The 55,466-nt window shown below is 71.8% G+C and carries 56 protein-coding genes and 1 pseudogene (1 of these 57 running past the window's edge); 31 read left to right on the top strand and 26 right to left on the bottom strand.

Annotated features, from left to right (window positions below; genetic code table 11):
* On the bottom strand, positions 1 to 236 hold the 5' end (the start) of the coding sequence (locus ABD714_RS06195; RefSeq protein ID WP_344811754.1) for an aminoglycoside phosphotransferase family protein. Its footprint begins 652 nt before the window's first position; 236 of the gene's 888 nt are visible here — the first part of the coding sequence; it begins with the start codon at positions 234 to 236; its stop codon lies beyond the left edge, outside the window.
* Between the two features lie 315 nt (positions 237 to 551).
* Between ABD714_RS06195 and ABD714_RS06190 the strand changes: the two genes are divergently transcribed.
* From ABD714_RS06190 to ABD714_RS06165, 6 genes are all read left to right on the top strand, one after another.
* Positions 552 to 1,517: a TauD/TfdA dioxygenase family protein gene (locus tag ABD714_RS06190; RefSeq protein ID WP_344811430.1), complete on the top strand. Its 966-nt coding sequence runs from the start codon at positions 552 to 554 to the stop codon at positions 1,515 to 1,517.
* A gap of 132 nt (positions 1,518 to 1,649) precedes the next feature.
* Entirely contained in the window at positions 1,650 to 3,254 is a 1,605-nt protein-coding gene (locus ABD714_RS06185; protein WP_344811429.1) for an ABC transporter substrate-binding protein, read from the top strand.
* Positions 3,255 to 3,256: 2 nt separating this feature from the next.
* Positions 3,257 to 4,216 carry an ABC transporter permease gene (locus tag ABD714_RS06180; protein WP_344811428.1) on the top strand — a complete coding sequence of 320 codons (960 nt, stop codon included), beginning with the start codon at positions 3,257 to 3,259 and terminating at the stop codon, positions 4,214 to 4,216.
* Positions 4,213 to 5,112, top strand: coding sequence for an ABC transporter permease (locus tag ABD714_RS06175; protein ID WP_344811427.1), 900 nt, complete (start codon positions 4,213 to 4,215; stop codon positions 5,110 to 5,112). Before ABD714_RS06180 ends, ABD714_RS06175 begins: the two co-directional genes overlap by 4 nt.
* Complete coding sequence (locus ABD714_RS06170; RefSeq protein ID WP_344811426.1) at positions 5,109 to 7,445, top strand: arylsulfatase; 2,337 nt, start codon at positions 5,109 to 5,111, stop codon at positions 7,443 to 7,445. The genes ABD714_RS06175 and ABD714_RS06170 overlap by 4 nt, the downstream gene beginning before the upstream one ends.
* A complete protein-coding gene (locus tag ABD714_RS06165) occupies positions 7,438 to 9,210 on the top strand; it encodes a dipeptide ABC transporter ATP-binding protein (RefSeq protein WP_344811425.1) in 1,773 nt (590 codons plus the stop codon). Before ABD714_RS06170 ends, ABD714_RS06165 begins: the two co-directional genes overlap by 8 nt.
* Before the next feature lie 126 nt (positions 9,211 to 9,336).
* On the opposite strand, the gene ABD714_RS06160 is transcribed toward ABD714_RS06165, so the two are convergent.
* From ABD714_RS06160 to ABD714_RS06145, 4 genes are all read right to left on the bottom strand, one after another.
* A complete protein-coding gene (locus ABD714_RS06160) occupies positions 9,337 to 10,902 on the bottom strand; it encodes an alpha/beta hydrolase-fold protein (RefSeq protein WP_344811424.1) in 1,566 nt (521 codons plus the stop codon).
* 91 nt (positions 10,903 to 10,993) lie between these two features.
* A complete protein-coding gene (locus ABD714_RS06155) occupies positions 10,994 to 12,997 on the bottom strand; it encodes an MBL fold metallo-hydrolase (RefSeq protein WP_344811423.1) in 2,004 nt (667 codons plus the stop codon).
* 198 nt (positions 12,998 to 13,195) lie between these two features.
* On the bottom strand, positions 13,196 to 14,440 hold the full coding sequence (locus ABD714_RS06150) for an ROK family protein (RefSeq protein WP_344811422.1): 1,245 nt from the start codon (positions 14,438 to 14,440) through the stop codon (positions 13,196 to 13,198).
* A 122-nt stretch (positions 14,441 to 14,562) separates the two neighbouring features.
* Positions 14,563 to 15,060 (bottom strand): PaaI family thioesterase, encoded by a 498-nt coding sequence (locus ABD714_RS06145; RefSeq protein ID WP_344811421.1) that lies wholly within the window; start codon positions 15,058 to 15,060, stop codon positions 14,563 to 14,565.
* An 84-nt stretch (positions 15,061 to 15,144) separates the two neighbouring features.
* Between ABD714_RS06145 and pdxS the strand changes: the two genes are divergently transcribed.
* From pdxS to ABD714_RS06130, 3 genes are all read left to right on the top strand, one after another.
* Positions 15,145 to 16,035, top strand: coding sequence for a pyridoxal 5'-phosphate synthase lyase subunit PdxS (gene pdxS, locus ABD714_RS06140; protein ID WP_344811420.1), 891 nt, complete (start codon positions 15,145 to 15,147; stop codon positions 16,033 to 16,035).
* Complete coding sequence (gene pdxT, locus ABD714_RS06135) at positions 16,029 to 16,628, top strand: pyridoxal 5'-phosphate synthase glutaminase subunit PdxT (RefSeq protein WP_344811753.1); 600 nt, start codon at positions 16,029 to 16,031, stop codon at positions 16,626 to 16,628. The genes pdxS and pdxT overlap by 7 nt, the downstream gene beginning before the upstream one ends.
* Before the next feature lie 66 nt (positions 16,629 to 16,694).
* A complete protein-coding gene (locus tag ABD714_RS06130; protein WP_344811419.1) occupies positions 16,695 to 17,894 on the top strand; it encodes a phosphotransferase in 1,200 nt (399 codons plus the stop codon).
* 24 nt (positions 17,895 to 17,918) lie between these two features.
* Here ABD714_RS06130 and ABD714_RS06125 read toward each other — a convergent pair whose 3' ends face one another.
* Entirely contained in the window at positions 17,919 to 19,538 is a 1,620-nt protein-coding gene (locus ABD714_RS06125; RefSeq protein ID WP_344811418.1) for a DHA2 family efflux MFS transporter permease subunit, read from the bottom strand.
* A gap of 51 nt (positions 19,539 to 19,589) precedes the next feature.
* Between ABD714_RS06125 and ABD714_RS06120 the strand changes: the two genes are divergently transcribed.
* Entirely contained in the window at positions 19,590 to 20,039 is a 450-nt protein-coding gene (locus tag ABD714_RS06120) for a MarR family winged helix-turn-helix transcriptional regulator (RefSeq protein ID WP_344811417.1), read from the top strand.
* Here ABD714_RS06120 and ABD714_RS06115 read toward each other — a convergent pair.
* A complete protein-coding gene (locus ABD714_RS06115) occupies positions 20,036 to 21,202 on the bottom strand; it encodes a DUF3048 domain-containing protein (protein ID WP_344811416.1) in 1,167 nt (388 codons plus the stop codon). The two genes, ABD714_RS06120 and ABD714_RS06115, sit on opposite strands and share 4 nt — an antisense overlap.
* A gap of 187 nt (positions 21,203 to 21,389) precedes the next feature.
* Between ABD714_RS06115 and ABD714_RS06110 the strand changes: the two genes are divergently transcribed.
* Positions 21,390 to 22,145 (top strand): alpha/beta hydrolase family protein, encoded by a 756-nt coding sequence (locus ABD714_RS06110; protein ID WP_344811415.1) that lies wholly within the window; start codon positions 21,390 to 21,392, stop codon positions 22,143 to 22,145.
* A 40-nt stretch (positions 22,146 to 22,185) separates the two neighbouring features.
* Here the strand turns inward: ABD714_RS06110 and ppgK are convergent, their stop codons facing one another.
* Together ppgK and ABD714_RS06100 are read right to left on the bottom strand one after the other, a co-directional pair.
* Positions 22,186 to 22,962 carry a polyphosphate--glucose phosphotransferase gene (gene ppgK, locus ABD714_RS06105; RefSeq protein ID WP_344811414.1) on the bottom strand — a complete coding sequence of 259 codons (777 nt, stop codon included), beginning with the start codon at positions 22,960 to 22,962 and terminating at the stop codon, positions 22,186 to 22,188.
* Positions 22,963 to 23,020: 58 nt separating this feature from the next.
* Entirely contained in the window at positions 23,021 to 24,214 is a 1,194-nt protein-coding gene (locus tag ABD714_RS06100) for a low temperature requirement protein A (RefSeq protein WP_344811413.1), read from the bottom strand.
* 177 nt (positions 24,215 to 24,391) lie between these two features.
* On the opposite strand from ABD714_RS06100, the gene ABD714_RS06095 reads away from it, so the two are divergent.
* The 9 genes from ABD714_RS06095 to ABD714_RS06055 all read left to right on the top strand — a co-directional run bounded on the left by ABD714_RS06095 (position 24,392) and on the right by ABD714_RS06055 (position 33,041).
* A complete protein-coding gene (locus tag ABD714_RS06095; RefSeq protein ID WP_344811412.1) occupies positions 24,392 to 24,565 on the top strand; it encodes a GyrI-like domain-containing protein in 174 nt (57 codons plus the stop codon).
* Positions 24,566 to 24,662: 97 nt separating this feature from the next.
* Positions 24,663 to 25,232, top strand: coding sequence for a HEAT repeat domain-containing protein (locus ABD714_RS06090; protein WP_344811411.1), 570 nt, complete (start codon positions 24,663 to 24,665; stop codon positions 25,230 to 25,232).
* 93 nt (positions 25,233 to 25,325) lie between these two features.
* Complete coding sequence (locus ABD714_RS06085) at positions 25,326 to 26,522, top strand: cytochrome P450 (protein ID WP_344811410.1); 1,197 nt, start codon at positions 25,326 to 25,328, stop codon at positions 26,520 to 26,522.
* Between the two features lie 192 nt (positions 26,523 to 26,714).
* On the top strand, positions 26,715 to 27,761 hold the full coding sequence (locus tag ABD714_RS06080) for a LacI family DNA-binding transcriptional regulator (protein ID WP_344811409.1): 1,047 nt from the start codon (positions 26,715 to 26,717) through the stop codon (positions 27,759 to 27,761).
* 170 nt (positions 27,762 to 27,931) lie between these two features.
* Complete coding sequence (locus ABD714_RS06075; protein WP_344811408.1) at positions 27,932 to 28,921, top strand: substrate-binding domain-containing protein; 990 nt, start codon at positions 27,932 to 27,934, stop codon at positions 28,919 to 28,921.
* A 70-nt stretch (positions 28,922 to 28,991) separates the two neighbouring features.
* A complete protein-coding gene (locus ABD714_RS06070; RefSeq protein ID WP_344811407.1) occupies positions 28,992 to 30,056 on the top strand; it encodes an ABC transporter permease in 1,065 nt (354 codons plus the stop codon).
* Positions 30,057 to 30,195: 139 nt separating this feature from the next.
* Positions 30,196 to 31,011 (top strand): ATP-binding cassette domain-containing protein, encoded by an 816-nt coding sequence (locus tag ABD714_RS06065; protein ID WP_344811406.1) that lies wholly within the window; start codon positions 30,196 to 30,198, stop codon positions 31,009 to 31,011.
* Positions 31,012 to 31,140: 129 nt separating this feature from the next.
* The gene (locus tag ABD714_RS06060; RefSeq protein ID WP_344811405.1) at positions 31,141 to 32,166 is read left to right on the top strand and encodes a Gfo/Idh/MocA family protein; all 1,026 of its coding nucleotides are present in this window, start codon (positions 31,141 to 31,143) and stop codon (positions 32,164 to 32,166) included.
* Positions 32,163 to 33,041 (top strand): sugar phosphate isomerase/epimerase family protein, encoded by an 879-nt coding sequence (locus tag ABD714_RS06055; RefSeq protein WP_344811404.1) that lies wholly within the window; start codon positions 32,163 to 32,165, stop codon positions 33,039 to 33,041. The genes ABD714_RS06060 and ABD714_RS06055 overlap by 4 nt, the downstream gene beginning before the upstream one ends.
* 63 nt (positions 33,042 to 33,104) lie before the next feature.
* Here ABD714_RS06055 and ABD714_RS06050 read toward each other — a convergent pair whose 3' ends face one another.
* The 4 genes from ABD714_RS06050 to ABD714_RS06035 form a co-directional block, all read right to left on the bottom strand.
* A complete protein-coding gene (locus tag ABD714_RS06050) occupies positions 33,105 to 34,010 on the bottom strand; it encodes an HpcH/HpaI aldolase/citrate lyase family protein (RefSeq protein ID WP_344811403.1) in 906 nt (301 codons plus the stop codon).
* The gene (locus ABD714_RS06045) at positions 34,007 to 34,552 is read right to left on the bottom strand and encodes a MaoC family dehydratase (protein ID WP_344811402.1); all 546 of its coding nucleotides are present in this window, start codon (positions 34,550 to 34,552) and stop codon (positions 34,007 to 34,009) included. The genes ABD714_RS06050 and ABD714_RS06045 overlap by 4 nt, the downstream gene beginning before the upstream one ends.
* Positions 34,553 to 34,659: 107 nt before the next feature.
* Positions 34,660 to 35,502 carry a hypothetical protein gene (locus ABD714_RS06040; RefSeq protein WP_344811401.1) on the bottom strand — a complete coding sequence of 281 codons (843 nt, stop codon included), beginning with the start codon at positions 35,500 to 35,502 and terminating at the stop codon, positions 34,660 to 34,662.
* 47 nt (positions 35,503 to 35,549) lie between these two features.
* The gene (locus tag ABD714_RS06035) at positions 35,550 to 36,104 is read right to left on the bottom strand and encodes a DUF4395 domain-containing protein (RefSeq protein ID WP_344811400.1); all 555 of its coding nucleotides are present in this window, start codon (positions 36,102 to 36,104) and stop codon (positions 35,550 to 35,552) included.
* Positions 36,105 to 36,222: 118 nt separating this feature from the next.
* Here ABD714_RS06035 and ABD714_RS06030 point away from each other — a divergent pair, with 118 nt between their 5' ends.
* The gene (locus ABD714_RS06030) at positions 36,223 to 36,630 is read left to right on the top strand and encodes a YchJ family protein (protein ID WP_344811399.1); all 408 of its coding nucleotides are present in this window, start codon (positions 36,223 to 36,225) and stop codon (positions 36,628 to 36,630) included.
* 36 nt (positions 36,631 to 36,666) lie between these two features.
* Here ABD714_RS06030 and ABD714_RS06025 read toward each other — a convergent pair whose 3' ends face one another.
* Positions 36,667 to 37,200, bottom strand: a complete 534-nt coding sequence (locus ABD714_RS06025) for a hypothetical protein (RefSeq protein WP_344811398.1) — start codon at positions 37,198 to 37,200, stop codon at positions 36,667 to 36,669.
* 328 nt (positions 37,201 to 37,528) lie between these two features.
* On the opposite strand from ABD714_RS06025, the gene ABD714_RS06020 reads away from it, so the two are divergent.
* The 5 genes and pseudogenes from ABD714_RS06020 to ABD714_RS06000 all read left to right on the top strand — a co-directional run bounded on the left by ABD714_RS06020 (position 37,529) and on the right by ABD714_RS06000 (position 42,330).
* Positions 37,529 to 38,824 (top strand): MFS transporter, encoded by a 1,296-nt coding sequence (locus ABD714_RS06020; protein WP_344811397.1) that lies wholly within the window; start codon positions 37,529 to 37,531, stop codon positions 38,822 to 38,824.
* Positions 38,825 to 38,865: 41 nt separating this feature from the next.
* Positions 38,866 to 39,357, top strand: coding sequence for a winged helix-turn-helix transcriptional regulator (locus ABD714_RS06015; RefSeq protein WP_344811396.1), 492 nt, complete (start codon positions 38,866 to 38,868; stop codon positions 39,355 to 39,357).
* A gap of 153 nt (positions 39,358 to 39,510) precedes the next feature.
* Entirely contained in the window at positions 39,511 to 40,713 is a 1,203-nt protein-coding gene (locus ABD714_RS06010; protein WP_344811395.1) for an NAD(P)/FAD-dependent oxidoreductase, read from the top strand.
* A gap of 56 nt (positions 40,714 to 40,769) precedes the next feature.
* Positions 40,770 to 41,867: pseudogene (locus ABD714_RS06005) on the top strand (aldehyde dehydrogenase family protein); the annotation flags it as partial.
* Positions 41,868 to 41,958: 91 nt separating this feature from the next.
* Positions 41,959 to 42,330: an aldehyde dehydrogenase family protein gene (locus ABD714_RS06000; protein ID WP_344811394.1), complete on the top strand. Its 372-nt coding sequence runs from the start codon at positions 41,959 to 41,961 to the stop codon at positions 42,328 to 42,330.
* Between the two features lie 12 nt (positions 42,331 to 42,342).
* Here ABD714_RS06000 and ABD714_RS05995 read toward each other — a convergent pair whose 3' ends face one another.
* The 10 genes from ABD714_RS05995 to ABD714_RS05950 form a co-directional block, all read right to left on the bottom strand.
* On the bottom strand, positions 42,343 to 42,531 hold the full coding sequence (locus tag ABD714_RS05995; RefSeq protein WP_344811393.1) for a hypothetical protein: 189 nt from the start codon (positions 42,529 to 42,531) through the stop codon (positions 42,343 to 42,345).
* 42 nt (positions 42,532 to 42,573) lie between these two features.
* The gene (locus tag ABD714_RS05990) at positions 42,574 to 43,014 is read right to left on the bottom strand and encodes a hypothetical protein (protein ID WP_344811392.1); all 441 of its coding nucleotides are present in this window, start codon (positions 43,012 to 43,014) and stop codon (positions 42,574 to 42,576) included.
* Positions 43,007 to 43,612, bottom strand: coding sequence for a hypothetical protein (locus tag ABD714_RS05985; RefSeq protein WP_344811391.1), 606 nt, complete (start codon positions 43,610 to 43,612; stop codon positions 43,007 to 43,009). Before ABD714_RS05985 ends, ABD714_RS05990 begins: the two co-directional genes overlap by 8 nt.
* On the bottom strand, positions 43,603 to 44,274 hold the full coding sequence (locus ABD714_RS05980) for an RNA polymerase sigma factor (RefSeq protein WP_344811390.1): 672 nt from the start codon (positions 44,272 to 44,274) through the stop codon (positions 43,603 to 43,605). The genes ABD714_RS05985 and ABD714_RS05980 overlap by 10 nt, the downstream gene beginning before the upstream one ends.
* A gap of 179 nt (positions 44,275 to 44,453) precedes the next feature.
* Positions 44,454 to 44,645 (bottom strand): CsbD family protein, encoded by a 192-nt coding sequence (locus ABD714_RS05975; protein WP_344811389.1) that lies wholly within the window; start codon positions 44,643 to 44,645, stop codon positions 44,454 to 44,456.
* Positions 44,646 to 44,700: 55 nt separating this feature from the next.
* Complete coding sequence (locus tag ABD714_RS05970) at positions 44,701 to 45,318, bottom strand: Asp23/Gls24 family envelope stress response protein (RefSeq protein ID WP_344811388.1); 618 nt, start codon at positions 45,316 to 45,318, stop codon at positions 44,701 to 44,703.
* A gap of 130 nt (positions 45,319 to 45,448) precedes the next feature.
* Positions 45,449 to 46,024: a DUF6286 domain-containing protein gene (locus tag ABD714_RS05965; RefSeq protein ID WP_344811387.1), complete on the bottom strand. Its 576-nt coding sequence runs from the start codon at positions 46,022 to 46,024 to the stop codon at positions 45,449 to 45,451.
* Positions 46,021 to 46,428 (bottom strand): Asp23/Gls24 family envelope stress response protein, encoded by a 408-nt coding sequence (locus tag ABD714_RS05960; protein ID WP_344811386.1) that lies wholly within the window; start codon positions 46,426 to 46,428, stop codon positions 46,021 to 46,023. Before ABD714_RS05960 ends, ABD714_RS05965 begins: the two co-directional genes overlap by 4 nt.
* A 1-nt stretch (position 46,429) precedes the next feature.
* Positions 46,430 to 46,612, bottom strand: a complete 183-nt coding sequence (locus ABD714_RS05955; RefSeq protein WP_344811385.1) for a hypothetical protein — start codon at positions 46,610 to 46,612, stop codon at positions 46,430 to 46,432.
* Between the two features lie 97 nt (positions 46,613 to 46,709).
* A complete protein-coding gene (locus ABD714_RS05950; protein ID WP_344811384.1) occupies positions 46,710 to 47,213 on the bottom strand; it encodes an Asp23/Gls24 family envelope stress response protein in 504 nt (167 codons plus the stop codon).
* A 247-nt stretch (positions 47,214 to 47,460) separates the two neighbouring features.
* On the opposite strand from ABD714_RS05950, the gene ABD714_RS05945 reads away from it, so the two are divergent.
* The 5 genes from ABD714_RS05945 to ABD714_RS05925 all read left to right on the top strand — a co-directional run bounded on the left by ABD714_RS05945 (position 47,461) and on the right by ABD714_RS05925 (position 51,873).
* Entirely contained in the window at positions 47,461 to 48,570 is a 1,110-nt protein-coding gene (locus ABD714_RS05945) for a glycosyltransferase (protein ID WP_344811383.1), read from the top strand.
* Positions 48,567 to 49,445: a glycosyltransferase family 2 protein gene (locus tag ABD714_RS05940; protein WP_344811382.1), complete on the top strand. Its 879-nt coding sequence runs from the start codon at positions 48,567 to 48,569 to the stop codon at positions 49,443 to 49,445. Before ABD714_RS05945 ends, ABD714_RS05940 begins: the two co-directional genes overlap by 4 nt.
* Positions 49,442 to 50,533: a glycosyltransferase gene (locus tag ABD714_RS05935; RefSeq protein ID WP_344811381.1), complete on the top strand. Its 1,092-nt coding sequence runs from the start codon at positions 49,442 to 49,444 to the stop codon at positions 50,531 to 50,533. Before ABD714_RS05940 ends, ABD714_RS05935 begins: the two co-directional genes overlap by 4 nt.
* A 29-nt stretch (positions 50,534 to 50,562) precedes the next feature.
* Positions 50,563 to 51,165, top strand: a complete 603-nt coding sequence (locus tag ABD714_RS05930; RefSeq protein ID WP_344811380.1) for a mycothiol-dependent nitroreductase Rv2466c family protein — start codon at positions 50,563 to 50,565, stop codon at positions 51,163 to 51,165.
* Positions 51,166 to 51,315: 150 nt separating this feature from the next.
* Complete coding sequence (locus ABD714_RS05925) at positions 51,316 to 51,873, top strand: flavin reductase family protein (protein ID WP_344811379.1); 558 nt, start codon at positions 51,316 to 51,318, stop codon at positions 51,871 to 51,873.
* 13 nt (positions 51,874 to 51,886) lie between these two features.
* Here ABD714_RS05925 and ABD714_RS05920 read toward each other — a convergent pair whose 3' ends face one another.
* Both ABD714_RS05920 and ABD714_RS05915 read right to left on the bottom strand, forming a co-directional pair.
* Positions 51,887 to 54,814: a response regulator gene (locus tag ABD714_RS05920; protein ID WP_344811378.1), complete on the bottom strand. Its 2,928-nt coding sequence runs from the start codon at positions 54,812 to 54,814 to the stop codon at positions 51,887 to 51,889.
* Positions 54,815 to 54,821: 7 nt separating this feature from the next.
* Entirely contained in the window at positions 54,822 to 55,268 is a 447-nt protein-coding gene (locus ABD714_RS05915) for an Hpt domain-containing protein (RefSeq protein ID WP_344811377.1), read from the bottom strand.
* Between the last annotated feature and the right edge of the window lie 198 nt (positions 55,269 to 55,466).

Raw genomic sequence — 55,466 nt, 5'->3', positions numbered from 1 at the left:
ATGGGTGCGGGCAGCCGGAGAGCCAGCTCTGACAGCCACCGTTGCTCGTGGTCGATCAGGTCCACGGCAGCGGCTCGCCTCGGCAGCCGGACGGCGAGGTCCTCGCCGAGCCGGAAGATCACGTTGTCCCAGCCGTGGGCGACCTGCCGGAGCGGCGCGGCCGCCAGATCCGGGTGCTGCGCCCGTACCAACGACGCCAGCTGCTCGACCGAGAGCGCGATCTCGGCGGGTGGCATCTTCACGGTGGTGATCCTACGAAACCGCTGGTCGTCTCGACTGACGAACAACTGTCTTGTCAGGTGAGACCGCCTTGAACGCTGTTCTCGATATTCCCTAGTGTGTAGCCATGGATACCAGGGAAATCGCCGACCGAATGTGTCGGTCGGGCGGGCAGCCCTGCTGTCGTCGCCGCTGAGCGACCGACAGCCCGAGTCCTGCTCCGCGCCGCCCGAGGGCAGCGCCACCCCTCTGTTTCGCACACCGGGCCGGACTCTGTCCGCTCGACCGCACTCGACCCCAGACCACTGTTGATCTCTGCGAAAGGACCCCCCATGACCATCACCCAGGACCGCGCCACCTTCAGCATCGGTGACCTCGACCTCGCCGCCGACGACTACTCCCGGATCACCGTGCAGAAGGTCGCCGAGTCGATCGGCGCCCGCATCGGAGGCGTCCGGCTCGGTGGCGATCTCGACGCCGAGACCGTCGCCGAGATCCGCCGCGCGCTGCTCCAGCACAAGGTGATCTTCTTCTCCGGACAAGATCACCTCGACGACACCGCCCAGTACGAGTTCGCCGGTCTGCTCGGCGAGCCGACGTTGCCGCACCCGACGGTGCGCGGCAACGAGCACGGCGTGCTGCCGATCAACTCCGACCACGGCAAGGCCAACAGCTGGCACACCGACGTCACCTTCGTGGACCGCGTCCCCGCCATCAGCGTCCTCCGGGCGATCGAGCTGCCGGCCTACGGCGGCACCACCGCGTGGGCGAACACCGTGACCGCCTACGACCGGCTGCCGGTGGCGCTCAAGGCGCTGGTCGACCGGCTGTGGGCCGTGCACACCAACCTGTACGACTACGTGGCCGAGCGGGACGAGAAGCGGATCGGTGGCATCGACGTGGCGGAGCAGGCGTACCGCGACGAGTTCGCCTCCCAGGTGTTCGAGACCGAGCACCCGCTGGTCCGCGTGCACCCGGAGACCGGCGAGCGGGCCATCCTGGCCGGCCACTTCATCAAGCGGATCGTGGGGCTCAACACCCACGACTCGACCGACGTCTTCAACCTCATCCAACGGCACGTGACGCGGCTGGAGAACACGGTGCGCTGGAGCTGGAGCCCGGGCGACCTGGCCATCTGGGACAACCGGGCGACGGAGCACTACGGCGTCGACGACTACGGGAACCAGAAGCGGGTCCTGCACCGCATCACGCTGGCCGGCGACGTCCCGGTGAGTGTGGACGGGGTCGCCTCCACCCCGCGCAAGGGCGACGCCTCGGCGTTCTCGTCGCTGACCTGAGCCTCTCGTACCTGGCGGGCCGCGGGGGAGACCCCGTGGCCCGCCGCCAACGCCGGCGCTGCCCGCTCACTGCCAGCACCCTCACCCCCTGACCCCGGGCGGCAGCCTGCCCGGATTCCGAAAGGCCGATCCATGTCGACCCCCACCCGCCCCCTGACTCCCGGCACGCTCAGCCGGCGCTCGGTGCTCCAGGGCCTCACCGCCCTCGGCGTCGGCGCCTCGTTGTTCGGTGCCGCCGGCTGCGAGTCGGCCGTCAGCCAAGCCAACGCCTCCGGCGCCGCCGGCACACCGCAACGGGGTGGCACGATCAAGGCGGGCATCGCCCAGGACGTCATCCCGGGCAACTTCCTGACCAACTCCAACACCGGCATCACGGTGATCATCGGGCTCGCCTACGACTTCTTGATCAGGTACCCCAACGACAAGGTGGAGCCGACCCCGGCCCTGGCCACCGCCTGGCGGCTGGCCGAGGACGGCCGATCGCTCACGCTGGACCTCCGCGACGACGTCACCTTCCACTCCGGCCGTCCGTTCACGTCCAAGGACGTGGAGTTCTCGATCAAGACCTACGCCGACCCCCTGTGGACCGCGCAGCTGCGCAGCACCGCGGCGGCGATCACCTCCTTCGACACCGGCGAGGCACACACGATCACGCTCGGCTTCGAGCATCCGCTGGGCAACGTGTTCGACCTGCTGGACACGGTGCCGATCCTGGACTCCGAGTCGATCGACGAGCTGCGGACCGGAGCGAAGTTCATCGGCACCGGTCCGTTCCAGGTCAGCGGCTGGAAGCCCAACACCTCGATCGGCTTCACCCGCAACGAGCGGTACTGGGTGCCCGAGCGACCGTACGCCGACGCCGTCGACGTCACGATCATCCCCGACCCGAAGGCCCTGCTCGCCGCGCTGAAGTCCGGGCAGGTCCAGTTCGCCAACGGACTGAGCAGTCTGGACGTGGAGAACCTGACCAAGGGCGACGACTTCACCAAGATCCGGCTCGAGGGCGCGGAGAAGCAGCTCTACGTCGGCTCCAACGTGACGGCCAAGCCGTTGGACGACGTCCGGGTGCGGCAGGCCATCGCCTACGCGGTGGACAAGGACCGGGTGGTGTCCGACGTGGTGCGTGGAGCCGGCTACACCGCGAGTCTCCCGTGGCCGAGGTACTCGGCCGCCTTCGACGAGGCCGCCAACGCCACCTACGCCCGCGACGTGACCAAGGCCAAGACGCTGCTCGCCGAGGTGGGCACGATCCCGACGCTGCCCCTGACCTACCAGACCGGTCCGCTGCAGGAGGCTCTGGCCGCCATCGTCCAGTCCAACCTGGCCGACATCGGCATCACCGTCGAGCTCGACCCGGTCGACGGGGCCCAGTTCGTGAAGCAGCTGATCGGGGCGCAGTTCAAGGGCCTGTGGATCGCCATCCACTCCTGGGCGCAGTACACCCCGTCCACGCTGACCGTGAGCGCGTACCCGTTCAACGCCCACAAGAACGCCTCCCGCTTCGAGTCCCGGGACTACGTCGCGGCGGCCGACGCCGCCTGGGAGATCCCGGACGGCGCTTCGGCCGAGGCGGTGGCGGCCTACCGGACGGTGTCGGAGCAGCTGCTGGACGAGGTCTTCCTGGCGGAGATCGCCATCTACTGGGAGCAGTGGGCGTCGTCGTCGGCCCTGCAGGGTGCCGGCTACACCAAACGCTCGGAGCTGCTGCTGACCGACGCCTACCTGACCACGGCCTGATCATGGTCCGCTATCTGCTGCGCCGGCTGCCCTCGGCCGTGGCGGTGCTGTTCGCCGCGTCGGTGTTGATCTTCGCGATCATCCGGGTGGTGCCGGGTGATCCGGCCAGCACCCTGGCCGGCCCGGACGCCTCCCCGGACACGGTGGCGGCGATCCGGGCCGACCTGGGCCTGGACCAGCCCCTGCTGAGCCAGTACGTCACCTGGCTCGGTCACGTGCTGACCTTCGACCTCGGTCGCTCCTACCTGATCGGCGGCCAGATCGCCGACCTGGTCACCGCCGGTCTGGGCAACACGCTGTGGCTCACCGGCGCCGCCCTGCTGCTCGCCATCGCGAGCAGCGTGATCACCGCGCTGCTCTGGGTGGGGGTGCCGTCCCGGGCCCTGGACGCGGCGCTGACCGGGTTCAACACCATCGCCCTGGCGCTCCCCACCTTCGTCACCGGCGTCATCCTGGTGCTGGTGTTCGGGCTGCTGCTGCCGATCCTGCCGACCGGCGGGGTGCCCCCGAAGGGTTTCCTGGCCGACCCGGACATCGCCGTCCAGTACCTGATCCTGCCGGCGGTCTGCCTCGCCCTGCCGGCGTCGGCGGGGCTCACCCGCTTCCTGGCCGAGAGCCTGCGGACCGAGCTGGCGGCGCCGTACGTGACGACGGCACGGGCCGCCGGGGTGCAACCGCGCCGGCTCCTGGTCGCGCACGCCCTCCCGGCCGCCCTGCCGACCTACCTGACCGCGCTGGGCCTGCAGGCGGGTTCCCTGCTGGGTGGGGCCGTCCTGGTCGAGGCCGTGTTCAGCTGGCCGGGTCTGGGTCAGCTGGCCGCGCAGGCGATCGACCGACGCGACTACCCGGTGGTGCAGGTCCTGCTGCTGCTCTCGGTGGCGGTGTTCGTGGTCATCCAGCTGGGCACCGACCTGGTGCACGCCTACCTCGACCCGCGGGTCCGCATCGGAGGACTGACATGACCTTGGACGTACGCGAGCCGGTGGCGGTCGTCGACCCGGTGACCACCGTGCCGCTGCCCGTCGCCGGTGACCCGGGTCGCCGCGGTTCCCGGCAGCGCCTGCTGCACGGGCGCGGGCTGGTGGGTCTGGTCCTGCTCGGTCTCCTGGTGGCGCTCGCGGCCCTGGCGCCGTGGTTGGCGCCCTACCCGCCGAACGAGCAGATCGCCGGCGCCAACCTGCTGCGGCCGAGTGCCGACCACCTGTTCGGCACCGACCACGTCAACCGGGACGTGTTCTCCCGCACGCTCCACGGGATCCGCACCGACCTGGTGATCGTCTTCGTCGCCGTGCCGATCGGCGCGGTGCTCGGCACCCTGGCCGCTCTGCTGGGCACCGTGGTGGGTGTCGTCGACGTGATCCTGCAACGGGCGTTCGACGTGGTGCTGGCGTTTCCGACCCTGATCTTCGCGATCGGGCTGACCGCGGTGATCGGACCGGGATCGCTCACCGTGATCATCGTCATCGCGGTGCTGGAGACCCCGATCTTCGCGCGGCTGCTGCGCAGCTCCATCCTCAGGGTGCGCGCGCTGCCGTACGTGGAGACCGCCGAGGCCATCGGCGCCGGCCGGCCGTGGGTGCTGCGTCGCCACATCCTGCCCAACGCCGCCGAGCCGCTCGGGGTGCAGCTGGCCCTCTCGCTCTCGCTGGCCGTGTTCGTCGAGTCCGCCATGAGCTTCCTGGGCATCGGCGTGCGACCGCCCCAGCCCTCGTTGGGCTCCCTGATCGCCGACGGCATCGACTACGTGGACAGCAACGTCGGCTTCGTGCTCGGTCCGCTGGTCGTGGTGGTGATCTTGGTTCTGGCCCTGCAGCTGATCGCCCAGGGCCTCGGGGCCGCGCGGCGGGTGGCCCGATGAGCGCGCCGGAGGACCGCGACGACCCGTACGCCGGCTTCCCGGGCCGCATCGGCCGGACGATCTCGGAGTCGGAGCCGGCCTGGCCGGAGGAACCCACCGCCGCCGTGGGCAGCCCGAACGTCGTGGTGATCCTGGTCGACGACCTCGGCTTCGCCGACATCGGGCCGTACGGCAGCGAGATCGCCACCCCGCACCTGGACCGGCTGGCGCGGGACGGGGTGAGCTTCACCGACTACCACACCACGCCGCTGTGCTCGCCGAGTCGAGCGGCCCTGCTCACCGGTCTGAACCCGCACAAGGCCGGCTTCGCCTACCCGGCGAACGCCGACCCCGGCTACCCCGCGTACGCCTTCACCCTGCCGGACAACGCCCCCACGGTGGCCGAGACGCTGCGCGACCACGGCTACGCGACCTTCGCGCTCGGCAAGTGGCACCTGGCCGGCGACCGGCTGCAGCACGACGGCGCCGACAAGGGGTCCTGGCCGTGCCAGCGGGGTTTCGACCGCTACTTCGGCAGCCTGGAAGGCTTCACCTCCCTGCACGCCCCGCACCGCCTGGTGTGGGACAACTCGCCCTATCCCGTCCAGGAGCACCCGGACGGCTACTACCTGACCGACGACCTGACCGAGCGGGCGCTGGACATGATCACCACGCTGCGGGCGTCCGACCCGGTCAAGCCCTTCCTGCTCTACCTCGCGCACGCGGCGGTGCACGGACCCGTGCAGGCCAAGGAGTCCGACATCGCCGACTACGCCGGGGTCTACGACGCCGGCTGGGACCACATCCGCTCGGAGCGGTTCCGACGCCAGATCGACCTGGGTCTGTTCGGTGACGACACGGTGCTGCCGCCGGCCAACCACGAGCCCGGTCTGGACGTCCCGCCCTGGGACAGCCTCGACCATGATCAACAGCGACGCTTCGCCCGCTACATGGAGGTCTACGCCGCGGCCGTGCAGGCGGTGGACGCCAGCACCGGGCGGCTGATCGAGCACCTGGAACGCCTGGGCGAGCTGGACAACACCATCATCGTGTTCACCTCCGACAACGGCGCCACGGCCGAAGGAGGGGCCGAGGGCACCCGCAGCTACTACAGCCAGTTCGCCCACGTGGCCGGGTTGCCGGACGACTGGGACCGGGACGTCGACCGCGATCTCGAGCTGATCGGGGGCCCGCAGACGACCGTGCACTACCCCCGCGGCTGGGGCCAGGCGTCCAACACCCCGTTCCGGCTCTACAAGGCCCACACCTTCGCCGGTGGCATCCGGGCACCGCTGATCGTGCACTGGCCGGCGGGTGCGCTGCTCGGGGCGGGGGACGACGGTCTCCGCCGGCAGTACCTGCACGTCACGGACCTGACCCCCACCCTGCTCGACCTGCTCGGGATCGCACCGCCCGACCACCGGCACGGTCGGGTCGCCCCCGCGCTGGACGGGGTGAGTGCCGCAGGCCTGCTGCGGGACCCGGGGGCGGCGTCGGTCCACGGGGATCAGTACACCGAGACCGCCGGTCAGCGGGCGTACCAGAGCGGGCACTGGAAGATCGTGACCCGCCACCGACCCGGCACCGCGTTCGACGACGCCGAGTGGCAGCTCTACGACCTGAGCGGCGATCCGACCGAGACCACGGACCTGGCCCCTGTCCGCCCGGAGGTGGTGGCCGAGCTGGCCGCGGCGTGGGAGAGGGCGGCCTGGGCGAACCGGGTGTTCCCGTTGGACGACCACGGGCCGGCGTCCGGGCGACGTCGCCCGGACGACGCCCGGTTCGGTGACCCGGTCACCCTGCGGCCGTTCGGCGGCACGGTGGAGCGCTGGCGATCGGCGCAGCTGGTCCAGCACCGCGACGTCGCGATCACCGCCTCGTTCCGGCTGGCCGCCGGAGACGCCGGGGTGCTGGTCGCGCACGGCGACCAGGGCGGCGGCTACCTGCTGGCCGTCGACACCGACGACCGAGGTGAACCCGTGGCCTGGTTCGGGGTCAACGCCTACGGGGTGATGCACCGCACGCCGCCGATCGGACTGGCGCTGGGGGAGTCCGAGCTGCTGGTCCAGCTGCAGGTGCGGCCACGGTTCCGGCTCGACGTGCTGCTGACCGACGGGCGGGCCGCATCCACCCTGACCGATCTGCCCCAGTTGGTCGGCATGGCGCCGTTCACCGGCATCAGCGTCGGCGCCGACCGGGGTGGACCGGTCGACTGGGAGGTCCGTCGCCGCGCGGGCAGCCACCCGTTCAGCGGGGTGCTGCACGCCATCCACTACCGCCCGGGGCCGCTGTCGGCGGACGCGCCGGCCGAACGGGCCCGGGTGTGGGCCGAAGGAGTGAGGATCTATGACTGACCTGGACCCGGACCTGGACGGCCACGCCGAGCCGACCGCGCCGACCGAGGTGCCCGGGCCCCGACCGGTACGGCCCGACGCCGTGCTCCGGGTGAGCGAGCTGGGCGTGCGCTTCGGCTCGACCACCGCGGTCGACACGGTGTCGTTCTCGGTCGACCGCGGCGAGATCCTCGCCCTGGTGGGGGAATCCGGCTCCGGCAAGACCGTGACCGCCCAGGCGGTGCTGGGTCTGCTGACCGGGACGGCCACCGCGCGGGGCTCGGTCCAGCTGACCTCCGACCCGGCCCGGCGACCGGCGGACCGGGAGCCGAACCTGCTCGACGGACCGGCCGGGGTGGACGCCTGGGCCGGCGTGCGCGGCCGGTTGGCGGCGATGGTGTTCCAGGAGCCGCAGACGGCGCTGAACCCGGTCAAGACCGTGGGCTGGCAGCTCGCCGAGTCGCTGCGGGCACACCAGCGGATCCGCCCCGGCGGGGCTCGTCGTCGTGCGATCGAGCTGTTGGCGCTGGTGGGGATCCCCGAGCCCGAGGTGCGGGTCGACGCCTATCCGCACCAGCTGTCCGGCGGCCAGAAGCAGCGGGTGGTGATCGCTCTGGCGCTCGCGAACGACCCGGTGCTGCTGATCGCCGACGAACCCACCACCGCGCTCGACGTCAGCGTGCAGGCCGAGATCCTGGCCCTGCTCGGCGAGCTGCGGGAGCGGCTGGGCATGGCGGTGCTGCTGATCACCCACAACATGGGCGTGGTCGCCGACCTCGCCGACCGCGTGCTGGTGATGCGGAACGGCCGGATGGTCGAGCGGGGGGAGGTGGTCGCGTTGTTCAGCGCTCCGTTCACCGACTACACCCGGGAGCTGCTCGGCTCGGTCCCGCGGCTGCGGGTCGTGGCCCGGGACGCGCCGGGGATCGAGATCGACCTCGGCGCCGAGCGAGCCGTCGTCGCCTCCGCGTCGCCGACATCGACTCCGGCGCTGTCGTTCGTGGACGCCGTCGTCGACTACCCGGGCCGGTTCGGCCGGCCCGGCTTCCGGGCGCTGCACGCGCTCACCGTCGAGGTGGCACCCGGCGAGGTGCTCGGCGTCGTCGGGGAGTCCGGATCGGGCAAGTCGACCCTGGGTCGGGCGGCCCTCGGTCTGCTGCGGCCGACCAGCGGCCGGATCGAGGTCGCCGGCTCCGACATCAGTGCGGCCGGTCGCGCGGAGCTGCGCCGGCTCCGGCGCCGGATCGGGGTGGTGCCGCAGGATCCGGCCAGCACCCTGGACCCGCTGCTCAGTGTGGGGGAGAGCGTCGCCGAGCCGCTGCAGGTGCACCGCGAGGCCTCGGGTCGGCTGCTGCGCCAGCGGGTCGCCACCCTGTTGCAGAGCGTCTCCCTTCCCAGCCGCTACGCCGAACGGCGGCCGCACGAGCTCTCCGGCGGGCAGCGTCAGCGGGTCGCCCTGGCCCGGGCCCTGGCACTGCGGCCGGACCTGCTGATCGCCGACGAGCCGACCAGCGCCCTGGACGTCTCGGTCCAGGCTGCCGTCCTGGCCGAGTTCGCCCGGCTGCGGGCCGAGCTCGGCTTCGCCTGCGTGTTCATCAGCCACGATCTCGCCGTCGTCGACAGCGTCAGCGACCGGGTGCTGGTGCTGCAGGACGGGCGTGCCGTCGAGTCCGGCCCGACCGACCGGGTCCTCGGGCGTCCGACCCACCCGTACACGCGGGCGCTGTTGACCGCCGTCCCGATCCCGGACCCGATCGAGCAGCGGGCTCGGCGACACGCGAGCTGATCCTCGTCGGTGTGAGCACCGTCCGGACGCAGCGTTGCCCGGCCGCCGGAGGGCGGACGGGCAACGCATCGTGCGGCAGGGTGATCGGCCGATCTCGATCGGCTGCTGCTGATCACCCGATCATGATCAGTCGACGGTGACCGTGCGGCTGCTCCCGTTGAACAAGGCGTTGCCGGAGTACCTGACGGTGACCTGCTGCCCGGGCTGAGCGGTCACGGTGATGCTGACGCTCTTGCCGGTCAGCTCCTGGGGGGCGCCGACGACCCTGCCGTCGACCAGGAACTCGACGCGGCCGGTCGGGCTGACGGTCGACGTCTTGGCATCGGCGGCCACCTTCGCGGTGATCTTGACCTTGCCGTTGTTCTTCTGCGCGACGGTCAGGTTCGTCGTGGTCGCCTTGAACGCCACCCGACGCAGGAAGTCGTTCAGCTCCATCCGCCAGATGTCCCAGCTGTGGATGCCCGGCTGGTTGAAGGCCACGACGTTCACCCCGGCGGCCTTCAGGCCCGCCTCCCGCTGCAGCGAGGACAGGTTGATGTTGGCCAGCCAGTCCTGCAGGCCGGTGCCGATGTGGACGACCTCGACCTTCTTCATCGCCGCCAGCTGAGCCTCGGTCGGTGCGACGTAGGTGCCGGCGGCGGCACTCCACAAGCCGTAGTAGGCGAACTGGTCGGTGGTGTTGAACAGCAGGTAGTTGGCCCGGCCGCCGCCGGCGGAGAGCCCGGCGAACGCACGGTCGGACGCCCGCTTGGAGACGTTGAGGTTCTTCTGCACGTACGGGATGACCTTGGTGGTGATCTCGGTGGCGTAGCCGGCGGTACCGCCGGGGATGCCGTTGAAGTTGGTCATGACCACGACCGACGGCTGCATCCGGCCCTCGGCGATCGCGTTGTCGAGGATGTTGCCGGCCACCCCGGAGTTGCTCCAGTCGTACTCGTCGCCACCGGCGCCGTGGCTGAGGTAGATGGTGGGGTAGGGGGTGGACCGGTTCTTGTTGTAGCCCGGGGGTGTGTAGACACTGAGACCCTGGGTCCCGGCGGTGCTGGTCGACGGGTAGCTGTAGTGCTGGAACGTGCCCCGGTCAGCGGCGTCGGAGACCGGCGCCTCGACGTACTTGTCCAGCGTGCCGTAGCTGCGGTCGCTGGGGACGTAGACCTGACGGTTGGGTCCACCCACGTCGTCGGGGTTCCAGACCGGGTTGGCGGGATCGGGGATCCGGGGGCAGCCGGTGCCGGCATCGGAGGCGCAGTTCACGACGAAGGCGTAGTTGAAGGTGCCCGACGGCAGCGGCGAGCGGTAGGTCCAGATGCCGTCGGCGTCCTTGGTCATCTCGTACACGGTCCAGCCGGCCCCCTCGCCGGAGAGCTTGATGCCGGGCACGTCGCCGGGCTCCCACTGGCTGCCGGGCTTGGTCTCGGCCGCGGTTCCGCTGGTGATCAGGGCCGGGTCGGAGAACGTCATCTCCGGGGCGATCTGCACCCGGCTGGCGCCGTCGTTCTTGTACCGGATGGTGACCTCGTAACCGGTCGGGGGGAGACCGGTCTTGGAGACGGTCGGGCCGAGCGGGGCGGCGTCGTCGGCCGCGGCCGGGGTGGCCGGGACCAGGGCCGAGCCGCCGACGAGGGCGGCGGCGGCCACCATGGTCGGTAGCCACCGGCGCAGGCGGGGCCGCGAGGGCGTGCCAGAGGACATGCAGAACTCCTTGGGGTGGGGTGAGCGACGCCGACCAAGTGGTCGGTGTCGTACGGGGTGGAGCTGGGGTCGGACCGGACGATCGGCCGGGTCAGCGGCCGACGGGGACGTGGATCCAGGCGGTGACGTCGGCGGTGCCGGCGGTCAGGGCCCGGTAGCCGGGCAGTGACGAGGCCACGAAGGCCCTGTCGTCGGCCAGACCGGCGGCGGTGGCGGTGGCCAGTGAGTCGACGTAGCCGGGCCGGGTGAACCACTGGTGGTTGTGGGCGGTGTACAGCGTGTCGTAGCGACCGTCAGTGGCCGAGCGCCACGACGCCAGCGCCGTCCCGAAGGCGGCCAGCGAGGACGACAGGACCAGGCCGGCCGGACCCTGGGTGCCCAGGGCGTCCCCGGCGTACAGCACGCGCGAGACCGGATCGAGCACCGTCAGACCCTCGGTGGCGTGACCGGTCAGCGGGTGCACCTCGAGCCGGACGCGCCGCCGTGCGGTGTCGCGACCCAGGTCGATCCGGTCGCCGGCACCGACCCGGACGAGGTCCCGGTAGCGGCGACCACTCAGCGAGGACCCTGCCGACACGTGGATCCGGTGACCGGCGAACTGCTTCAGCCCGCCGACCTGGTCGGCGTCGTCACTGGTCAGCAGCAGGTCGAGCTCCAGCCCGGTGCCGCGCAGCAGCCGGCGGACGAAGTCGGCCAGTCCGGGGGTGCCCGCACCGCTGCCGATCAGCAGTGCCCGGCTGCTGCCCCGCATCAGGAACAGCGACCTGGTGGCGTAGTCCCTGATCATGGTCAGGTCGGTCCTGATGTTCTGCAGATAGGCGTACGGGGCGTCGGAGGTGGGCTCCAGTGCGTAGCGGGCCGGGATCTCGACCCGGTGGTAGTTCCGCCGCACGCCGCGGCCGCCGGTAGGACCGCCCGGATACAGGTTGGTGAGCGAGTAGACCAACCGGGCCGACCCACCGCCGATCCAGACGGCCTCCCGACCGACGTGGTGGTAGGGCTCGGCCGCGATCGATCCGTCCAGAGCACCCTCGGCGGCCCTGGCCATGTCCTGCACGTAACGAAGATCCCCGATCCGCCCGTTCAGCGGCGGCTTGCCGCGACCGTACTTGCTGAGCTGCAGGTAGTGCGCCGGGAGCAGCACGATGCCGCGCAACGGCGACAGCTTCCGCTCCAGACGGCGGAGCATGGGCAGGTACGTGCTCGTGGTCGCCGACGCGAACTGGGCCCAGACGAACGCGGAGCCGAGAGCGTCGCCGGTGGCGATCATGGCGTTCTCGGCGTCCAGGTAACCGGTGGAGCCGGGGGTGTGGCCGTACAGGGCGACGATCGTGATCATCCGACCACCCAGGTCGATCTTCTTCACCGTGCTGCCGTTGCCGTGGGTGGTGGGTCCGCCGTCCTCGCGGACCGGCACCCAGTTGGCGGGCGGGGTCGCCGTCGGCCAGTCCAGGTCCGGGTAGTAGACCGTGCGGCCGGTCATCTGCGGGACCTTGCCGGTGTGATCACCGTGGGAGTGGCTGATGGCGACGTCGAAGTCGACCGGGTCCTTCTTGACCGTGCCGTTGTCGCGGTGACCGAGCAGGTGCCGGCACACCGACGCCAGGTCGTTGACGCCCATCGTCTCCGGCGTGTTCTGGGCCGTGTCGACCAGCAGCGCACGCTCATCGCCTTCGAACAACCAGCAGGTGGAGTCCTGCGAGCTGACACTGCCGTCGGCGCGAGGAGCCCCGGTCAGCAGGTTGTCGATCCGCCAGGTGCGCAGCCCGGACGGCGTGATCGAGATCCGGTGGGCGGTGTAGGCACCCCACGGATTCACCCGGCCGCCCCAGCCGTCACCGATGGGGTTCCCGTAGCCGTCCTCGACGATGGGAAGGAAGCCCGGCACCAGGCGTTCGAGCGTGAGGGGACGTGCTCGGGTGCCCCGTGGCCGGGCCACGGCCGCATCGCCGCCGAACGAGGCGCCCACGACGCCGGTGGCCGAGACGGCGGCAGCCAGGGCGAGCAGGTTGCGTCGGGTGAGTGCCGGTTCGCCGGGGTCACCGGGTCGGCAGGTGTGCTCGTCGACCGGGTCGGGGAAGGGGGGATAGGTCACGAACTCTCCTCTGAGTGCATGATCACGTCTGGGCACGCCAGGAAGGCCTTCGTGATCGACGAAGGGCTACGGGCGGGAAGGGGCTGAGTGGCACCCGGGGAAGGTGCTCGAGCGAGATTCGTCTGTGGTGCGAAACCCGCGACACCAGGAAACTACCGCGCGTTTCGCGCAGAAGTCAACGGTCGACTGTGACCTGCGTCATCGTGTGCGGACCAGGGCGTCGAGCCGACCCACCGGTCGTCCGTCATCCAGCCAGACCCCGAGCACAGCTGGAGAGAACAGCTCGTCGACCACCATCGCCGCGGCGCCGACCAGCCCGGCGCGGTCACTGAGGTGCGAGTGCTCCACCAGCAGACCCTCGGCGGCCACCGAGATGCCCTCGTCGGCGATCGCGGCCTTGATGGCGCTCAGGACGATCTCGTCGTCGTCGACCAGCGTGCCGCCGACCAGCAGCAGCGAGGGGTCCAGCAGGGTCACCACGTCGGCCAGCACGGCACCCACCCGCGAGCCGGCGCGGCGCAGCACCGCCACGGCGCCGGGGTCGCCGGCGGTCGCCGACCGGGACAGCTCGGCCACCGAGCCGTGGACACCGCCCGCCTCGGCGAGCAGGACGGTGTCGTTGACGAAGGTGTCCAGACAACCCCGCCCGCCGCACCAGCACGGCCGCGGTTCGTCGTGCGGCACGACGAGGTGGCCGATCTCGCCTGCGGCGGCCTTGCCGTGCTGCAGGCGACCGCCGACGACGAGACCTCCGCCGACGGACGGCCCCAGCTTCGCGAACACGACGTCGGAGAACCCGCGGGCGCGGCCGGACCGCACCTCGCCCAGGGCCATCAGGTTCACCTCGTTGTCGACCCAGACCGACCGGCCGAGCAGCTCGTGCAAGCGATCGCGCACGGGGTAGCCGTCCCAGCCGGCCATGGCCGACCGGGCGAACAGGCGGCCGGGCAGGATGCTCCCCCGACGTCGGTCGACCGGGGCCAGGACCCCCACCCCGATGCCCCACAGCTCGTCGAGAGCGTGGCCGACCTCCTCCAGCACCGCGATCATGCCGTCGGCGACCAGCTCGACGGCCGCCGCAGGCCCGGCCGAGACCTCGGCGTCGATCTGACGGAGGACGAGCACCTGCCCACCCAGGTCGGTCAGACCGAGGGTCACGTGATGGACGTTCATCTCCACGACCCCGACCAGACCGACCTCGGGCCGGAACCCGATCCGGCGGGGCATCCGGCCACCGGTCGACCGGGCCAGCTCCCCCTCGGTGACCAGGGACTTGTCCAGCAGCTCCTGCACGCGTTCGGAGATGATCTTCCGTCCCAGCCCGGTCATCCGCTCGAGCTCGGTTCGGGTGGTGGGTCCCTCCCGCCGGAGGGCCTCGATCACGGCGGCGTGGCCGGCCGCCCGCGCGCTGCCGGATCGGCTGACGGCCACAGGGGTGCTCACGGGGCCAGTCTGGCGCGTGACCGCCGGTTCTGCTGCAGGGACGAACCGCCACTGGTGACGTCGGGCTGCTTCACCGGCGCCCACGAAGCAGCCCGAGCTCACCAGTGGGCGGACGCCTCGCCTCAGCTGCCGTGGCGCGGGGCGGTGAGGGCCGGGGGGCGGGGTCGCCAGCGCTTCCAGGAGGAGCGGGCCGTGGCGCGCAGCTTGTCCTGCCACCACAGCTCGGCGTCCACCCGGATCTCGTCGTCGTCGGCTGACACCACCCGGGCGACCAGCTCGGCCGGCTCGACCAGGGGGGAGGGACGCCGGTAGCTGACGTCGATGCCGGCGGTGACGTACGCCAGGGTGCCGTCGGGTACCAGTCCGCGCGCGGTCGAGGCGAGCACCACCACGGCCGCGCTGTGACAGTCCAGCAGGGTGGCGATGATGCCGCCGTTGAGGTAGCCGAGACCGTTGTCGTGCTCCGGCCAGGGCTGGAACTCCGCCCGGACGGTGCCGTCGCCGGTCTCGAAGCTCTTGAGCCGGAGACCCTTCAGGTTGTTCGGGCCGCATCCGAAGCACGGGACCTCGGCGAGGAAACGGTCCTGGATGCTGAGCCCGGACCCGTACGGCGTCGTCATGCCGCGATCACATCACACGGTCCCGGCCGGTTGTCGGTCGAAACGGGAGTAGATTCCGGCCGGAGGATCGAGAGGCGATGAGGGATGACTGAACAGCAGACGGGGACCGCGCGGGTCAAGCGCGGGATGGCGGAGATGCTCAAGGGCGGCGTGATCATGGACGTGGTCACCGCCGAGCAGGCGAAGATCGCGGAGGATGCCGGCGCCGTCGCCGTGATGGCGCTCGAGCGGGTGCCGGCCGACATCAGAGCCCAGGGCGGGGTCTCCCGGATGAGTGACCCGGACATGATCGATGGCATCATCGCCGCGGTGTCCATCCCGGTGATGGCCAAGGCACGGATCGGGCACTTCGTCGAGGCGCAGGTGCTGCAGTCGCTCGGCGTCGACTACGTGGACGAGTCCGAGGTGCTGACGCCGGCCGACTACGCCCACCACATCGACAAGTGGGCCTTCACGGTCCCGTTCGTCTGCGGCGCCACCAACCTGGGTGAGGCCCTCCGCCGGATCTCCGAGGGCGCGGCCATGATCCGCTCCAAGGGCGAGGCCGGCACCGGAGACGTCTCCAACGCCACCACCCACATGCGCCAGATCCGCGACCAGATCCGGCGGCTCACGTCGCTCCCGACCGACGAGCTCTACGTCGCCGCCAAGGAGCTGCAGGCGCCGTACGACCTGGTCAAGGAGGTCGCCGAGGGCGGGAAGCTGCCGGTGGTGCTGTTCACCGCCGGTGGCATCGCGACCCCGGCCGACGCGGCGATGATGATGCAGCTCGGCGCCGAGGGCGTCTTCGTGGGATCGGGCATCTTCAAGTCCGGCAACCCGGAGCAGCGCGCGGCGGCGATCGTCAAGGCGACCACGTTCTTCGACGACCCCGACGTCATCGCCAAGGTGTCCCGCGGGTTGGGCGAGGCCATGGTGGGCATCAACGTCGAGGAGATCCCCGAGCCGCACCGGTTGGCCGAGCGCGGCTGGTGATCATCGGGATCCTCGCCCTGCAAGGTGATGTCCGCGAGCACGCCGCTGCCCTGGAGACCGCCGGAGCGATCGCCCGACCCGTACGGCGACCGTCCGAGCTGGTCGGTCTCGACGGTCTGGTGATCCCCGGTGGGGAGTCGACCACGATCGACAAGCTGTCCCGCGCGTTCGAGCTGCGTGAACCGCTCGTGGCCGCTCTCCGGTCGGGGCTGCCGGCGTACGGCAGCTGCGCGGGGATGATCATGCTCGCCGACCGGCTGGTCGACGCCCCGGACGACCAGCAGACCTTCGGCGGGCTGGACATCACCGTGCGCCGCAACGCCTTCGGCCGCCAGACCGACTCGTTCGAGGCCGACCTCGACACCCCCTGGCTGGCGGAGCCGGCCTTCCGGGCGGTGTTCATCCGCGCCCCGGAGGTGGTCGCATCGGGGCCCGAGGTGGAGGTGCTGGCCACGGTGCCGCGCCCCGACGGGTCCGAGCACGTCGTGGCCGTACGCCAGGGGAGTCTGCTGGCCACCTCGTTCCACCCCGAGGTCGGTGGGGACCCCCGCGTGCACGCCCGGTTCGTGGCCCTGGTGCGTGCCGGCGGCTGACGACCGCTTCGCCACCAGGGGCCGCCTCGGCCCCACGTGCTCGACGCCCCGGATAGCCTCCATGATGTGCGTACCGGTCGGGTGGCGAGGGTCGTGCTGGTCCACCGGGACCGGGCGCTGGGCGTGCTGCCGCCGGTCGACCTGGAGCTGCCGTGGTGGCCCGAGGTCCGGGAGCTGGTGGCGGCCGTACGGGAGCGCGACGGACTCGAGATCACCGTGCTCCGGCTTCTGCACGCCGCTTCCGACCGGGTCGCCGGCGGGGAGGTCACCTACCTCGCCGAGACCGACCGGGTGCCGAGGCTCCCGCTGCGCCCGTGGGCGGGAGAGCCGCTGGCGGACCAGGCGCTGCGCCAGACCTGGGCCCGGCCCGGAGGTCCGGCGGACCTGCTGGCCTGGGCCGACGACCGCCTGGCCGCCGCCGGACGGGACCGCACCGGTCCCGCCGAGCAGATGCGGACCTGGAACCTGTCGACCCTGTGGCGGCTCCCGACGCGCGAGGGGCTGGTGTGGCTGAAGGCGGTGCCGGCCTTCTTCGCCCACGAGGGCGCGGTCATCGACTGGATCGGCGCACCCTCGGCGCCCGAGCTGGTCGCCCACGCACCCGGACGCGCGTTGCTGGTGGACGTCCCCGGGACGGCGAACCACGACGTGCAGGAGCCGGGGGCGTTGCGCCCGATGGTGGCGCTGCTCACCGCTGTGCAACAGCGGGCGGTGGACCGGACCGGTGAGCTGCTGGCCGTCGGGGTCCCGGAGCGGCGACTGTCCGGCGTCGTCGACCGGGCCGGGGCGGTCGTGGCCGACTGGGCCCCGCAGCTCGACCGGTCGGAGCGACGGGCGGTGGAGGCCCTGGTGTCCGGGCTACCGGCCCGGCTGGCGGCGATCACCGACTGCGGGGTGCCGGACACGCTGGTGCACGGCGACTTCCACGCCGGGAACGTGGCCGGCCGGCCGGACGACTACGTGATCCTGGACTGGGGTGACTCGTTCGTCGGGCACCCGCTGCTCGACGAGCTCGCCTTCGTGCAGCGCCTGCCCGCTCCCGTCCGCACCACGGCGCGAGGGTGGTTCGTCGAGGCGTGGCAGCGGATCGTGCCCGGTTCGCAGCCGGCCCGCGCCGCGGACCTGCTCGACCCCGTGGTCTTCGTGGAGGCGGCCGCCATGTACGCCCGCTTCTGCGCCGCGATCGAGCCGGACGAGCGGATCTACCATGCCGGTGACGTGCTCCAGATGCTCCGCCGTGCGGCGACAGCGCCGGCGGCCGGCTGACCGCCCACCGGCCGGAGACCGGCCTCAGTCCACGCGTCGGCGCCGCTCGCCCAGCGACAGGCTGGCCAGCAGCCCGACGACCAGGAAGCCCGAGGCGGTCGCGGCCGAGACGCGGGTGGCGTCGGTCAGGGCCTGCTGGGCGTCCTCGGCGATCGTGGCGGTGCTCGGGTCCGCCGCCAGCGCGGGGATGACGGCGCCGGCGCTGTCCTTGACCGCGGTCACCAGCTGCGTCCGGGTCTGCTCCGGCACGCCGGCATCGGCCAGGCTCGCGTCGAAGCGGGCGCCGAGGACGGAGAACAGCACGGTGCCGAGCACGGCGATCCCGAAGGCGGACCCGATCTGACGGGCGGTGCTCTGGGTCCCCGAGCCCTGTCCGCTGCGCTCGACCGGCACGTCGGCCAGCACCACGCCGGTCAGCTGGGCCGTCGCGAAGCCGACCCCGATGCCGTAGACGAACAGCAGCGGGGCGGTGACGAACCAGGCCGAGTCGGCGCGCAGCAGCAGCGCGATGCCGGCGATGCCGACGATCTCCAGCACGATGCCCAGCCGGACCAGGAAGATCGGGCTCCGGGTGCGACCGATCGCCGCGCCGAGGCCGCTGGCCAGGAAGCTGCCGGTGGCCAGCGCGAGCAGCACGACCCCGGTCTGGAAGGCGGAGTAGCCGCGGACGTTCTGGAACCACAGGGGCAGGGCGAAGAGCAGACCGAACTCACCCAGGCTGACGATGGCGGCCGCGATGTTGCCGTTGCGGAACGAGGGGATGGTGAACAGGTCGAGGTCGAGCATGGAGACCCGGCCGGCGGCGTTCCGCACGCGCTGCACCAGGACGAAGATCGTCAACCCGGCTCCGCCGACGACGAAGGCGACCGGGACGGGGGACAACGTCCAGGGCCAGGTCCAGCCGCCGATGCTCAGCAGGGTGTCGGTGCTGGTGAGCCATCCGTACGTGCGTCCCTCGATCAGCCCGAACACCAGCGCCCCGAAGCCGATCGTCGACAAGATCGCGCCCCGCCAGTCCACCCCGCGGGCCGCGGACGGATCGCGTGACTCGTCGACGAGCAGGAACAAACCGATGATCACCACGGCCGAGAGCGGGATGTTGATGCCGAAGGCCCAGCGCCACGAGAAGGCGGTGGTCAGCCAGCCGCCGAGGAGCGGGCCGAGGGCGGCGGTGCCACCGATCGTGGCTCCCCAGATGCCGAAGGCGATGCCGCGATCGCGGCCACGGAAGGTCGCGTTCAGCAGCGACAGCGAGGTGGGCAGCATCAGCGCCCCACCCACCCCCTGGACGGCCCGCGCCGCGATCAGGGACGCGCCGCTGTCGGCCAGGGCCGCCAGCACGCTGGCCAGCGCGAAGATCAGCGCACCCAGGGCGAACAGCCGGCGCCGGCCGCTGCGGTCGGCCAGCCGGCCACAGACCAGCAGGAGCGACGCGAAGACCAGGGTGTAGACCTCTTGCACCCACTGCGCCTGGCTCGAGGTGATACCGAGGTCGTCGATGATCGAGGGCACGGCGACGTTGACGATGGTGCTGTCGACGATGATCAGCGACACCCCCAGGCTGATGATGACCAGGCCGAGCCAGCGGCGCCGGGAGGCCGAGGCGGACGGCGTCCCGGGGGTCGCCGGAGAATCACTAAGCATGCTGAGCAATATACTCTCGCCCTCCACCGGCGGTGACCTACGCTGGTCCACGTGGCGGCAGAGCTCGATGACTGGTCCCTGGGGCGTCTGCTCTCGACCGCGGCGCGGCTGGTCGAGCACGACTGGAACGCGTGGCTCGCCCGCCACGACCTGACCCACGCCGGGTTCCTCGCGCTGCACACGCTCGGCCCCGACGCCTTGACCCAGCGGCAGCTCGCGGCCGGCAGTCAGATCGAGGAGCAGACGATGGGCCGGGTGCTCGACCGGCTGGAACGCACCGGGCACATCACCCGGCACCGCGATCCGGAGGACCGTCGCCGCAGCCTGGTCCAGCGCACCGAACAGGGGCACCGCACGTACGAGGCCGTCCGCACGTCAGGGATCTCGGACCGGCTGGTGGAGGAGGCGTTGGAGGATCCTCAACGGTTCCGGGCCGATCTGGTCCGCCTGATCGAGCGCATCGGTGCGGCCGACGACCATGATCACCACGAGGCGCCCTAGTCGGAGATCTGCACCTTCGCGCCGTCGTCCGGCAGCTCGACGAAGGTCTGACCCGTGGCCATCTTCAGCGGTGTCCCGTCGGCGAGGGTGAACGCGAAGGGCTCGGCCACCGATCCCTTGCTCCAGGTGCCGGTGACGTAGCGACCCTCGTGGGCGTAGCTGAACCTGCCCTTCGTCTTGATGATGTCGTGCAGGGGCTCGTCGTGACCGCTGCCGCGGAAGATCTTGCCGAAGTGCTGCTTCGCCTTGATCACCAGCACGTTGTCGACGGCGATCCGGGTCCCGTCGGCCATCACGTGGGGACCCCACGGCATGCTCCGCAGGTACTTCTTCTTCCTCTTGTCGTAGGTGTAGCTCATCCGGTAGCCGTTTCCCTTGTAGGGAACGGAGATGGTGCGGGCCTTCTTGCCCTTGGACGTGCTCACGTCGTCGTCGGAGGACGCCCACGGGAAGTACGACTGGGGCGGACCGTCGCGGAACCGTCTCGTCTGCTTGGCCAGCACGGCGGGATGGCAGACGGTGGCGCGGTCGTAGTAGGTCTGACCCTGGTAGGTGTAGACCCTCGACTGATCGGTCCCGTACGAGCCGGTGCCCCGGGTGGCCATGTAGGACAGCATGCCTTCGACGTGCTTGCGGTGGTGCTTGACGTAGTTGATCACCCACTTGGCGGCGCCGGTGTTGCCGATGATCGCGTTCATCGGGCTCAGCAGCGGGATGTCGACCGGTCGGATCGAGCGGACGGGCTCCACGGTGTCGGCCATCCGCGAGTGGAACACCGGCACCAGCCGGGTGCCGCTGTAGCCGTCGGCGTCGAGGTAGCCCTCGAGCTCCACGAAGACGATGTCGGCCTTGTCGATGCCGCGCTGCGGGTGCTCGTACTTGTTGTCGGGGACCTTGACGGCCACGGCGGCGTGCTCGGCCTTGGACGGGTCCTTGAGCAGCACCCCGGTCAACGGCCAGCGGGGCCGGCTGTCGACCGACGGTGCGGTGGACGGCACCGGGGTCGGGGTGGCCCTCGCCGGCGGGGTCGTCGCCGGCGGGGCCTCGGGGGTCGCGGCCGGGGCCTTGCTGGTCCGGGAGAGGCCGTAGCCGACGGCGCCGATGCCGGCCAGACCTGCACCGCCGAGGCCGAGCAGGGCCGTGCGTCGACTGATCTTCGTCATGGGAGATCCTCGGTTTCCGGGTCGTCGGTGCGCCGTCATCGTAGGCCCCGCAGGTGAACGTCGGGGATCTTCCGGGCTCGTGAGGGCCGGGGTGTCGCCGCCGTCGTGGGCCCGCCGCCGATGGCGAGGGGCAGTCGGGGGCGGCGACGGTTGGGCCCGGCGTCGCCACTTCTGCCACCATGTGCCCGTGGCAGAACGCGTGTGGTTCACGAGCACCAGCGGACCCCGGCTCGCCGGCCTGATCGACCATCCCGAGGGCCGGGTGCGCGGCTGGGGGGTCTTCGCGCACGGGTTCACCCTCGGCAAGGACACCCCGGCGGCCAGTCGGATCTGCAAGCAGCTGGCCCGGGAGGGGATCGGGATGCTGCGCTTCGACAACCTCGGCCTGGGGGACTCCGAAGGGGACTGGGGCAACGGCTCGTTCTCCCACAAGGTCGAGGACACCGCCCAGGCCGTCCGGTTCCTGGAGGAGTCCGGACGAGACGTACGGCTGCTGGTCGGTCACTCGTTCGGTGGGGCCGCAGTGATCGCCGCCGCCCACCTGGTCGACGGGATCAGGGCGGTGGCGAGCGTGGCGGCCCCGTACGAGCCGGCCCACGTCGAGCACAACTACGACGCGCTCCTGGAGAGGATCCTGGCCGAGGGGGAGGCGCCGTTCCTGATCGGCGGCAAGGCGCTGACCCTGCGCCGGCACTTCATCGAGGACGTCCGCCAGGCCGATCTGCACGAGCGGATCCGGACCCTGCACCGGGCCTTGCTGGTCATGCACTCACCCACCGACAACACCGTCGGCATCACCAACGCCAGCCAGATCTTCCGCGCCGCCCGGCACCCGCGCAGCTTCGTCTCGCTGGAAGGGGCCGACCACCTGCTCACCAAGGGCGATCAGGCCAAGCGGGCCGGCCGGATCATCAGCGCCTGGGCCGACCCCTACCTGAGCTGAGCCAGGGGGAGCGAGCACCTCCCGCAGCCGGCTCCCAAGATCAGCCCGCGGCGGCGGTCTCCGCCGCACGGCCCTGCCGGGTCGCGTCGGCGGCGCCGACGATGCCGGCGTTGTTGATGTGCTGGGCCAGCACGATCGGCGTCCGGGGGTGCAGGTAGTGCAGCCACTTCTCCGGGTTCTTGGTGATGCCGCCACCGAGCACGAAGAGCTTGGGCCAGACCAGCCCCTCCAGGTGCTCCAGGTAGTGGTTGGCGTGGCCGGCCCACTCCTCCCAGCTGTGACCGTTGCGCTTGCGGGCCGAGGCGGCCGCGTACGTCTCCGCGTCCACGCCGTCGAGCTCGAGGTGGCCGAGCTCGGAGTTGGCCACCAACCGACCGTCGCTGATCATCGCCACGCCGATGCCGGTGCCCAGGGTGACCAGGAGCACGACCCCGTCGGTGCCCTTGGCCGCCCCGAAGTGGGACTCCGCCAGCCCGGCGGCGTCGGCGTCGTTCAGGTAGGTGCCGGGCCCTCGCAGCCGGGGACCGATGAGCTCGGCCAGCGAGAGACCGATCCAGTCCGGGTGCAGGTTGGCGGCGGTGTGCACCACGCCGTCGAGGACGACGCCGGGGAAGGCGACCCCGACCGGGCCGTCGAAGTCGAAGTGGTCCGCGACGGCGACGATGGCGTCGGCCACGTCGGCAGGTCGGGCGGGCTGCGGGGTGTCGAGCCGGAATCGGTCGGTGACCAGCTGCCCGGTGTCCAGATCGACCAAGGCCCCCTTGATCCCGGTGCCCCCCACATCGATCCCCAGTGCGACGTTCCTGGTCTCGCTCACGCGATCCTCCCTGTCCGGCGGTGACTGCCACGGTCGCGTTCGCGGCGCGGCATCTGACTCAGGGCGAGGCTATTGCACCAGCGCGGTCCCCACCCACCGGCGGTCTCAGCACCAGGACGACGACGACCACGATCATGATCACGGCGGTGAGCGTGATCGGGATCGGGATGACCGGGTCGAGGAGCACCAGGACCGCGCCGGCGGGCACGACCACGTTGACGACCCGATCCGCGTGCTGGCGGAGGGCGATCCACCAGATGCCCAGCACGAAGATCGCGATCGGCACCGTGACGGTGAACGACGCGGCGACCTCGCTGAGCTTGCTGTGGTGGGACAGGACGTCGACCTCCACCTCGATCCCGGCGGAGAACGCACCGGCCGCGGCGAAGACGAAGTAGTGCACGTAGCCGTAGCGCAGCGATCCCCTCAGCGAGGTGATGGCGGTGTGGTGCGGAGGCCAGAAGTAGATCCACCAGAGCGCCGCCGTCACGATCAGCGCCAGGGCGGCGACCGACAGCAGCGGGCCGAGAGCCGCCTCGTCGTGCAGGGCCTCGATGACCGCGTTCGCCGACGCGAGCAGGCTCTCGCCCAGCAGGATCAGGGTGAACAGCCCGAAGCGCTCGGTGATGTGGTGCGGGTGCCAGGGCGTCAGGCCCCGTCGCTCCGCGACCACGGGCACGGCCAGCTCGGCGGCGACGAGCACGACGAAGGCGATCGTGACGACCGACGCCGGCAGGACGAGCAGGGAGAGCCAGAGGAGCTGGACGACCCCGATGCCGACCGCGTACGTCTGGCAGGCGCGACGGCTGGAACCCGCGTGCCCGGCCGCGCGGAGCCACTGGGCGATCATCGCGACGCGCATCACGAGGTAGCCCGCGATGACCACGGTGAAGTCGTGGGCCACGAAGGCGGCCTCGACGCCCGAGGCGAGCACCAGCACCCCGCTCATCTGGACGATGGTGAGGACGCGGTAGAGCCAGTCGTCGGTGTCGAAGGAGGTGGCGAACCAGGTGAAGTTCATCCAGGCCCACCAGATCGCGAAGAACACCATCGCGTAGCTGAGCACGCCCGCGGCCACGTGCGCCTCGGTCAGGGCGTGGTGCAGCTGCACGGCCGCGAGGGAGACCGCGACGACGAACACGAGGTCGAAGAACAGCTCGAGGCTGGACGCCGTCCGACCCGGCTCGTGCGGGTCGCGCGGCCGCATCGGCGCCAGCCGGTACGGCGACCGGGCGGGGGCGGGTGGGGTCATCGCCGGATCCCTTCGGTGGGCGGGACCGGCAGGGGAGGCCGCCGGTCGGTGCTCGGACGCCTCGCATCCTCGCAGCACGTCCGACCGGTGCCGGGTCGTCGTCCACGGGCTGTCGACGACGCTGTGCCCGGGGACCAGCGGCCCGCAGGCTGCTACGGGGCGATCACCAGACGCCGGATGAGGTCGTCGGCGATCATCGACCGCACCTACGGCCAGCTCGCCGACCACGTGTTCGAGCACGCGATCGGGATCTCGGGGCCGTTGCGGGAGCACTACCTGCGCGGGATCGCCGAGACACCTGACGCGACCGCCTGGGAGACCGAGATCGGCTGGCCGATCTTCCGCACCTGACGGTGCGGCGCCGGTGATCTCCGACCTCTGGGCGTGGGCTCGACCCGGTCCGGCTCGCCCGGGGGCCGGCGTCGGCGGTCCGGTCTACGGTGGCGCCATGACCCGGAGACCCATCGCCGCGGTCCTGGACGGAACGCCCGGGGACCGAGCCGCGGCAGCCTCGGAGGCCCTGGGCCGGGGAGTGCTCACCGGCTGGTGCGCCGACCTGCTCGCGCGTCGGGCCGAGTGGGGCGCCGCCGACCGTCCCGACATCGGGTGGATCGGTGGACGGGTGGCCGCCTCCTGGGGTGCCCCCGACCACCTGACCAGCGAGACGTGCTACTGGTACCGGGTCTGGGCGGCTCGCACTCTCCTGCACGTGTGGGAGGACGGGTGCACGACCGACGTGGTCGCGGCCCTGCGGGACCCGGCCTGGCGGGTGCGCGAGATGTGCGCCAAGGTGGCCGCCCGCTGGGAGGTCGCCGCGGCGGCCGATCCGTGCCTGGCGCTGCTCGACGACGACACCCCACGGGTCCGGGCGGCTGCCGTGCGCGTGCTCGGGATCACCGGCGAGTCCGAGCACGCCGAGGGCGTGCGGCGGAGCCTGGACGACGCGGAGCCGGCCGTCCGGGACGCGGCGGACCGGGCGCTCCGGCTGTTGCAGGAACGGCTCGACCGTCAGCTGTGACCCCGGTTCGGGGTGCCGCAGCCCACGCCAGCTCCACGCCGGGAGATCGCCGGCGGCCCCGGGACGTGCACGACCACGGTGCAGACTGGGCGGGTGACGTCCACCCCCTGCCCCGCCGGTCGCCGCCTCAGCCCGGCGGAGCCCGAGGACGGCCCGCCCCTGGAGCTCGTCGACGGGGCGGACGGTCCGGTCTGGGTGGTCCGGTCCTTCGCGCTGACCCGCCAGCTGCTGCGCCGGCCCGACGCGACCCGGCAGGCGGGCTTCGGCGCCGAGCAGGTCGAACGGATGGGAGACCTGCGCCGGCCGATCCTCTACCTGGAGGGTGACCAGCACCGGGAGCGGCGCCGCGCGGCGGCTCGCTTCTTCGCTCCCGTGGTGATCGAGGGCTACCGCCCGATGATGGAGCGGCTGGCCGACGAGCTCGTGGCCGGGCTGCGGACGGACCGGACCACCGATCTGAGCCGGCTCTCGCTGCGGATGGCGGTACAGGTGTCGGGGGCGGTGATCGGCCTGACGAACTCGTCGGTGACCGGGATGAGCCGACGGCTCGGGGCGTTCTTCGCCGGTGACCCGATGAGCCGAGGGCGTGGTCCGGCGGGCCGGGTGCGCCAGCTGCTGGCCGGCGGCCGGACCGGGCGCTTCTACTGGCTGGACGTGAAGCCGGCCATCCGCAGCCGGCGCCGCCGGCCGGGCGCCGACATCATCAGCCAGCTGATCGACAAGGGGTTCAGCGACCTCGAGATCCTCACCGAGTGCCTGACGTACGCCTCCGCCGGGATGGCCACGACCCGCGAGCTGATCACCGCCGCGGCCTGGCACCTGCTGGAGGACCCGGGGCTGCTCGCCACCTACCGCTCCGGCGACGTGGCCGCGCGGCGCGCGCTGCTGGAGGAGCTGCTGAGGATCGAGCCGGTCGTGGGCTACCTGCGCCGGCGCACCATCGGGGAGGTGAGCCTGGACGGCCCCGACGGCCCGCTGACCATCCCGGCCGGCGCGCTGGTCGACCTGCGGCTGCGGATGGTCAACGACGACCCGGCGGTGCTCGGCGACGCCGGCGCCGCGGTCTGCCCCGGTCGTACCCTCCCGTCGGCGGTGCCCACCGCGGTGATGAGCTTCGGCGACGGCCACCACCGCTGTCCCGGAGGTCCGCTGGCGGTGATGGAGAGCGAGGTGTTCCTGAGTCGGCTGTTCGAGCGCGACCTCGTCGCCGACGCGCCGCCCCGGGTGCGGTGGAACCCGGTTTCGCAGGGTTACGACCTCGACAGGTTCCCCGTCCGCCTCGCCGGCTGACCGGCTGGCGGTCCGTCCGTCGGCCTGCCAGGCCCGGCTCCACGGCGCGGTGTGGTGGCGCCAGCGAGATCCCGAACCGCTGCGGCGGACCGGCGCGCCCGAGGAGCCCTCCGGTGGACACTAAGGTGCTCGGGATCCCTCGACATCGCGGGTCAGCCAGACCGGCGCCGTCGGTGCTGCCAGTCGGAAGGGGTGACGGTCCTGACCGAGGAGAGCTTCGGCTCGCGCCAGCGCGTGACGATGGACGACGTCGCCCGCCGCGCCGGGGTGTCGCGAGCGCTCGTGTCGATCGTGATGCGGTCCGCGCCCGGCGCCAGTGAGGACAAGCGACGACGGGTGCTGGCCGCCGCCGACGAGCTGGGCTACCGGCCGGACGTGCGCGCTCAGTCGCTGGCGGGCCAGCGCTCCCGGGTCATCGGGGTGATGTTCGGCGTCACCGTCGGCGCCTTCCACTTCGAGCTGCTGGACGGGCTGTTCGCCGCGGCCGAGCGCCACGGTCACAACCTCGTCATCTCGCCGTTGACCCGGGTTCGGGACGAACGCACCGCGGCCCGCTCCCTGCAGGGCTTCCGCTTCGACGCGCTGATCATGCTCAGCCCACCCACGGCTCATCCGCTGCTGGCCGGTCGGATCCCGCTGGCGGTCGTGGGCTGGCACGTCGACCACCCGGGGGTCGATGTCGTCCGGGTCGACGACGACCGTGGCATCCGCGCGGCGGTCGACCACCTGGTCGCGCTCGGCCACCGCGACATCGCCCACATCGACGGCGGCGACACGATGATCTCGTTGGCGCGACGCTCCGCCTACCTCGCGGCCATGGAGGCGCACGGCCTGGCCCGATGCGCACGGGTGGAGCGGGGCGGCCAGGCCCAGGTCGACGGCCTGGCCGGAGCGCGCCGTCTCTGCAGCATCGGACCACGGCCCACCGCCCTGATCGCCTACAACGACGACATCGCCGTGGCGGCCATCGGCGTCTTCGCCCAGCACGGTCTCACGGTGCCGGCGGAGATGTCGGTGGTGGGCTTCGACGACAGCTCCGTGGCCGCCCTGGCGGCGGTGCCCCTCACCACCGTCGCGCAGCGACCGGACGAGCTGGGGCGCCTTGCGGTGGAGCGGATGATCGCCCGCGTCGAGCAGCGCCGGATCGTCGAGCGCGAGATCGTGCTGCCGGCCGAGCTGCGCGTCCGGAGCAGCACCGCCGCTCCGCGGGAGCCCGGCCACAACCCTCTCCCTTCATAATGAACATATGTATTGACAAAGCGCCGCGCCCGGTGTTGATTACTCCTAGTGTTTAGTGCGCGCTAGTGATCCACAGCACATGCGGGTGGCGGTCGGGGATCGGCTCCATCGCACCTCAGCACGACCTCCGTCACGAGCAGCAGCTGCTCGGACAACGAAAGGAATCACCGATGATCCCTCGTCGACTTCGCGGGCTCGCCTTGGGCTCCGCGGCGGCACTCGTTCTCGCCGTCTCGGCCTGCAGCGGCGGCGGCGCCCCCCAGACCAACACCGACGACGGTTCCGGTGGGGGCGGCGGTGACTCGGGCTACACCATCCAGATGGTCACCCACGAGACCCCCGGTGACTCCTTCTGGGACAAGATCCGGGCCGGCGCCGAGCAGGCTGCGAAGGACACCGGATCCAAGCTGCAGTACTCCAACGACCCCGCGGCCGACAAGCAGGCGCAGCTGATCCAGACGGCTGTGGACTCCAAGGTCGACGGCATCGCCACCACCCTGGTGACTCCCGACGCGTTGGCCGGCGCCGTGAAGTCGGCGACCGACGCGGGGATCCCGCTGGTCGGCTTCAACTCGGGGATCGACCAGTACAAGGACCTCGGCGCGCTGATGTACTTCGGCTCCGACGAGAACCTGGCGGGCGCCACCGCCGGTGAGAAGATCGCCGCCGCCGGCGGCAAGAAGCCGCTGTGTGTCATCCAGGCAGCGGGTTCGGTGGCGCTGGAGGCTCGGTGCGCCGGGGTGAAGAGCAAGATCGCGGCCACCGAGAACATCCAGGTCAACGGCGCCGACGACTCCGCCGTGGTCGCCAGCCTGCAGGCGAAGCTGCAGCAGGATCCGTCGATCGACTACATCGTCACCCTCGGCGCGCCGATCGCCCTGGACGCCATGAAGGCACAGGAGCAGTCGTCCAGCGAGGCGAAGCTCGTCACCTTCGACCTGAACGCCGACGCGGCGCAGGCGATCAAGGACGGCAAGATCGAGTTCTCGGTGGACCAGCAGCCGTACGTGCAGGGCTACCTGGCCGTGACCGCGCTCTACCTGAACATCAAGAACGGCAACGACATGGGCGGTGGCAAGCCGGTGCTGACCGGACCGTCCTTCGTGGACGCGTCGAACATCGACAAGATCCTCCCCTTCGCCAAGAACAACACGCGCTGACGCTCCGGTGGGGGCCGGTCCCGGACGGGACCGGCACCCGCACCCCTCTTCTCAGAACACAGGAGTTCTCATGAGTCAGACCCTCAAACCGGCTCCGGTCGGTGCGCCGGCCGAGTCGTCGAACCGGGTGAAGCTGGGGTTGTCGAACCGGCTGCTGGCCCGACCCGAGGTGGGTGCCGCGTTCGCGGCGGTCATCATCTTGATCTTCTTCCTGGTGGTGGCGCCGGCGTTCCGTTCGCCGGAGTCGTTCTTCACGGTTCTCTACCAGGCCTCCACCATCGGGATCGTGGCCGTCGCGGTCGGCATGCTGATGATCGGTGGCGAGTTCGATCTGTCGGCCGGTGTGATCGTGACGTCGGCCGGGCTGTTCAACGCCCTCTTCTGCTACTACCTCGGCATCAACCTGATCGTCGGTGCCGTCCTGTCGCTGGTGTTCTGCCTGGCGATCGGCTTCTTCAACGGCTACATGGTGATGCGCACCGGGATCCCGTCGTTCCTCATCACCCTGGGGTCGTTCTTCGTGCTGCAGGGCGCGAACTTGGGCATCACCAAGATCGTCTCCGGCGCGGTGTCGAGCCCGAACATCAACCAGATGGGCGGCTACGACGTGATGTCGACGATCTTCGCGGGGTCGTTCAAGATCGGTCCGGTCACGGTGTGGAACACCGTCATCTGGTGGTTCGCGTTCGTCGCCCTGTCCGGTTGGATCCTGACCCGCACCAAGATCGGCAACTGGATCTACGCCGTCGGTGGCAACACCGCCTCGGCACGCGCGGTCGGCGTCCCGGTCGTGCGGGTGAAGGTCGGCCTGTTCATGACGGTCAGCTTCCTGGGGTGGTTCGTGGGCATGCACACCCTCTACCGGTTCAACACGCTGCAGGCCGGCAACGGGGTGGGCAACGAGTTCCTCTACATCATCGCCGCGGTCGTGGGCGGCACCTTGATGACCGGCGGTTACGGCAACGCCATCGGTGTGGCCATCGGCGCCTTCATCTTCGGCATGACCAGCCTCGGCATCGTCTACGCGGGCTGGGACCCGAACTGGTTCCGCGCCTTCCTGGGCGTCATGCTGCTGCTCGCGGTGCTGGTGAACCTGTACGTGAAGAAGCTCTCCACCACCCGGAAAGTGGGTTGATCACCGTGACAGCGTCTGATGGTCGCGCTCCGCGCTCCGCGGTCATGAACTCCGCGAGTTCTCGCTCGTTCGTCGCGATTCTGTGCGCCGACGAGCGTGTCGCCCAGCATCGCTCCTGCACTCCCGAGAGGCTCCGTCCATGACCGACACGATCGCTGAGCACGCGGACGAGACCCTGCACAAGGGGGAGTCGCTGATCGAGATGCGCGACGTCGGCAAGACGTACGGAGCCATCCGGGCGCTCAAGGGCATCAACCTGACGGTGAACGCCGGCGAGGTCTCCTGCGTGCTGGGGGACAACGGTGCCGGGAAGTCGACCCTGATCAAGATCATGGCCGGGTTGCACCCGCACAACGAGGGCACCCTGCTGGTGGACGGTGAGGAGCTGTCGTTCTCCTCCCCACGGGAGTCGCTGTCCCACGGGATCGCGACGGTCTACCAGGACCTGGCCGTGGTCGGGCTGATGGAGGTGTGGCGGAACTTCTTCCTCGGTTCGGAGCTGGTCAGCTCCAAGTTCCCCCTGGCCGGCATGAAGATCCGTGACATGAAGCGGATCGCCGACGAGGAGCTCCGCAAGATGGGGATCGTGGTCAAGGACATCGACCAGCCCATCGGCACCCTGTCCGGTGGTCAGCGGCAGTGCGTGGCCATCGCCCGGGCCGTCTACTTCGGCGCCCGGGTGCTGATCCTGGACGAGCCCACCGCCGCCCTCGGCGTGAAGCAGTCCGGCGTGGTCCTGAAGTACACCGCCGCGGCGCGCGACGCCGGTCTCGGCGTGGTCTTCATCACCCACAACCCGCACCACGCCTACCTCGTCGGCAACCACTTCATCATCCTCAAGCTCGGTCAGGCCGTGCTGGACAAGAAGCGGTCCGAGGTCACGCTCGACGAGCTGACCCGCCAGATGGCCGGCGGCGACGAGCTCACCGAGCTCAGTCACGAGCTGCAGCGCTGAGTCGGGAAGGGTGGAGCTCCCACCCGATCCCGGCCCGCACGCCGCAGCACCCACCACCCGCAGCACCCACACCGCAGAGAGGTCCACCGTGCCGACCACCCACCCCCTGACCTACCGGGAGACTGCCGCATGAGCGACCTGCGGATCGCCGTCCTCGGTCTGGGCATGATGGGCGCCTTCCACGTCGAGCTGCTCACGTCGGCGATCAAGGGAGCGACCGTCACGGTCGTCAACGACTTCGTGGCCGACAAGGCCGAAGCCGTGGCCGCCCGGATCGGGGCCCGGGTGGTGGCCGACCCGATCGCCGCGATCAACGACCCGGAGGTCGACGCCGTGCTGCTGGCCACCCCAGGCAGCACGCACTTCGAGCAGGTCTCGGCCTGCCTGGACGCCGGCAAGCCGGTGCTCTGCGAGAAGCCGCTGACCACCGACGTCGCGACGTCGTACGCGCTGGTGGAGGCCGAGGCGGCGCTGGGCCGGCCGCTGGTCCAGGTCGGGTTCATGCGCCGCTACGACACGGAGTACGTCGCCCTCAAGGAGCTGATCGTCGGCGGAGGTCTGGGCCGGGTGCTGCAGCTGCACTGCACCCACCGCAACCCCGCCGTCCCCGACCACTTCAACTCCGAGTTCATGATCAGGGACTCGGTCGTCCACGAGGTCGACGTCACCAGGTTCCTGCTGGACAGCGAGATCACCAGCGTCCAGGTGCTGGCCGGCGCGGCCACCGAGGCCGCCCCGGAGGGCACCCACGACCCGATGCTGGTGGTCTTCGAGACTGCCGCGGGTCAGCTGGTCACCGACGAGATCTTCGTCCGCAGCGGAGTGGCGTACGAAGTGCGCACCGAGGCCGTGGGCGAGCGGGGCAGCGCCCTGATCGGTCTCGACCAGCACCTGACGCTGAAGTCGACCGACGGGCGCTGGGGTGGTCTGATCACCCCCGGCTTCGTCGAGCGGTTCGGCGCGGCCTACCGGGTCGAGCTGCAGCGCTGGGTGGACGCCGCCGGCCGCGGCACCATCGACGGTCCGGGTGTCTGGGACGGGTACGCGGCGGTCGCGGTCTGCGAGGCAGGGGTGGAGGCCGTCCGGTCCGGCCAGAGGGTCCCCGTCCGCCTGGGGGAGCGGCCGGCTCCGGCTGCGCACGGGGTGACCCGATGAAGCTGGCCCTGGACCCCCAGATGTACTACGCCACCAGCACGGTCCACGAGCTCCCGGACCACGTGGCCCGGCTGGGCTACTCCTGGATGGAGCTGTCGCCCAAGGCGGACCTGGTGCCGTTCTTCAAGCACCCCCGGATCGACGACGCCGGGGTGCGCAAGCTGAAGAAGGTCGCCGCCGACGCCGGTGTGGGGATCGCCTCGTTGCTGCCGGTGCTGCGGTGGTCCGGACCCGACGAGGACCAGCGCCGGGCGGCCGTACGGGCGTGGAAGAGGGCCATCCAGATCGCCGTGGACCTGGGCGTGACCGTGATGAACTCCGAGTTCAACGGTCGACCCGAGGCCGCGGAGACGGCCGAGGCGATGTTCCTGCGCTCCATGGACGAGCTGCTGCCGGTCTTCGAGCGGGAGGGCATCGAGCTCATCCTGGAACCGCACCCCGACGACTTCATCGAGGACGGCATCGAGGCCGTGGAGATGATCCGCGGACTCAACCGTGACTGGATCGGCTTCCTCTACTGCACCCCGCACGCCTTCCACCAGGGGCACAGCGCCACGGACATCATCCGCGCCGGGGCCGAGAAGGTCCGCTACGTGCATCTGGCCGACGCGTGGAACCACCTGACCTCACACGGGCTGCGCTACATCTCCAACCCGCCGGGCAACACCGCGCGGGTCCACCAGCACATGGAGATGGGACGCGGCGAGGTGGACTACGACGAGGTCTTCGGCGCGCTGGCCGCGGTGGGCTTCGACGGCGTGGTCTCCAGCTGCGTGTTCGGCTGGGAGGAGGACGCCGACGGCGTCAACCTCCGTCAGCGGGAACGCGCCCAGGCGCTGATCGACAAGCACCGGATCGGTGCCCCCGGCGCCTGATCTCCGGGCATCCGACCGCGGGGCGGTTCGACCCTGAAGGCCTGACCCTCGAGGGCCCGGTCCTCAGGGGGCGGCGCGTCGGAGGATGGCCCGCGCCCGTTCGAGCACCGGCCGGTCCACCATCTCGTCGCCGACCCGACTCACCCCGCTGCCGGCGCCGGCGACGGCACGGGCCCAGGCGACCTCCTCGGCCGACGGGGCGAACCCGGCCCGGACGGGGGCGAGCTGTGCGGGGTGGATGCACAGCCGGCCACCGAAGCCGAGCAACCGGGCCGCCCGGCTGGTCTCCTCGATCAGCCGGGCGTCGCCGAGGCTGGTGGACGGCGACTCCCACGGGGCCGGCAGCCCGGCGGCGCGGGAGGCGATGACCACCTCGGCCCGCGCCACCTGACCCGTCACGGCATCCACGTCCGCACCCACGTCGAGGGCGAAGTCGAGGGCACCGAAGGCGAGCCGCGTCAGTCCCGGGAGGGTGGCCAGCGCACGCACCTCGGCGACCCCCAGGGCGGACTCGATCAGGGCGACCACCGCGAGTCGATCGGCCGCGTCCGGGCCCGCTGGGGCCGGACCGGGCTCGGCGGCGGCCAGGGCTCGGATCGCCGCTCCCAGGTCCTCGGCCCGGGCCGCCTTGGGCACCATCACCCCGACGACACCGTGCCCGGGCTCGCCGACCAGCTCGGCCACCGCCGTCAGATCGGCCGCTCCCGCAGCCGTCGCGGGGTCGTTGATGCGGACCAGCGCCCGCAGCGCCGCCGGCGGACCCGGCACCGCCCGCGGACCCAGGTCCGACCCCGGGCTCAAGGCCCACCGCACGGCCGCGCGCGCCGCGTCCTTGTCCGGCGGGGCCACCGCGTCCTCGAGGTCGATGATCACCAGGTCGGCCCCGCTGGTCGCCGCCTTGGCGTAGCGGTCGGGGCGGTCCCCGGGCACGAACAGCGCGGTGACGGCGGTGCGGACCAGGTCGTTCACCGGTCGGACTCGACGGGCGGCAGGCTCGACTCGTCAGGACGGCTGGTCGTGACCGCCGGCTGGTGCCCGCGACGGTAGACCAGCAGGGTGCGGCGGTAGCTGATCACCACCACCCCGTCCTGGTTGAAGCCCTCGGTGGCCACGGTCAGCACGCCGAGGTGGGGCCTCGAGCCGGACGGACGGGCGCTGAGGACCTTGGACCGCGAGTAGATCGTGTCGCCCTCGAACACCGGGTGAGGGGTGCGGACCTCGTCCCAGCCGAGGTTGGCGTAGACGTGGGCGGACAGGTCGACGGTCGACTGCCCGGTGACCAGAGCCAGGGTGAAGGTGGAGTTGACCAGCGTCCGGCCGAACTCGGTGCGGGCGGCGTAGTGCTGGTCCAGGTGGATACGGGCCACGTTCTGGGTCATCAGGGTGAACACGGAGTTGTCGGCCTCGGTGACTGTCCGACCGTACGGGTGGTAGATCACCTCGCCCGGGGCGAAGTCCTCGAACAACCGCCCGGTCCCCGGGCCGTGCTCGGGGGCGGAGTCGTCGGTCACCACAGGTGCTGCCTCTCAGCTGGTCGGTTGACGTGTGCGCCCCAATATGCCCGCTCCGAGGACGGAGGGAGCACCGACACCCGCAGAGCCGCCGGTGAGGTCCGGGGTCAGCGGTCGACCGGGAGCCGGGTGTAGTCCCGCGGCGCGAGCCGGGTGGCGGCTCGGGGCCCGAGCACCAGCCCGTACCCGACGTCGGAGAGGACGCGGCGGACCACCGCCGCCGGGAGCGACCCGTGCCGCTCCAGCACCAGGTGCGGCCGGGGATCGCCCGGTCGGTGGACGACCCGGTGCAGCCCGAGGACCGTGGTCGACATCGGCAGGTGGCGCGGGTAGGCGGCACGAGCCGCGGCCTCGTCCGGGTGCTCGATGATCACCAGACCGCACCCGTCGCCGAACTCCGCGCGCAGCCCGGCCGCCTGCCAGTGGGCGGGGGAGTCCGCGGCTCCGGTCAGCTGCCGCGACCGGTTCGCCGAGGTGATGTAGAGCAGGTCCTCTCCCGTCGCCCGGCAGGCGGCGAGGAGCAGGGCGTTCGAGGGGCACCGGTAGCCGGGCGCGATCACCTGGGCCGTGCGGACGCCGCCGTCCACCTGGCTCAGGTGCGCCGGGACGTGCGCGGCAGCGGGCCCGCGGAAGCCGAACGGGCCCAGCGCGAACAGCGCGTCCACGATGGCGGTCGCCGCGCGGGCGGGCAGCGCCTCGGGCAGCCGGTCGAGGTCCCACGCTCGGGTCACGGTGCTGGGCGGTGCCGTGACCGAACCGACCTGGTCCGCCGGTCGACCCTTCATCAGGTTCACCCGGCGCACCGTGTCGAGGTCCGCGCGCGTGGTGATGGCGTAGAAGTTGCCGAACGCGTGCGCCACCGCGGCACCGGCCGCGAGGGACGAGGCGGCGTCGGCGATCCGGTCGGGGTCGGTGATGAGAGCACGCAGGTCGGCGTCGACGACGGTCATGCTCGTCAGGAGCGGGACCCCGGTGCGGCTGATACCGCCGGGATCCGTCAGGAGCCGTTGACGGCCTGCGCCTCGGCGTACCGGCGGGTCACGTCGTTGCACTCCGCACAGACGTCGGCCGGGATGACGCCGGCTCTCATCAGCAACCCGAACAACCAGCAGCCGGCGCACAGACCGAAGACCGACTCCAGGCTGGCGAAGACGAGCAGCACGGCGACCAGGCCCAGAGCGAGGGCGGGGGAGCCGAGTGCGTACGCGGCCAGGGTGGCGACGGTCGTCAGGCCCAGGCCGATGGCCTGGGCGAACCGCTTCGGTGGCCCGGGCACGAGCCTCGCCGGACCCAGCCGCGGGGCCACCACCTGGGTGGCGAGCCGCCCGAGCAGGCTGAACCGGGGTCCGCTGAGGGTGCGCGCCGCGAAGCCGACGGCGAGGACGGGCGCCAGCCACAGCCAGCCGGTCACCAGGGTCGTCAGCGCGAGCACCGCGACCCCGGCGGCCACGATCCGCGCCGCGTGCTCGTTCACCGGGTTCGGGAACGAGAAGACACCGGCCCGCGACCGCACGCGGATCGGGTCCGCCGCCCGCTTGATCGCCAGCACCATCCGACACCTCCGAGCCCCGCGCTGCGTCTCCGGCAACGCGCATTGCCTACTAACCCGGTAGATGATAGATGCTTTCTGAACGAGTCGGTGTCCCACGGCGATCGGCGAGAATCGGGTCATGTCCAGACGCCCGCGCCGGCCGCCCGTGCCACCGTCGTCTCCCTGCCCCTGCGGTCTACCCGGGTCGTACGCCGACTGCTGCGGCCGGCTGCACGACGGGCGGGCCCCGGCGGTGACCGCCGAGCAGCTGATGCGGTCGCGCTACAGCGCGTTCGTGGTCCGCGACGAGGCGTACCTGCTCCGGACCTGGGCGGCGGACCAGCGCCCGGCGAGAGTGGGTCTCGACGACGACCGGACCTGGACCGGCCTGGAGATCCTCGGTCGCACCGGCGGGAGCGCCTTCCACACCGTGGGCACCGTCGACTTCCGGGCCCGCTACCGCGACGCCGGGGAAGCGGGCGAGCAGCGGGAGAACAGCCGGTTCGTCCGCGCCGACGGCGCCTGGGTCTACGAGCGCCCGGTGTGAGTCACGCCCCGGCGCCCGCGCCGCGGCGCGGTGACCTCACCTGCTGTCGCGCTTGGCCTGCCGACGCGCGCCCTTGGCCCGGGTGGAGGCGTCCCGCTTCTTGCCGCCGGTCGTCTTGGTCGCCTTCGCGCGCCGTACGGCCGACGTGTCGGCCCCGGTCCCGGCGCGGTCGGCCTTCGCCTTCGAGCCCCCCTTGGGAGCCTTGCCGTTCTTCGGATCCGAGGGCCGCTTCCGGGCGGCCGCCAGTCGCTCCGCCTTCAGCTCGGCCGCGGACCGCTCGGCCAGCACCTCGACGCGGCGGCTGACCCGGGCGAGGGCGAGCTCGAAGATCTCCGCCTTGTCGCGGCTGCGCTGGTTCTTCGGGAACGCCTGGCCGCGACCTCCGGAGTCGGCCACTCGCGCACTCGCCTGCCGGCGGTAGATCTTGAGGTTCTTGTTCCGAGCCCTCCGGATGCGGGTGTGCAGCTCCAGCAGCGCGTCCTCGTCGAGCGTGGCCATGGCCGACTTCTCGGTCTCGGCGACCAGGGTGCGCTCGAGCTCGGTGAGAGAGTTCAGGACACGCTTGTTCATGGAGGCTCCTCGCGGCGGTGGGATCGGCGACTGAGCCGATCATGACAGCGCCGGTCGCACCGCGCCACCGCCCCGGTCACCTGGTCGGCGGTGCCCTCCCGGCGTCCCGGATCCGGGCATAGGCGAGGCCCGTGGTCGCCTGCTCGGGGGGTCAGGTGATCACGGGCCTCTGTCCTCCAGCATGGACCAGATGTGGCCCGAGCGCAAATATTTCGGGCCGATGATTTTGTAAGAGCGCGTCCAGTCCGCCGGCCCTGCGGGGGCGGGGATTACTGACTTGCTTAAAGAAAGTCTATTGTCGGTCCGAGACATCGGGTAAGGGGGCGCTGTGAGGCGACTGCACTACGGGTGGGTGGTGGCCGGCACCGCCTTCGCCACGCTGGTCGCAGCGGCGGCCTTCCGTGCGGCGCCGGGCCCCCTGATGATCCCGCTGCACGAGGACCTCGGCTGGTCCGTGGTGACCATGTCGGCCGCGGTCAGCGTCAACCTCGTGCTCTACGGCCTGACGGCACCGTTCGCGGCGGCCCTGATGGAACGGTTCGGGCTGCGCCGGGTCACCGGGGTCGGGCTGCTGCTGATCGCGTCCGGGGCGGGGCTGTCCGTGTTCGCGCAGGCGGCGTGGCAGCTGGTCGTGACCTGGGGGTTCCTGATCGGCCTCGGCACCGGCTCCATGGCACTGGTCTTCGCGGCCACGGTGGCCAATGCCTGGTTCGTCGAGCGGCGCGGACTGGTGATGGGCATCCTCACCGCCGGCGGCGCCGCGGGCCAGCTGGTCTTCCTGCCGGTGGTGGCCTTCCTGGCCGAGGCGACCAGCTGGAAGGTCGCCTCACTGGTCATCGCCGCCATCGCCCTCGCGGTGCTGCCGCTGGCCACGCTGGTGCTCCGTGACCGACCCAGCGATCTCGGTCTCGCGCCGTACGGGGGCACCGAGATCATCCCCGCAGCGCCACCGGGTGGCGGTGTCGCCCGCCGGGCGGTCGGGGCCTTGCGCCAGGCGGCCGGGACTCGGGCGTTCTGGGCGCTGGTCGTCGCCTTCGCGATCTGCGGGGCCACCACCAACGGCCTGATCGGCATCCACTTCATCCCGTCGGCCCACGACCACGGGATGGCCGTCACCACAGCGGCCGGTCTGCTGACCGTGGTCGGCCTGTTCGACATCGTCGGGACCGTCGCGTCCGGTTGGCTGACCGACCGCGTCGATCCACGGCTGCTCCTGCTGGCCTACTACGGCTTCCGCGGTGTCGGCCTGGTGCTGCTGCCGTGGCTCCTCTCCGACGCCATCCACCCCAGCATCATCGTGTTCATCGTGGTCTACGGACTGGACTGGGTGGCCACGGTTCCCCCGACGGTGGTGCTGTGTCGACGCATCTTCGGAGCGCAGGGCACCATCGTCTTCGGCTGGGTCTTCGCCGCGCACCAGCTGGGCGCCGCCGCCGCGGCCCTCGGGGCCGGGGTGGTGCGTGAGACCTTCGGCAGCTACACGTTCGCCTGGTTCGGGGGAGCCGCTCTGTGCGTGATCGCCGCGGTGCTGTCGCTCAGCCTGCGCCGCCCGGCCAACCCCGGACCGGCGGTCGTCGCGGACCGTGACCCGCAGTCCGAGGCCGCGGCCGACCTCACCCCCTGACCGCCGACCTCATCGCCCGACCGACCCCCGAGGAGCGAACCGTGCCGCTGCGTTCGGACTGGACCACCGAGAACTGCCCGATCGCCAGGTCGCTGGAGGTGCTGGGCGACCCGTGGGCCCTGCTGGTGCTGCGCCAGGCGTTCTCCGGGGTCCGCCGGTTCGACCACCTCCGCGACCAGCTCGCCATCGCGGACAACGTGCTCAGTGCCCGGCTCGCCCGGCTGACCGCCGCCGGTCTGCTCGAGCGGGTGCCGTACGCCGACGGACGGCGGACCCGCTTCGAGTACGTCCTCACCGAAGCCGGAGCGGACACCCTGCCGGTCCTGACCGCGCTGGCCCAGTGGGGGGAGCGGCACCGGCCGCATCCCGATCCGGCGGTGCGGATGGACGTGGTGCACCGCTCCTGCGGCGAGGTCACCACCACCGCCGACGTGTGCAGCCAGTGCGGCGGGAGGCTGAGCACGTCCACCACGGCCTGGCGCAAGAGCTGGCGCACCCCGGGCCTGCTGGCGTTGACCGGCGCGCCCACCTGACCAGGAGCGCCCTCCGGCTGCCACACGTCCCGGCACCGGCAGGGACGGCCCGTGGAATGGGCGGGACAGCCCCGGACCGACCTGACGAGCTCGGACCGACCTGACGACCCCGGACCGGCATGACAGGCTGGGCGGGTGGAGTCGGGCGGTGACGTGAGCACACCGGCCCCGCTGGAGCACGTGCGGGCGCTGATGGGCCCGGCCGAGCCGTTGCCCGACCGGGCCGAGGTGGTGATCGTCGGCGGCGGCATCATGGGCGTGAGCATCGCCTTCCACCTGGCTGCCGCCGGTGTGGTCGACGTGCTGCTGATCGAGCGGGACACCCTGGGATCGGGCTCCTCGGCCAAGCCGGTGGGCGGGGTGCGGGCCACGTTCTCCGACGCCAACAACATCCTGCTCGGAATGCGCAGTCTCGATGCCTTCGAGTCCTTCGAGCACCGGTTCGGGCGGTCGATCGGTCTGCGGCAGGTGGGCTACCTGTTCCTGTGCCGGACCGAGGACCAGCTGTCGGCCGTGCGGACGAGCGTCGCGCTGCAGAACACCCTCGGCTGCGCGAGCAGGATGATCAGCCCGGCGGAGGCGCACGCGCTCAACCCGTTCCTGGATCCGGACCGGCTGCTGGCGGCCTCCTTCTCGCCAAGGGACGGCTACGCCGAGCCGGCCCCGGTGATCGCGGGTTACGCAGCGGCGGCGCGCGGGCTCGGGGTGCGGTTCGCCGAGCACACCGAGGTGCTCGAGGTCGGCTCCGGCACCGGTGGCCGGCACCGACTCCGCACCCAGCACGGCGAGCTGTCGGCCGACACCGTGGTGATCGCCGCCGGGGCCTGGTCGACCGCCCTCGGGGCGATGCTCGGTGTGCACCTGCCGATCGAGGCCGTCCGGCGGCAGATCGGCTTCACCGCCCAGCAGGTCGAGCCGCACCCGACGGTGCCCTTCACCCTCGATCTGTCCACCACCCTCTACTTCCACAACCACCGCCACGGCCTGCTCCTCGGCATCTCCGACCCGGCCCAGGAGGTCGGTCTCTGCCGGGAGTTCAGCCACGGCTGGACCCGGGCCTTCGACGCCGCCGCCTCCCTGGTCGCCCCCTCCCTGGCTCACCGACCCCTGGTCGGGGGCTGGGCCGGCCTCTACGAGAACACCCCGGACCACAACGCCCTGATCGGCCGGGCGGCCACCGGCGGAGTGCTCTACGCCACCGGCTTCTCCGGTCACGGCTTCCTCCAGGGACCGGCGGTGGGGGAGATCGTCGCCGACCTCTACCTCGGGCGCGAGCCGTTTCTCGATCCGGCGCCGTTCAGCGCCGAGCGGTTCACCGGCCGCCGCTCGCTGCTGCACGAGGTGCACATCATCTGACCCGACGGCCGGCCCCACCGGCCGACGCTCGCCGACCCGCTACCGAGAGGACCACCATGACCACCGCCTTCCCCACCACCACGCAGATCGCCGCCGACGTACGACGCGCGCTGACCGCGATCGGCGTCGACCTCGACCTGGTCGCCGCGCCGACGTCAGGACGAGCGTCCGCGCCCGGCCAGGTCGAGGTGCGCACCCCGATCACCGGCGAGACGCTGCTGTCCGTCGCGACGCACCCCGTCGACGCCGTCGACGCGGCCGTGACGACGGCGGCGGCGGCGTTCACTGTCTGGCGGGAGGTGCCGGCACCGGTGCGCGGCCGGCTGGTGAAGCGGTGGGGCGAGCTGCTCACCGAGCACAAGGCCGATCTGGCCACCCTGGTGACCGCCGAGGTCGGCAAGATCGCCTCCGAGGCGCTCGGCGAGGTGCAGGAGATGATCGACATCTGCGATCTCGCGGTCGGCCAGTCCCGTCAGCTGTTCGGGCTCACCATCTCCTCGGAGCGTCCGGGCCACCGGTTGGCCGAGACCTGGCACCCGCTCGGGGTGGTGGGGATCATCTCCGCCTTCAACTTCCCGGTCGCGGTGTACGCGTGGAACACCGCCCTGGCGCTGATCGCGGGCGACACAGTGGTCTGGAAGCCCGCCGAACCCGCCCCGCTGTGCGCCCTGGCCACCGACGCCCTGCTGGCCCGTGCCGTGGCGGACGTCGGGGCCCCACCCGGGCTGCACGCGCTGGTGCTCGGCGGCCGGGCGGTCGGCCAGGCGCTGGTGGAGGACCCGCGGGTCGCCCTGGTGTCGGCCACCGGTTCGGTGCGGATGGGGCGGGAGATCGCTCCGTTGATCGCGGCCCGGTTCGGGCGGGCGCTGCTGGAGCTGGGCGGCAACAACGCCGCCGTCGTCGCGCCCAGTGCCGACCTCGATCTGGCGTTGCGCGGCATCGTGTTCTCGGCGGCCGGCACCGCTGGTCAGCGGTGCACCACCCTGCGGCGGCTGATCGTCCACAGCTCGGTGGTCGACCAGCTCGTGCCGCGGATCGTCGACGCGTACAGGACCCTGAGCATCGGCAGCCCCACCGTCGAAGGCACCCTGGTGGGGCCGCTGATCAACCGGGCGAGCTTCGAGGCGCAGCAGGCCGCGCTGGCGGCCGCTGTCGAACAGGGCGGCACCGTCCGGTACGGCGGCCAGCGGGTGCTGGCCGACGAGCACCCCGAGGCCTTCTACGTGCGAGCCGGCCGTGGTGTCGATGCCCGCGCAGTCCGAGGTCGTACGCCAGGAGACGTTCGCGCCGATCCTCTACGTCCTGACCTACGACACTCTCGAGGAGGCGATCGCGCTGAACAACTGTGTACCCCAGGGTCTGTCCTCGGCGATCTTCACCCGAGACCAGGCCGAGGCCGAGTGGTTCACCTCGCCCCGTGGCTCGGACTGCGGGATCGCCAACGTCAACATCGGCACGTCGGGCGCCGAGATCGGCGGAGCGTTCGGCGGCGAGAAGGAGACCGGCGGCGGGCGGGAGTCCGGCAGCGAGTCGTGGAAGGCCTACATGCGCCAGGCCACGAACACCGTCAACTACTCCGGTCGGCTGCCGCTCGCCCAGGGCGTCGAGTTCGGCTGAGTCCTGCGCGGCTCAGGACCGGCGGCGGTTCCGCCGCCGCTGCCCGATCTCCTCGACCTGGCGGAGCGCACCGGTCAGACGGCTCTGGCCGGCGCGCTTCTCGAGGGTCTGCCGGACCAGCCGGACCACGAGCAGCAGGATCGGCACCGCCACGGCGAAGAGGAGCCACTGACGGAGCCGGCTGGTGAGGAACAACCACATGGGGAGATCTCCTTCGTCTTGCAGGATCGGTCGGGACGTGGGTCAGGGCCGGTTCTCGATGGTCAGCACGTTGACCTTGATCCGTCCGGGCTCGCGGCCGTGGGTCTCGAGGAGCTGGCCGACGACGTGCTGCACCGCCTCGGCGATCTCGCGGGCGGCGTGCTCTCCCGTGGCGGCGATGTCGACCGACACGTCCGCGATCGCCCCGAGGCTGGTCAGCTCGATCCCGTCGGGGCTGTCCGGCCCGCGCGGCGAGCCGGGCACCCGCGCCAGGAAGAGGCTCTTCAGGGTGGGTTCCAGGCGGGCGACGCCGTCCACGGCGAGCACGCCGTCACCGATCAGCGACAGCAGCACGCGATCTCCGGCCTCGGCGGGGGTGGGAGGAGGGGTCGCCAGCGGGGTCGCCGGCGCGGTCTCCGTCATCAGGGGGTCTCCCAGGGTGGTGTCGGGCGTCTCGCGGTCTCCGAGTGTCGTGTCAGGCATCGTGCACGTCCTCGACGTCGATGTCGACGACCTGGGCGGTGACGCCGACCCGGTCGTGGACGGCCGCGATCACCTGCTCCCGGAGCTCGTCGATCCGGCCGGGGCTGGCCGTCGACGCGGCGACGCTGATCCGCAGCCGAGCTCGGATCGCCACGGTCTCGGGGTCGAGTCCCGCGCGGTGGTCGGAGATCTCCACGCGGCAACGCCGGGCCTCGATGTCGGCGAACTGGTCGCAGGTGTCGCGGATGATGCTGGCGATGGCCTGCTCGCTGACGGTCAGGTCGGCCTCGACCGCTGAGTCGTGGCCGCCGGTCACGTTGCGGAGCGGGATCCGCCGTCCACGGCGCACCTCGGCCCGGGCGATCGAGCTGATCTTGGACACCAGGTCGGCGCTCAGGTGCAGCTCGGGGTCCGCCTGGTCACGGGACCGCAGGTCGCGGGTGGCGGCGTCGAGCTCGGTCAGGCTCGCCCGCGCGGCCTGGCAGTCGGGGCAGGTGCGCTCGTGCGCGTCCGGCGGGTTGCCGGCGTTCGCCCAGACCTCGTCGATGTCGCGGCCGCAGCCGAGTCGGGTGGTGGTCGTGCTGTCGGTCAGCGCCATGCCGCCATACCTTTCGCTAGGTTCTGTCGGGCTCGGGCGATTCGTCCGCGGACGGTGCTGAGGGGGACACCGGTCGCGTAGGCGATCTCCGGGTAGGTCAGGTCGTGCAGCTCGTGCAGCACCCAGCAGGCCTGCTGCTCGTGCGGCAGCGTGCCGAGCACGTCTTCCAGACTCTGTCGCTGGGCGGCCGTCGTGACGGCGGTCTCCGGTGAGTCACCGCTGTCGTCGGTCCGGGTGTGCGGCAGGGTCTCCGCCTCGAAGTCGTCCCCGCGAGTCACCTCGGTGCGCTGCCGGCTCCGGCGTCGGAGCACGTTCAGACAGCGTCGGGTGGCGATGTGGTAGATCCAGGCCCGGAAGGCCTGGGCGTCGTTGAGCGTCGGCAGCTGCCGCCAGACGACGACGAACGTCTCCTGGATGGTGTCCTCGGCCTCGCCGCGGTCGTTGAGCATCCGGTACGCGAGTCGGAACAGCTCCGCCTCGTACGCGCGGACCAGGTGCTCGAAAGCGCTCGGGTCGCCGTCCTGGGCGCGGCTGACCCACGTCGTCTCGCTGAAGTCGGGTCCTCCCGACAGGCGGGTGGCACCGGCCGCGTCGGGTCGCGGTGTGGTGTCGCCGAGCTCCGGGCTCCCGTCGACGTCGCCTCCGACGACCAGCTCGGTCATCGTTCGCCTCGGCCAGGCCGCGGCCGTCGACGGCTGCGGACGGAAGACGGTGACATGTCAGATGCTCCTCGGCCCGCGCCGTCGTGGGACGGGTGGGCCTGTCGGTGGGTCACAGGGGCGGAGGCCGACGATGCCCGCCTCGGGGGTTCGCACCCGGGAGGCGGGCATCGCCGCGCTGCTCAGGAGAGGCGGTCGCGGACGTCCTTGGCGGCGTCCTTGGCCTTCTCCCCGGCCTGCTTGGTGTGGGCGGCGGCCTGGTCGGCCTGGCCCTCGGCCTCGAGCCGCTCGTTGTCGGTGGCGCCGCCGACGGCCTCCTTGGCCTTGCCGGCGAGCTCCTCGGCCTTGTTGCTGATCTTGTCCCCGATACCCATGCTGTTCTCCTCACTTCGGTGGACGTCCCGGTCGGGCGACCGGTGACGGTTCGCGTCAGAGCGTGACGCTGCTGGTGGTTCGCTTGCCGCGGTCGATGTCGAGCTGCACGCCGAGGCGAGCGATCGGTGCGTCCAGCGCGGTCGACAGGTTGGCGGCCGCCTCGGTGCGAATCGCCGTCAACAGACTACGAAGGTCGGTCCGGTCGTCGGCGCTGACCTTCACCGTGAGCTCGGGAGCGCCCGACGTGCCCCGGATGACCGCGCTCGCCGCGTTCACCCCGGCGTAGGTCCTGATGTCGTCGGCGACCGCGGTGGCCAGCACCTCGGGCGGGCACACGGTCAGACCCGAGACGGCGTCGTCGTGCAGCCGGTACGGCTGGGCCGCGTTGGTCCGCGGGATCTGCGCGAGCAGCCAAGCCAGACCCAGCACCGCCAGGATCACACCGAGCACGGCCAGGGCCACGATCGCCACCGGCTGGGCGAGCAGCCCGGTCGCTGCGCCGTCGACCACGGGGCTGCCGCCGGCGGGCGCGGACCAGCCGGTCCCCCCGGCCTCGAGCAGCCGACCGAGCACGCCGGTCGTGGCGAGGGCGCCGGCCACGCCGGCGAGCAGCAGCAGCACGCCGATCACGGCGAGCCAGCCGCGGTTGAGCCCCCCTGCGAGTTGCCTCATGTCCTCACCTCTCCTTGCGGGCGGATCCGTCCGCGAACGTCCCGACTCGAGCCGGGGGACAGCGTGGTGCTGCCTCGGTCTGTCTGGTGGCCCCGGGCGGTCACAGGGACTGCGTCCGGGCTCGTGGCGGTCACAGGGACTGCGTCCGGGCTCGGACGACGACGGCCGGCATCGGGGCGAGCCCCGCCGCCTGCAACGCGCCGGTGACGCGCTCACGTACCTGCTGCTCGATCGCCTGGCTCTGCTGGGACGGCGTCTTCACCGTCAGCGTGATCCGACGGGCGCTGACCACTGTGGACACGCTGTCCACGCCGTCGACCTGACCGGCCCGGGCGGTGGCCAGCTTGGCCACCGAGCGCCTGGTCATCACGACCTCGGTGTGCACCCCGGCCCCGTCGGAGGAGCCCTCGTCCAGGGTCAAGGCGTTGGGCTGCCCCGGCTTGACCGCGGCGATCAGCAGCACCAGCCCGATCACCGCCAGCGCGAGGGAGACGACGAGCACCACCACCGAACCCCAGGTCCAGGCCGCGACCCAGGCCGCGGTCTGGTCGGCGAAGGCGGGCCAGGACCCCCGGGCGAGGCGCTCGACGGCGGCCCACACGAGCCCGACGCCGAGGGCCAGCAGCACCAGGGCGGTCACGGTGGCGGGGATGGTGCGCGCGGGGCGTCGACGCAGCGACGTCGACCGGGCGTCGTGGCGGCTCACTTCAGCTCCTCGGAGTTCGTGGTGTCGCCGGTGTGGAGGGCCACCACGGTGATGTCGACCCGGGTGACCTCGACACCGGTCAGGGCGTGGACCCGGCGGGTCACCTGCTCGCGGACGCGGTCGGTGGCCTGGCGCAGGGAGACCGGGTAGGCGACGGCGATCGCGATCTCCAACGTCGCCGTCCGGCCGGCCAGCTCCACGTCGACCTTGGGGCGTGCCGACAGGTCGGAGTGGGCGCCGATGCCGAGGAAGCCCCCGGAGCGCCCGCCGGCGGCCCCGATCTCACTGGCGACCTGGCCGGCGATCTTCTCGACCACCTGCTTGTCCAGGACCAGCCGGCCCCGCCGCCGGGGATCTCCCCGCTCGCCCGGCGGGGCGACGAGGGTGTTGTCGGTGGCGGTCATGTCAGAGCTTGGCGCTGGACTGGCCGGTCAGCGACCGGAGGTCGAGCTTGCCTTCCATCACCCGGCCCACGACCAGACCGATGGCGCCGAACACGAGCACCACCAGGAAGGAGCCGAAGCCACCGAAGGTGGCGACGATCCCCAGGACGAGACCGACGAACAGGGCAGTTTGGGTTGTGGACATGAAGATCATCTCTCTGAACGGTGAGTCGGGTGTCGGTCGAAGCGGCCGGCGAGGTGGGGACGGATCCCAGCCCGGCCGGGGCCGGGCTGGGAGTCGGTCACTGGAGCTGGTCGGAGCGCTGCGCGTCGTTGCTGACGTCGCTCTCGTCCTCGGGCAGGTGCACGTCGGTGACGTTGACGTCCACCGAGACGACCTGGAGGCCGGTGGCGTACTCGACGGCGCGGATGACGTTCTCGCGGATGTTGTCGGCGACGTCGACGATGGAGGCGCCGTACTCGATCACGATGGAGACGTCGACGGCGGTCTGCCGCTCACCCTTCTCGATGCTCACGCCACCGGACACGGCCGGCTTCTGCCCGGGGATCCGCTGGGCGATGCTGCTGATGGCGCGACCCGCGGCCGAGCCCATGGCGTACACGCCCACGACCTCGCGGGTCGCGATCCCGGCCAGCTTCTCGACGACCTGGTCGGCGATGATGGTGTCACCGTGCTCGGTGTGCAGGGCGTCGAGCGTCTTGGGCTCGGCGACCTGGACCTGCTCGCGGGCCTCACGGGCCTTCTGCTCTTCGGTGGTCACGGGCAGCTGCGTGGTGTCAGTCATCGAACTCTCCTTCTGCTGAGGACCGGGCGAGCACCGTGCTCGCTTCGGTGGGTTACGGGTGAAAGGACAACGTCGACAGCCCATTCGTCACGGCGTTGCGGCCGGATTGCCTGTGATCTGGGTCACGGGGATGATGCCAACTTCGACGTTTACGTTGTAAAATCCGCTTCCTCGTCGACGTCGCCGGACGGATCGAGCGCTGACCAGGAGGGCTGATGACCACGACCCAGGCAGCACCACGCCGGCGATGATCGGGTACTACGTCCACCACCAGGGGTCGGGGCACCTGCACCGCGCCGCCAGCGTCCACCGGCACACCGATCGGGCCGGCCTCGCGCTGACCGGGTTGTCGACCGCTTCCCGACCCGCTGACTGGACCGGCGACTGGCTGCGGCTGCCCGATGACGCCGGCGTGGGTCCGGAACGTGACGTCACCGCGCACGACCGGCTGCACTACGTCCCGCTGGGCTCGCGCGGGCTGTCGGCGCGGATGGCGATGATCTCCCGCTGGCTCGACGCGACCCGGCCCTCGGCCCTGGTCGTCGACGTGTCGGTGGAGGTGGCGCTGCTGGCCCGGTTGCACGGGGTCCCGGTCGTGCTGGTGGCCCAGCCGGGGCGTCGTCGCGACGCCGCCCACCGGCTCGCCTACGACATCGCGACACGCATCGTCGCTCCCTGGCCCGAGCACGTCGGGGACCTGTGGGGGGCGAGCGGGACCGACCTGACCAGGACCTCGTTCGTGGGCGCCATCAGCCGCTACGCGCCGGTGGCACCCGCTGCGGAAGAGCGTGGTGCGGAGGAAGCCGACGCGACGCGCCGGGTGACCCGCCGGGTGGTCGTGGTCAACGGGACCGGCGGAGGCGGGGTCTCGCCGACCGAGGTGGCGGAGGCCCGTCGGGCCACCCCGGACTGGGAGTGGATCCAGCTGGACCGTCGGCACGGCACCTGGGTCGACGACCCGTGGCCCCTGCTGCGCTCGGCCGGCGTGGTGGTCAGCCACGCCGGGCAGAACCTGGTCGCCGAGATCGCCGCCGCTCGGCGTCCCGCGCTGCTCCTGCCGCAGGACCGTCCCTTCGACGAGCAGCGCGAGATGGCTGCCGCTCTGCAGCGGGCCGGCCTGCCCGTACGCGTGCGTGAGAGCTGGCCGTCGCCGGCCGAGTGGCCCGGACTCCTCGCCGGCCTCGCGGGCCTGGACGGTGCCGGCTGGTCGACCTGGAACGACGGGGGCGGCGCCGCCCGGATGGCGGCGGTCCTGGCCGAGCTCGGATCCACCCCGAGCGGTGCGGACGCTCTCGTGCCCGCGGACCGGACCGACGGGACCCGGCCTGCCCCGCAGACCGAGGCGGTGCCGGCGTGAGAACCGTCGTGATCACGATCGCCCACGGACGGCACGACCACCTCGAACGACAGCGCGAGGCCCTGGCCCGGTCGTCGGCGGCCGTCCACCACCACGTGGTGGTGGCGATGGACGACCCGACCCTGGTCGCCCGCCTGCAACGGACCCCGCGCACCCGGGTGGTCGCGCTCCCGGCCGAGCGGGCCGGGCTGCCGCTGGCCGCCGCTCGCAACGCCGGTGCCGAGGCCGCGCTGGAGCTCGGGGCGGAGCTGCTGATCTTCCTCGACGTCGACTGCCTCCCCGGCGAGGGCCTGGTCGCCGCCTACCGCGACGCCGCCCGCGACCCCGCGACCGCCGGCTCGTTGCTGTGCGGCCCCGTGGCGTACCTGCCGCCGCCGGACGCGGGAGGCTACGACCTCGGCCGGCTGAACGAGGTCGTCCCGCACGACGGTCGTCCGGCGCCCGGCCCGGGCGAGCGGCTGGAGAACGGTGACCCGCGCCTGTTCTGGTCGTTGTCGTTCGCCGTCACGCCGGCCGTGTGGGCCGACACCGGCGGTTTCCACGAGCACTTCGTCGGCTACGGCGCCGAGGACACCGACTTCGGCTTCACGGCCGCGGCGGCCGGGATCCCGCTCACCTGGGTGGGTGGCGCTACGGCCTATCACCAGTGGCACCCCACCCAGGTCCCGCCGCTGGGACACCTGGACGACATCCTCCGCAACGGCGCGATCTTCGCCCGTCGGTGGGGCTGGTGGCCGATGGAGGGTTGGATCGACGCCTTCGCCGACCGGGGCCTCATCCACTGGGACACGACAGAGGAGACCTACGTGCGCAGCCCGACCTCAGAGCACCACCACGCCCACGGACCCTCGGCCGTCCGGAGCGCGGGCCGATGAGGATCGCCGTGCTCGCGCACCTGCACCACCCGATCGCCGAGCCGTTCTCCGGCGGTACCGAGATGCACACCTCGCTGGTGGTCGACGAGCTGGTCCGTCGTGGCCACGAGGTCACGCTGTTCGCCAAGGGGGGCAGCCGGACGTCCGGACGGCTGGTGCCGCTGGTCGGGGACGACTTCGTCTTCGGGCAGATGCCCGGACCCGGAGGTGACAGGTCCGGGGTGATCCTCGACGTCGCGGTCCGCTCGGCCCTGGCGGCGATCCGTCAGGACCGGTACGACGTGGTCCTGAACAACTCGTTCAGCGCGCTGCCGTACACCGAGCTCGCGGCCCAGCCGATGATCACCATCCTGCACACGCCGCCCACCCTGGAGAAGGTGCTGGCGGTGATCACCGACCCGGCCTGGGCACCGGACCCGGTCCACGCCTTCGTCAGCGTGTCGGAGGTCAACTCCGCCTCCTGGCGCCGGTTGCTGGCCGGAGTGCGCTGCATCCCCAACGGGATCCGGCTCGACGGCTGGTCCGACGCGTCCAGGGCGGAACCCGACCTCGCCGTCTGGGCCGGCCGGATCACCCCGGAGAAGGGTCTGCACCTGGCCATCGACGCCGTCCGCGCCACCGACCTGCGGCTGGAGATCAGCGGCCCGATCGCCGACCGTACGTACTTCGACACCGAGATCGTCCCGCGCCTCGGGGATCGCGTCACGCACGTCGGCCACCTCGCGCACGATGAGCTCGCGCGCCAGCTGGGCCGGGGTGCCGTCTTCGTCTCGTCGTCGGTGTGGGCCGAGCCGTTCGGTCTGACGCTGGTCGAGGCGATGTCGTGCGGCACCCCGGTGGCCGCGTTCGCCACCGGAGCGGCCGCCGAGATCGTGACCCCCGCCGCGGGGGTGCTGGCCCGTGCCGAGACCCCGGAGGCACTGGCGGTGGCGATCGAGGAGGCCCGCCACGCCGACCGCGGAGCCGTCCGGCGACGGGCCGAGGACTTCGACGCGCAGATCATGGTCGACCGCTACGAGGAGCTGCTGCGCGAGGTGGTCGACCGTCGCCGGGTCGCCGTACCGGTCGCGGGCGGGGCCCGGGAATAGGCATCGGCCTGTGCTGAGTTGTGGCCAGCATGACCACTGTTGACTTCTGGTTCGACCCGCTCTGCCCGTTCGCCTGGATCACGTCCAGGACGGTGCTCGAGGTCGAGAAGGTCCGCGACATCGAGGTGACCTGGCACATCATGAGCCTGGCCTACCTGAACGAGGACAAGGACATCTCCGACGAGTACCGCGAGGGGCTCAAGGACGCCTGGCGGCCGGTGCGCGTGGCCATGGCCGTGCAGCAGCAGCACGGGCAGCAGAAGCTGGCCGAGATCTACACCGCCCTCGGCACCCGGAAGCACACCCAGGGCGCCGAGAAGTTCGACCGCGAGCTGATCACCGCCGCCCTCGAGGAGGTGGGCCTGCCGGCGTCGCTGGCCGACGCGGCGGACGACTCCTCCCTCGACGACGCGATCCGCGCCTCCCACCACGAGGGGATGGACCAGGTCGGCTACGACGTGGGCACCCCGACCATCGCCATCGACGGGCAGGCCTTCTTCGGGCCGGTGCTGACCCGGATCGCCCGCGGTGAGGACGCCGGCCGGATCTGGGACGGGGCCGTCGCCCTGTCCTCCTTCCCCTACTTCGCCGAGCTCAAGCGCACCCGCCAGAAGGAGCTCTCCTTCGACTGAGCGGGCGGGAACGTCGATCCCGTCGGCCGCCGGTCCGGCGGGTGCGCCGGGATCGACGTCGGCCGATCTCGCCCCGTGAGGAGATGACATGAGTCCAGCGCCCTACCGAGAGCTCCAGGAGAACCCGACCATGACCGACCGGATCGCCTCGTGACCGAGGTGCTGTCCCGGGCCGGCGGCGGCCCGTCCGACCTGACGTCGATGTCCCCGGAGGAGTTCAAGACCCTCTTCCGGCAGCATCCCGCGGGAGTCGCGGTGATCACGCTGCGGCACCGCGACCGCCTCGTCGGTTTCACCGCCACCTCGGTCATCTCGGTGTCCGCCGACCCGCCGCTGATCGCCTTCTCGCTGGCGAGCGGCTCCGGCTCCTGGGGGCCGCTGGCCGAGGCGGAGACGGTCGTGGTCAACTTCCTGTCCGCCGAGCAGGTCGAGGTGTCGGCCCGCTTCGCCACCCGAGGGATCGACCGGTTCGCCGGCGGGGGGTGGTCGCTGCTGGAGACGGGGGAGCCGGTGCTCGACGACAGCCCACGCTGGATCCGGGCCGAGATCGTCCAGCGGACCCCGATCGGCTCGAGCCAGCTGGTGTGCCTGCGGGCGATCAGCTCGTCGCTGGACCACCCGGGCACGGTCGAGACGGATGCGCCCGTTCCGCCGCTGGTGTACCACGACCGCCTCTACCACCAGCTGGGCGACCACAGCGCCCTCTGAGCCCGCCACGTCCTCAGCGGCGGGCCCCTCCGGGGACCCAGCGGGCGAGGACGGCTTCCAGCTGGGCGCTGTCGATCGGCTTGGGCACGTACGCGTCCATGCCGGCGGCGAGACAGCGGGCCTCGTCACCGACCAGGGCTCCGGCCGTCATGGCGATCACCGGGGTGTGCCGGCGGCCACCCTCGCGGCGTCGGAGCTCTCCGGTGGCGGTGTAGCCGTCCATCTCCGGCATCTGGCAGTCCATCAGGACGGCGGCGTAGTCGGTCCGCCCCAGGGCATCCAGGGCCTCGTAGCCGGTGCCGGCGAGGTCGCACTCGAAGCCGAGGCGGTCGAGCAGCCCCCGCGCCACGAGCTGGTTGATCGCGTTGTCCTCCACGACGAGCACCCGGGCGTGACCCGGGGCGGGAGGGTCGGCGGCCGCGGGCGGGCCCTCGGGGTCGGGCTCCAGCACGGGCCGCAGCACCTCGGCGAGGCGGTCGTACAGCTGTGCCGACCGGACCGGCTTGTCGACGTACGCCGCGAGACCGGCGCCCGCGAGCCGGTCGGGGGTCACCTCGGTGGTGGTCAACAGCACCACCCGGGTGCCGGTCAGGGCCGGCGTGTCGTCGATCCGCCTGGCCAGCTCGAGCCCGTCCGTCCCCGGCATGGCCAGGTCCACCAGGGCCACGGCAAACGGTCTCCCGTGGTCGGCGGCCCGGAGCAGCAGGTCGAGGCCCGTCGCCGCGTCGGCGGCGAGCTGGGGGACCAGTCCCCACCCGGACAGCTGCGCCTGCAGGATCAGGCGGCTGGTCGTGTTGTCGTCGACCACCAGCACGGCTGTGCCCCCCCACGGCGGCGCCGGCGTTCGTGAGGGCGACGGCTCCGTGCTGGAGTCGCTGCGGGGGAGTCGGACGGTGAACCCGAAGCGGCTGCCGTCGCCGAGGCGGCTGTCGACCTGGAGCTCGCCCCCCATCGCCTCGACCAGGTCGCGGGAGATGGCCAGGCCGAGGCCGGTCCCGCCGAAGCGGCGGGTGCTGGAGCCGTCGACCTGCGTGAACGGTTCGAAGACGAGCTGCTGGTCGGAGGCGTCGATGCCGATCCCGGTGTCGGTGACCTCGAACCTCACCGCGACGGTCTCGGCTTCGCCCGGCGGCGTGCCGGGGTCGAACCCCGCGGAGAGCACGACCTCGCCCTGCTCGGTGAACTTGATCGCGTTCGAGACCAGGTTGATCAGCACCTGCCGGAGCCGGGACGGGTCGGCTCGCAGCCGGGCCTCGGCCCCGAGCCGGCTGCACGTGAGGAGCTCTAGGTCCTTGGCCTGGGCCTGCCGCGCGAGCAGCTCGGCCACGTCCTCGATCAGCTGGGTGACGTCGAGGTCGACGGTCTGCAGCTCCAGCCGGCCGGCCTCGATCTTGGAGAAGTCGAGGATGTCGTTGATGATCATCAGCAGCGCGTCGCCGGCGGTCTGCACCCCGGCGACGTACTGGCGCTGCCGGTCGTCCAGATCGCTGGCCTGCAACAGCTCGGCCAGACCGATGACGCCGTTCATCGGGGTCCGGATCTCGTGGCTCATGGTGGCCAGGAAAGCCGACTTGGCCCGCAACGCCGCCAGTGCGGTGTCCCTCGCCGCATGCAGCTCCAGGCTGGTCCGCTCGCGCTCGGCCACGATCGCGAGCTGGATCGCCACCTCCTCGCAGATGGCCCCTGCCTCGCTGCGGTCCACCTCGTTGCGGCTGACCTCGGTCGGGACCACGAACTCCAGCACGGCGACCACCTCGTCGCGGGAGAGCACGGGGACGGCGCACGCGCTCAGCGAGCCGACACCACCGGGAGGCCCCCCTCCGACGGACCACACCGTCGCGGCGTCGGCGACCGCGGCCGCGGCGTACGCGCTGATCTCGCCCAGCCCTGGCATCGCGCGGGACAGCTCAGGGGGGCGCTCCGCGTCGGCCGGCTCGGTCGTCCCCTGGGGCCGCTGCCAGCCCCCGGTCGGCACCGGGGTCCGCTCCGGACCGGACACCAGGTGGACCCGACCCGCCGGCCAACGGAGGTGGCGGCACAGCTCCTGCACGCTCATCAGCGCCACCTCCCTCAGGGTCTGCGCCTCGTTGGCCGCGGCCGCCATGGTCTGCAGCAGCCGGTGGCGCGACCTGGCCCGACGCAGCCGGTCCTCGGTCTCCTTGTAGGCCGTGATGTCGAGGGCGGTGCCGCGCATCCGCACCGGCGCACCGGTCCCGTCGGTCAGCACCTCGCCGGCCGTCCGCACCCACACGGCCCGGTCCCGGCCCGGCACCAGGATCCGTTGCTCGAACTCGAACCCCGGCTGCCCGTGGAGACAGGCCTGGATGACCTCGGCCGTGCGCTCCCGGTCCTCGGGGTGCACCAGCTCCAGGTAGGCGGGCAGGGTGCCGGCGAACTCGCCCGGTCGGAGCTCGAAGATCCGGTAGAGCTCGTCGGACCACGTGAGGTGGTCCGTCCCGACGACCCACTCCCAGCTGCCCAGGCGAGCAACCCGCTGGGCCTCGGCCAGCTGCTCCTCGCGCCGACGGAGCGCCTCATCGAGACGGCGGCGGTCGGTGATGTCGTTCACGAACGCGATCAGGCCCCGCAGGGTGCCGTCCTGGTCCAGCCACGGGCTGTGGCTCACCACCGTCCACACGGCTTCCCCGTCGCGTCGCAGCAGCAGGCACTCCGCGGACTCGGTGGTCCCGCCCTCCGCCCGTTGCCGGGCCAGGAACGCCGCTCCCTGCTCGCGACCCTGCTCGTCGAGGACGTCGAGCAGCGAGCGGGCCGTCATCTCCGGCACGGAGTAGTCCAGCATCTGCGCCATCCGGAGGTTGACGTACGCGGTCCGGCCGTCGAGGTCGAACACCCAGATCCCCTCGTTGCCGCACTCCACGATCTGGTGGTACATCGAGGTCACCTGCACGGAGGGCGCGATCACCGGCACCGGGTCGAGCATCGTGGCCTCACCCGGTTCCGCCGTCGGGGCCGGCGCCCAGTGACCGCCGGTAGTCGCTCAGCACAGCCGCGAGCCTGTCGTACTCGTGTCGCAGATCCGTCGTCGCGGTCGTCAGCCGGTCGTCCCGATCGAGCCGGGCGGGAGCCTCCGCGTGGTCGGGACGGCCGGGGTGGTCCGGACGGTCGGGGTGGTCCGGGGCCGTCTCCAGCCGCAGGCACACGTCGGCCAACCGGTCACCGCCGAGGGTTGCGGTGCTGCCGCGCAGCTTGTGGGCCAGGGCCCGTCGACGTGGTGGATCGTCGTACGCGACCGCCGTCTCGATCTGGCCGACCAGCTCGGCCGCCTGGACGAGGTAGAGACCGATCAGCTCGCCCAGCAGGCCGGGACCGCTGTCGCCGAGCTGGCGGCGCAGTGACTCCACCGTCGCGGCTTGGAAGACCGCTGTCGGGCTCATCGACCGGCCGTCGGTGCGACGTGCGTGTGGCGGGGAAGGTGCCCTGAGATCAGGGGTGCCATGCTGCGATCCTCTCCCCCCGAGGGACAGTTTCGAGGCTCAGCATAAAGCCCGCCTGCCGTCCGCGTCCCGTGCCGTCGGATGTGGCGTCCGCGTCCCTGAGGCGTCGTCGGTGCGCCTGACCTGCCCCCCGTCCCG

Origin of the sequence: Microlunatus aurantiacus, assembly GCF_039536605.1 — a bacterium.
Lineage (GTDB): Bacteria > Actinomycetota > Actinomycetes > Propionibacteriales > Propionibacteriaceae > Microlunatus > Microlunatus aurantiacus.
This window is presented reverse-complemented; position numbering and strand designations above follow the sequence as displayed.

What these genes read in the sequence shown, in the direction of transcription:
- ABD714_RS06190 (WP_344811430.1), top strand. Translation starts at nt 552, where the DNA reads ATGACCATCACCCAGGACCGCGCCACCTTCAGCATCGGTGACCTCGAC.
- ABD714_RS06185 (WP_344811429.1), top strand. Translation starts at nt 1,650, where the DNA reads ATGTCGACCCCCACCCGCCCCCTGACTCCCGGCACGCTCAGCCGGCGC.
- ABD714_RS06180 (WP_344811428.1), top strand. Translation starts at nt 3,257, where the DNA reads ATGGTCCGCTATCTGCTGCGCCGGCTGCCCTCGGCCGTGGCGGTGCTG.
- ABD714_RS06175 (WP_344811427.1), top strand. Translation starts at nt 4,213, where the DNA reads ATGACCTTGGACGTACGCGAGCCGGTGGCGGTCGTCGACCCGGTGACC.
- ABD714_RS06170 (WP_344811426.1), top strand. Translation starts at nt 5,109, where the DNA reads ATGAGCGCGCCGGAGGACCGCGACGACCCGTACGCCGGCTTCCCGGGC.
- ABD714_RS06165 (WP_344811425.1), top strand. Translation starts at nt 7,438, where the DNA reads ATGACTGACCTGGACCCGGACCTGGACGGCCACGCCGAGCCGACCGCG.
- ABD714_RS06160 (WP_344811424.1), bottom strand. Translation starts at nt 10,902, where the DNA reads ATGTCCTCTGGCACGCCCTCGCGGCCCCGCCTGCGCCGGTGGCTACCG.
- ABD714_RS06145 (WP_344811421.1), bottom strand. Translation starts at nt 15,060, where the DNA reads ATGACGACGCCGTACGGGTCCGGGCTCAGCATCCAGGACCGTTTCCTC.
- pdxS (WP_344811420.1), top strand. Translation starts at nt 15,145, where the DNA reads ATGACTGAACAGCAGACGGGGACCGCGCGGGTCAAGCGCGGGATGGCG.
- ABD714_RS06125 (WP_344811418.1), bottom strand. Translation starts at nt 19,538, where the DNA reads ATGCTTAGTGATTCTCCGGCGACCCCCGGGACGCCGTCCGCCTCGGCC.
- ABD714_RS06115 (WP_344811416.1), bottom strand. Translation starts at nt 21,202, where the DNA reads ATGACGAAGATCAGTCGACGCACGGCCCTGCTCGGCCTCGGCGGTGCA.
- ABD714_RS06100 (WP_344811413.1), bottom strand. Translation starts at nt 24,214, where the DNA reads ATGACCCCACCCGCCCCCGCCCGGTCGCCGTACCGGCTGGCGCCGATG.
- ABD714_RS06095 (WP_344811412.1), top strand. Translation starts at nt 24,392, where the DNA reads ATGAGGTCGTCGGCGATCATCGACCGCACCTACGGCCAGCTCGCCGAC.
- ABD714_RS06090 (WP_344811411.1), top strand. Translation starts at nt 24,663, where the DNA reads ATGACCCGGAGACCCATCGCCGCGGTCCTGGACGGAACGCCCGGGGAC.
- ABD714_RS06075 (WP_344811408.1), top strand. Translation starts at nt 27,932, where the DNA reads ATGATCCCTCGTCGACTTCGCGGGCTCGCCTTGGGCTCCGCGGCGGCA.
- ABD714_RS06070 (WP_344811407.1), top strand. Translation starts at nt 28,992, where the DNA reads ATGAGTCAGACCCTCAAACCGGCTCCGGTCGGTGCGCCGGCCGAGTCG.
- ABD714_RS06065 (WP_344811406.1), top strand. Translation starts at nt 30,196, where the DNA reads ATGACCGACACGATCGCTGAGCACGCGGACGAGACCCTGCACAAGGGG.
- ABD714_RS06060 (WP_344811405.1), top strand. Translation starts at nt 31,141, where the DNA reads ATGAGCGACCTGCGGATCGCCGTCCTCGGTCTGGGCATGATGGGCGCC.
- ABD714_RS06055 (WP_344811404.1), top strand. Translation starts at nt 32,163, where the DNA reads ATGAAGCTGGCCCTGGACCCCCAGATGTACTACGCCACCAGCACGGTC.
- ABD714_RS06040 (WP_344811401.1), bottom strand. Translation starts at nt 35,502, where the DNA reads ATGACCGTCGTCGACGCCGACCTGCGTGCTCTCATCACCGACCCCGAC.
- ABD714_RS06035 (WP_344811400.1), bottom strand. Translation starts at nt 36,104, where the DNA reads ATGGTGCTGGCGATCAAGCGGGCGGCGGACCCGATCCGCGTGCGGTCG.
- ABD714_RS06030 (WP_344811399.1), top strand. Translation starts at nt 36,223, where the DNA reads ATGTCCAGACGCCCGCGCCGGCCGCCCGTGCCACCGTCGTCTCCCTGC.
- ABD714_RS06025 (WP_344811398.1), bottom strand. Translation starts at nt 37,200, where the DNA reads ATGAACAAGCGTGTCCTGAACTCTCTCACCGAGCTCGAGCGCACCCTG.
- ABD714_RS06000 (WP_344811394.1), top strand. Translation starts at nt 41,959, where the DNA reads ATGCCCGCGCAGTCCGAGGTCGTACGCCAGGAGACGTTCGCGCCGATC.
- ABD714_RS05995 (WP_344811393.1), bottom strand. Translation starts at nt 42,531, where the DNA reads ATGTGGTTGTTCCTCACCAGCCGGCTCCGTCAGTGGCTCCTCTTCGCC.
- ABD714_RS05990 (WP_344811392.1), bottom strand. Translation starts at nt 43,014, where the DNA reads ATGCCTGACACGACACTCGGAGACCGCGAGACGCCCGACACCACCCTG.
- ABD714_RS05985 (WP_344811391.1), bottom strand. Translation starts at nt 43,612, where the DNA reads ATGGCGCTGACCGACAGCACGACCACCACCCGACTCGGCTGCGGCCGC.
- ABD714_RS05980 (WP_344811390.1), bottom strand. Translation starts at nt 44,274, where the DNA reads ATGACCGAGCTGGTCGTCGGAGGCGACGTCGACGGGAGCCCGGAGCTC.
- ABD714_RS05975 (WP_344811389.1), bottom strand. Translation starts at nt 44,645, where the DNA reads ATGGGTATCGGGGACAAGATCAGCAACAAGGCCGAGGAGCTCGCCGGC.
- ABD714_RS05970 (WP_344811388.1), bottom strand. Translation starts at nt 45,318, where the DNA reads ATGAGGCAACTCGCAGGGGGGCTCAACCGCGGCTGGCTCGCCGTGATC.
- ABD714_RS05960 (WP_344811386.1), bottom strand. Translation starts at nt 46,428, where the DNA reads ATGACCGCCACCGACAACACCCTCGTCGCCCCGCCGGGCGAGCGGGGA.
- ABD714_RS05955 (WP_344811385.1), bottom strand. Translation starts at nt 46,612, where the DNA reads ATGTCCACAACCCAAACTGCCCTGTTCGTCGGTCTCGTCCTGGGGATC.
- ABD714_RS05950 (WP_344811384.1), bottom strand. Translation starts at nt 47,213, where the DNA reads ATGACTGACACCACGCAGCTGCCCGTGACCACCGAAGAGCAGAAGGCC.
- ABD714_RS05945 (WP_344811383.1), top strand. Translation starts at nt 47,461, where the DNA reads ATGATCGGGTACTACGTCCACCACCAGGGGTCGGGGCACCTGCACCGC.
- ABD714_RS05935 (WP_344811381.1), top strand. Translation starts at nt 49,442, where the DNA reads ATGAGGATCGCCGTGCTCGCGCACCTGCACCACCCGATCGCCGAGCCG.
- ABD714_RS05930 (WP_344811380.1), top strand. Translation starts at nt 50,563, where the DNA reads ATGACCACTGTTGACTTCTGGTTCGACCCGCTCTGCCCGTTCGCCTGG.
- ABD714_RS05920 (WP_344811378.1), bottom strand. Translation starts at nt 54,814, where the DNA reads ATGCTCGACCCGGTGCCGGTGATCGCGCCCTCCGTGCAGGTGACCTCG.
- ABD714_RS05915 (WP_344811377.1), bottom strand. Translation starts at nt 55,268, where the DNA reads ATGAGCCCGACAGCGGTCTTCCAAGCCGCGACGGTGGAGTCACTGCGC.